Origin of the sequence: Bowmanella yangjiangensis (assembly GCF_017255015.1) — a bacterium.
Taxonomy (GTDB): Bacteria; Pseudomonadota; Gammaproteobacteria; order Enterobacterales; family Alteromonadaceae; genus Bowmanella; species Bowmanella yangjiangensis.
The window spans coordinates 931-58,601 of record NZ_JAFKCS010000009.1; the positions used below are offsets into that span (position 1 = coordinate 931).

Here is a 57,671-nt window from a genome sequence, read left to right on the forward strand (position 1 = left end):
CCATCTCACGCATATACATGCGCACCGGGTCGGTAGTACGGCCGATTTCGCTCTCAACCGTTGCCAACGCCTGAGCTGCAGCTTCTGCAGCATCTTCGTCGGCCGTGGTCTCTTGCATTAACAACTCATCGGAATCCGGTGCTGATTCAAATACCTGGATCCCCATGTCGTTGATCATGCGGATAATGTCTTCTATCTGATCAGAATCGACGATATCCTGTGGGAGGTGGTCATTGACTTCAGCAAAGGTTAAATAACCTTGCTCTTTACCTTTTGCGATGAGGAGTTTAATCTGAGACTGCTTATTCGACGCCATATACCTTCCACTTCTCAAATAGAGTTAAATCTGTTCTGAACCGACGCGCAGAGAATTACGCAGTATAGCAGAAATCACCTTTCTGCCGCTAGCCCCATTCTCTGTGTAACAGGAATTTGTGCCTTGTTTTTACAGGTCGCGCATCAGGTTGTTAAGTTCACGCTTCTCTTCCATGGATATAGTGCCGAGTCGCGCTTTTGCCAATAGTTCATCGCAGCGCGTTTGCAAATATAAATTGATCAAGCGATCAAAACCGTCCCGGTACAGGTCTTCTAATGGATTACTATCGTCCACAGGTAAATCCATCGTCATTAGTTTAGACAAACTTTCCTGGATTTTGTGCCCGCGGAAACGCTCCAGCAAATGCGGCGTTTTGTAATGTGGGTTGGCCAGACAATCTTCATGCACCTGTTGAAGTACATCCAAGCCACTGATAGGCACTTTACCCAAGGCTGAGGGAGCTAATTCAGGATATTTTGCTGCCAGAGAGGGTTCTTCTAGCAGAAGCCTCAACAGTAATCTAATCGGTGTCCAACTGTGTTTGGACAGCAACTGATTGTCCACTTGTCTGGGTTTGTGACGTTGAAACGCTTCTTCAATTTCACGTTTTAGACGCAGGTTCTTATCTTCCAGTGTGTATTCGTTAAGCTGGTCTTCCAGCATCTTTTTCTGTGTACACTCTGGAATACTGGCCAGTAGCGGCATGGCCTCAGCCTTTAACGCTGCCTTACCTTCATTGCTTTTTGTGTGATGGCGGCTCATCAAACTGTCAAAGAAAAATTTGGACAATGGAACCGCCGATTCCAACTGTTGCTCAAAAGCCTCTTTGCCCAATTTGCGTACCAGAGTATCTGGATCTTCCCCATCAGGAAGAAACAGAAACTTCATTTCCACCCCATCTTTCAGATAGGGGAGGGCGTTTTCCAGTGCCCGCCAGGCTGCATCGCGTCCGGCGCGGTCACCATCGTAACAGCAGACTAGCTGGGGAGCGGCGCGGAATAGCAATTGAATATGCTCGGCAGTCGTTGCCGTACCCAAAGAGGCGACTGCATAGTCAATACCAAACTGCGCGAGAGCAACCACATCCATATAGCCCTCAACGATCATCAAGCGTTCAAGTTTGCGGTTAGCTTGCCTGGCCTGATAAAAACCATAGAGTTCATGGCCTTTGTGGAAAATTCGGGTCTCCGGGCTGTTCAGGTACTTCGGGCCGCCATCGCCCATGACTCTGCCACCAAAGCCTACCACCCGGCCTCGACGGTCGCGGATCGGAAACATAATCCGGTCACGGAAAAAGTCGAAGCGGCGACGCTGCTCGTTTTCACTGATCACTTTTAAATCGAGCAGCTGTTGCTGCAAAGCTGGCGTGCGGCCAAAGGTTTTCAGCGCAGCATCCCAGTCAGACGGGGCGTAGCCTATATTAAATTGCTTGACGATATCTCCGGACAAGCCGCGCTGCTTGAGATAATCAATGGCTTGTGAGCCGTTGCTATGATGCTTGAGCTGATGGACAAAAAAGCGTGCGACCTTCTCCATCAGTTCATAGTCATTTTCCTGCTGTTGGCGTTTTTCTTTGCTTTGCTGGGGAGAATTGCCCTGCTCTCGGGGCACTTCTACACCTTGATAGCGAGCCAGTTCTTCAATGGCCTCGGGGAATTCCAGCCTGTCATATTCCATCAGGAATGAAATGGCGTTGCCATGGGCGCCACAGCCAAAGCAATGATAAAACTGCTTGTCCTGACTGACAGTAAAAGAGGGACTCTTTTCGTTATGAAAGGGGCAACAGGCCTGATAGTTTCGACCGGCTTTTTTCAGACGCACACGGCTGTCTACCAACTCGACAATATCGGTACGTGCCAGAAGGTCATCAATGAAGTCGCGCGGGATCAGTCCTGCCATAACTGCCGATATTCACTTATTAAGAAAAGGATGATGCCACAAAGATAAAAAAGGGTCAGTGACAATTCACTGACCCTGATAATCAGATGGGAAAACTTTAGCCGAGCTTAGCTTTAATTTTGCCGCTTAGCTGTCCCATGTCAGTGCGACCTTGAACCTGAGGTTTCAGCCAGGCCATCACTTTACCCATATCCTGCATACCAGCCGCGCCGGTTTCTTGCATCGCTTGGCCGATAAGTGCTTCTAGTTCCGTTTCGGTCAGGGCCTGAGGCAAAAAATCCTGCAACACGACCATTTCCGCAGCTTCCTGGTCGGCCAAATCCTGGCGCCCGGCTGCTTCAAATTGTGCGTGGGCATCTTTGCGCTGCTTGAGCATTTTAGTCAGGATTGCGATGGCATCAGATTCGGATACCGCTTCGCGGGTGTCGACTTCTTTTTGCTTAACCTCGGCAAGCGCCATACGAATGGTGCCCAGACGTATTTTATCTTTGGCACGCATGGCGTCTTTTTGGGCTTCTTTCAGGCGTTCAATCAGACTCATGGACTTACTCGTTATGCAAATTAAAAAGGCGCTTAGCGCGCCTTTTTGGGGGAGATCTTAGTAAAGCTTGATACGGCGTGCGTTCTCGCGAGCCAGCTTTTTCAGGTGACGCTTTTTAGCAGCTGCTTTTTTGCGCTTGCGTTCCCAAGTTGGCTTTTCAAAGAACTCACGACGACGAACCTCAGACAGAACTCCAGCCTTTTCACAAGAACGCTTGAAACGGCGCAGAGCTACATCAAACGGCTCGTTTTCTTTAACTTTAACAATCGGCATTAAAATCTCACCTCAAAAATAAGTGCTTGTTACCAGCTCGAATTATAACCGGCATGGTTAAAAATGGTGCGGAATTTTAATCATATCCGAGACGAAAGTAAAGGCCGGGGGAAGTTTTAATTATAAAATAGGGCGAACATTGCTTATACCCATATACAAACCACACTGCCATGGAGAATTCTGCCCCGACAAGGTAAAATCCGCCGCCATAATAGCAGATAAAGTGAAGAGTATGCGGATCCTGGGTATCGAGACCTCTTGTGACGAGACTGGCATTGCCATCTATGATGACAAACTGGGCTTATTGTCCCATGAACTTTACAGCCAGGTAAAACTTCATGCCGATTATGGTGGTGTGGTACCTGAACTGGCATCCAGGGATCATGTTCGCAAAATCATTCCGCTGATTAAAAAAGCCTTAGTGGATGCCGATACCACGGCCGAACAACTTGACGGTGTGGCCTTTACCCAAGGACCCGGCTTGGCTGGCGCTTTACTGGTTGGCTCCTCTGTTGGCCGCAGTTTGGCCTATGCCTGGAATATTCCCGCAGTGGGTGTTCACCATATGGAAGGCCATTTGCTGGCCCCCATGCTGGATGATCCCTCTCCCGAATTTCCCTTTGTGGCCCTGTTGGTGTCTGGCGGTCACACCATGTTAGTGCGGGTGGACGGCATAGGTCGCTATGAAATGCTTGGCGAATCGCTGGATGATGCGGCCGGTGAAGCTTTCGACAAGACGGCAAAGTTACTGGGGCTGGATTATCCGGGCGGCCCTTTACTGGCAAAGCTTGCTGAGGGCGGTGTGCCTGGTCGTTTTGTATTTCCGCGCCCGATGACAGACAGGCCAGGGTTGGACTTTAGTTTTAGCGGTCTAAAAACCTTTGCTGCCAACACTATCCGTGATCAGGGGGATGATCAGCAAACCAAGGCAGATATCGCCCGTGCGTTCCAAACCGCGGTAGTGGAAACTTTAGTGATTAAGTGTCGCCGGGCCCTGGAACAGACGGGGCTTAACCGCCTGGTGATTGCTGGCGGAGTGAGTGCCAATAAATCTCTTCGTGAAGCGCTGCAAACTATGATGCAGAAGAATAAAGGCGAGGTGTATTACCCCCGTCTGGAATTTTGCACGGATAACGGTGCCATGATTGCCTATGCTGGGATGCAAAGATTAAAAGCAGGCCAACATGAAGAGTTGAACGCCAAGGCCAAGCCCCGCTGGCCGCTGGAATCATTGCCGCCAGTTTGATAAATCCTTTCTTTTACTTTGCTGTTGCTGGCGCAATTGAAAGTTGCGTCAGCTAACTACCTGAGTGTTATTCCAGGGTTTTTCCCTTATCCCAAATTCGCCCTTCTTCGCCCTTAAACAAACGCACAATATTGCTGCGATGGCGGGCGATAATCAGAATTGACAGCATAGTCACAGGAATACTGTATTGAGGTTTTATAAACCAGGTAAAAACTGGTGCCAACCCGACAGTAATCAAAGCTGCCAGGGAGGAATAACCTGTAATGAAGACAGTGGCAATCCAGGTAGCGATTAGTAAGCCGGATAGGTCCAACCCGATCGGCAACATGGTGCCCAAGGCGGTAGCAACAGCTTTGCCACCGTTAAAACCAAAAAACAGGGGATAGATGTGTCCCAGACAGGCAGCAATGGCAATAAATCCCAAATACAGGGGCTCGATGCCAAGAAAATAGCTGCCCCAGACTGGAATGGTGCCTTTAAGTACATCACAAAGTAAGGTTAACAAGGCCGGAAAACGCCCACCTATTCGGTACACGTTGGTGGTGCCTGGATTGCCGGAACCTTTTGTTCTGGGGTCAGGCAGACCGAACACCTTGCAAATCAGCACCGCACTGGAAATTGAGCCTGCCAGGTAGGCGGCCGCTATCATAAGTAAGGTTAATGCTGTCATTTGCTTTGTGTGATCCCTTGTGTAAACTTGCCCGCCAATGCAACGTGCCCTGTTCTGGCGGTTAGATGCCCGCCCTGTATAGGCAAGCGTTTGCTCCGTACTTTGGGTAGATTACCCGAAATAGGCAGTTATCTCACCATTTCTACTGGCCTGACGTGTTATGGACAAAATTTATATTGAAGGGCTGCGCCTGGAATCGTTAATTGGTGTTTACGATTGGGAGCGTACAGCCCCCCGGCCATTACTGGTTGATTTATGTATGCACTGTGATCTCAGTCGTGCTGCGCAAACCGATAATGTCACAGACACCATAGATTATGCCCTGGTGGCTGAAAGCCTGGAGCGTGTAGCAGAAAAAAGCAGTTTCGAATTACTGGAAGCCCTGGCATCTGCCATGTTGGACGCTTTGTTTGCTGAGTTTGACGTGCAGGAAGCCACATTAAAACTGAGTAAACCCGATATTTTAGCCAATGCCCAGAATGTGGCTGTGCAGCTAACCCGGGGTCGTCCCTAGATGGCGCAGATTTTTATTAGCCTGGGTAGCAATGTCGAACGTGAAAAGCATACCTACTCAGGATTGGATGCTTTGCATCATACCTTTGGTGATTTGCAGCTATCCAGCTTATATGAAAGTGAGGCGGTTGGCTTTGCTGGTAGTGCTTTCTTCAATATGGTGATCTGTGCCTATACCCAGTTATCGGTGGAAGAGGTTGTGAATCATCTCAAAGCCATTGAACGGCAAAACGGCCGGCTGCAGGGTGACAAGAAGTTTGCCCCCCGCACGCTGGACCTGGATTTACTACTTTATGATGATCTTGTGCTGAGCAATCCGGTAGAATTGCCGCGCGCAGAGGTCTTGTACAATGCCTTCGTGTTGTGGCCCTTGGCTGAGCTGGTGCCGAAAAAATTGCACCCGGTAACACAAATCTCCTATGAGCAACTGTGGCAGGACTATAACAAGGACAGCCAGAAGCTATGGAAAGTCGATTTTAACTGGAAACCCTCACTATGACGCTAATTGAAATTATCGTACTGGCCCTAATCCAGGGCATTACCGAATTTTTACCTATTTCAAGTTCAGGCCATCTGATTTTGCCCTCGGCGTTGTTCGGCTGGGATAACCAGGGCTTAGCTTTTGATGTTGCCGTGCATGTCGGCAGTTTGTTGGCGGTGGTATTGTATTTTCGGGAAGATATACTGCGATTGATCAATGCCTGGTTGACGTCGGTGTTCAAAGGGCAGCACAGCGAACATAGCCGTTTAGCCTGGTGGGTTATAGTCGCCACAATTCCGGCTGTCATTTTGGGTTTTGCGTTTAAATCTGCTATCGAAGTGTACTCACGTTCCGCACTGGTCATTGCGGTAACCACCATAATCTTCGGCTTACTGCTTTGGTATGCCGATGCCAAAGCCAAACAACACAAGAATATTTTTCAGCTTAGCTGGAAAAGCGCCTTGTTTGTCGGTTTTGCTCAGGCGCTGGCAATTATTCCTGGTACTTCACGGTCTGGTATTACGATGACCGCTGGTCTGATGGCTGGCCTGGATAGGGAAAGTGCAGCACGATTTTCGTTTTTACTGTCTATTCCCACTATTTTGGGCGCTGGCCTTTTGGTATCACTGGATTTAGCCGCCAGTGAGCACCCTGTTGATTGGCAGGCCATGCTGTATGGCGCACTGTTTTCTTTTGTCAGTGCCTATCTGTGCATTAAGTTATTCCTGACCTGGATTTCCCGCATTGGCATGTTGCCCTTTGTTATCTATCGCCTGATATTGGGTGTGGTATTGTTAGTTTTCGTGTTTAGTTAATTGCCGGGGCGCTACTATGTCTGACACCTTATTTACCAAGATCATTAATCGTGAAATTCCAGCCGAGATTATATACGAGGATGAGTTGTCTCTAGCCTTTAAGGACATTAATCCCCAGGCACCGGTGCATTTTCTGGTGATTCCCAAAAAGCCGATTGCCACGATTAACGACATAGAGTCTGAAGATCGTGAGTTGATTGGCCATTTGTACCTGGTTGCCGGCACGCTGGCTAGCGAAATGGGCTTCGCTGAGGACGGTTATCGCGCAGTAATGAACTGCAATCCACACGGTGGACAGACAGTTTATCACCTGCATTTGCACGTATTGGCTGGCAAGCCCTTAGGGTGGCCACCTTATCAGGATAAGTTGAAAACGGCGTAAGGCTAAGATGCTAAGAGACCAGACGGTCTCTTAGCACGCTCCATCCAGTGATTAAAGACCCAGAACCTCTTTACCTTGCTTAAAGGTAATATCCACTGGAATGTTTGCGCGGGTCAGACGCGCAAGGTCTTCTGCTAACTGCGGCTTAATTATGCCTTTGTCAGCCACCAAAGCATTGACCCCAGCATAATCTCCATCGCCTTGCAGAGTCAGGATTCGGTTAGAAAGGGCATCAATGGCCTGAGCCATCTTGGCCATGTCCACCTTATATAAGCCTTGCTCGTCACGGGCAAAGGCGCCGTGCTCAGCAAAGAAGTTAAAGCGGATCATATTGGCCTTGCCATGAGCGCTGGAGGCGCCAAAACGGACACTGCGGAAGATGCCAGCCATAAACGTAACATAGTAGTCTTCCAGGGTGCCTTCAGTGATTTCGCCCTTTTCAAGCAGTTGCTGAACCATATACAGGCCAAGAATATCGGCCTTGCCTTCTTCCAGCGCTGAGGCGTGTTCCTTTAAAGCCTGACGGACAGTGCCGTTGCCATCCAAGGTGTTTTTGATACCCAGTCCATGCGCTACTTCGTGGAACATGGTATTGGCAAAGAAGGCATCAAAGGTGATGTGTTTGCGCTGTTCAGGCACTATTAACTGGTCGGCAATAGGAACCAGGATGTTGTCGAATTTGGCTTGCATGGCGTTTTTCAACTGCAAACGACGGGTACCTTTTTCTAACTGTACCTGTTCATCGTTGGGTAAGTTGATGGCAATGGTTTTACTGCCCGCATTGGAGTGTCCGGCGTAGTAAATCACATCGTAGGCGTTAAGATCAGCATCTGAGCCTGGCATTTCCTGTTTGTAGGCATCCTCTACCGGTAAACCTTTTTGTAACTCAGGCAAAAACGCTGCGTATTTGGCCAGCTTCTCGCTCCAAGCCAAGTCTTTGATTAGCACATATGCTTCAAAGGCCGCACGATAGCCGTAGAGTTGATCCTCATAGGTTTCAATTGGGCCTAAAACCAACTCAATGGGATTGGTTTTCATGTCCATCCAGGCCATGTCCGAGGGCTGGTAATCGTCGCTGAGCAAGGCATCCGCGCGCATTGTCAGATACTGGGCAAATTCCGTATTGTCTGCCAGCGCTGAGGCTTTACGCAGCAAGTCCGCTGCTGCAGTTAACTCAGCCTGATAGTATTTTGAGTAAGGGACCGAACTCAGTTTGCCCTGGGCATCGCGCACCACCACCGAATACAGGCCTTGCTTGTCGGCAAATTCCGCCGCTTCAAACTCGGCCTTTGTCATATCTTCAGGGTAAAACTGTGCGCCCAGCGGCTTTTCGTTGACGTCAGTTAAAAATGCCTTGTCACCATCTAATCTGTCCCAGGGACCATAATTGATGTCGGCAAACTTACGTACCTTGGTATTCTCTATGGCGGCAAGAAAGCTGTCTTTATCGCCACCGAAGGCTTGCTTCCAGAACAAGTCGTCCATGATCTCGGCTGCGTCAATCAACAGCCCTAACATCTGCTTTTGACGAGCAGACAGGTGGGAAATGTCACTGGTGAGGTCAACCGGATAATAAATATCCAGTCTGGATTCCAGTCCCTGCTTTAATATCGGCCCCTTTGCAATGGCAGGGACTTGCTCTGTGACTTGTTGTTGTGCCGGTTGAGAACAGCCAAGCAGTACACCTGATGCCATGGCTAGAGATAAGGTTAGTTTTGAGAGTTTCATGGTATTCCTGTCGCTTTCTATTTTAAATATTGGGGGAGGTGAAACACTATTGCGTCCAATATAGTACTGCATCTCGGTCATGCTGCACATGCCCTTACAATACTGGGCTTTTCAGGTACATTCCTTTTACTTTTCCATAAATTAGATGATACTTAAGGCGACCTTTGGAGAACCCCGTATATTCTCTATGGTTAATCTCTTGCCTAAAAACCACCGCTTTATAAGGTTGGAATATGTCCACAGAAAACGCCTTGCTCACCATACTGGTTGAGAAAATTAATAATGATACTTTAGTGCTGCCTACCTTGCCGGCGATTGCACTCAAGGTACGTCGTACCGCTGATGATCCTGACGTCAACTTGAATAAAATGGCTGATGTTATCGGACAGGATCCGGCACTTAGCGCGCGAATTATCAAAATTTCCAACAGTGCCTACATGGGTAGGACTGTCAAAGTTGAAACTATTCATCAAGCGGTTACCCGTATTGGATTAAGACAAGTTAAAAACATTGCTACTGCGCTGGCGATGGAACAATTGTTCGTGTCAAAAAATCAAATTGTGCATGAGCACATTAATCAGGTGTGGCAGCAAACCATAGAAGTGGTGGCCAATGCCATGGCCGCGTTGCAGTTACATACCGAGAAAACCAAGCAGAAGCGTTTGAATCTGGACATCATGACTTTGGCCGCATTGGTACACAATATCGGTGTGTTGCCCATTTTTACGGAAGCGGAACGCCATGATGACGTCTTTGCCAATCCTACCTTTCTATCTGTGGCTGTGCAGAAGTTGTCGGGACGTATTGGCGGTGTGATCCTAAGGGAATGGGGGTTCCATGATGAGCTGGTTGAGGTGGCAGAGAACTGGCGGAATTTGAGTTACATGCCTGAGTCTCTTACTTATCTGGACTTTGTCCGTTTGGGGGCTGCACTTAGCGGCCTGATGGGCAGTCAAAAAGATGGTGTGATGAACATTACGCAGCAAAAAGGCCTATTTGAGGATCTCTCTGCTTTGGACGGAGATGAATTTAAGACCATGCGTGATAATGCCAGGATGATTTTCCAATAAAAGGGCTGAAGCTGGGCGCTTCAGCCCCGCTAATATTAGTTTTGCTCGGCCAGGCCAAACGCCTGGTCGAGTACTTCCACTAATTTAACAACTTCTGCTGACATCAGGCAAAAGTCTGCGTCTAATCTGGCCAATTGCTGATCTTTAGGAATATCTTCGTTCTGTTCGCGCAGCACGTCACTGAACTTAACGCGTTTAACTGTCAGATCTTCCTGCAGCAATGCGGTCATACGCTCATCCCACTCTAGTGCAATTTTTTGCACGAGTTTACCGCTTTGTAAATGCAGTTGGATCTCTTCTGCATCCAATGGTTGGTTTTTACAACGAATGATCGCACCGTCTTCATTCGGTGACTTCAGTTCGGCTTCTTCCAGCAGTGAAAAGCCGGTAGGCATGGCTTCACCCTTTAACCAGTTGGTTAAGTCTGGAGACAAGCTGCGTCGGCACAATGGTACAACTGGCAAGGAACCCATGGTTTTGCGCAAATGCGCCAGAAAGACTTCGGCTTTGCCATCTGCAGAAGCATCAACTACCACCAGATTGTCCTTAGCCGAGATAAAACCGAAAGTGTAGCTGTCCCGGGTAAAGGCTTTTGGCAGCAGTTGGTGGGTAATCTCTTGCTTGAGTTCCTGCTTGGCTTTCTTACCAACCGGGGCGCCTGTATCGCGTTCAATTTTTTCTACGCGCTCTTCAAGCTCAGCAGCAACGACTGCGCCTGGCAGGATACGTTCCTGCTTTTTCAGGCAAAGTAATATTCTGCCATCTGCAGCCTGTACCAGGCTGGCACCTTGCTTCAGGGGGGAAGTCCAGCCCATGCTGGCAATATCCTGATTGCCACAGGGACGAAATGCCGCCTGACTTAATTGATCATGCAAGTCTTCCGGGTTGATATCCAAAGACTGGGTAAGTGAATAGATTTTAAGATTTTTAAACCACATGGACCCGTTCCACTACATTTGAAAGGGCGCAGGGTATCAGGCTTTAGTAAAGATGTCAGTGACCAATAGCCGCTTAGGCGTCTCGTCTGAGTGGGAAGTGAATATCGTAACGTAATCCGCGGCCTTCCTCTGATTGGGCTTCAATTTGACCATGCAGGGCCTGAGTAACCAGGTTATACATGATGTGCGTGCCCAAGCCGCTGCCACCACGACCACGGCGGGTGGTAAAGAAAGCTTCAAACAGTTTGTTCAGCAGTTGCGGTGATAAGCCTTTGCCATCGTCTTGATATTCAATTCTGACCTGCTCATCCTGACTGCTAACCCGGATTTTTATGGTCCCCGCCTTTTTGTTTTCAAACCCATGGATCAGCGAGTTCATAATCATGTTGGTAAATATTTGGGCAATCACCCCAGGGGCACAACGTACCTGCAAATTGTCTGGGCATTCTACCTCTATCTTGTGCTGGGTCTTCTTTAAGTTTGGTGCCAGCGATTGAATAATTTCTTGCAGGTATTCACCCAAGTCGAAATCTCGCTCCGCCTCACTGGTTTGGTCAACGGCAACCTGCTTGAAGCTGGCAATTAATTCAGAGGCACGATTTAGGTTAGTCAGCAGCAAGGTCGCTGTTTGCTGCCCTTCGTTGAGGAAGGTCGCCATGGTTTTAGCGGTCAGGCTTTTTTCATCGAAGGCCTGTTGTAATCCTTTCAGTCGCTCTTGCAGGAAGCTAGCCGCTGTAACACCCACGCCCAGCGGCGTGTTTACATCATGGGCTATACCGGCGACCAGACCACCAAGTGACGCCATGCGCTCAGATTCCACCAACTGATCTTTGGCCATTTGCAGGGTTTTCATGGATTCAGCCAGCTCAGCGTTTTTCTTCAGCAGCTCTTCCTCAACCTTTCGACGGTTCTCGTTTTCAAGTTTCAGCTCGCGCTGATTGGCCATTAATTCGTCTTTTTGCTGCTCCAAATCCAGCATTATCTTACTTAAGGACGCGGTCTTACGGGCCACTTCCTGTTCCAGAGACAGATTGTGTTCATCCAATTTGAGGTTGGCGGTGCGTAGCTCATCCTGAGTGTGGTTAAGCTTGTCCTGAAAACGAATTAGGTCATCTACCAGTTGGTTGTAAGCATCTTGCAATACTTTCAGTTCGTTCTCTTCACTGAGACGGGCATGCAGTTTGGACTGCTCCAATCGGTTAATATCAAATTTGCTGATTTGTTCCGTCAGTTCTGACAATGGGTCGGTAAGCATGCGTCGAAAGGCGTTTAGGAACAAAAAGATCAGAAAGGCAGTTTTAATAAAGGCATTGCCGATCAGAAAGAAAATGCCGACTTCAATACGACCAAAGATAATCTCAAAACTGGAATACAGGGTGACATCGCCAACCTGTGAGGTCCGCCCGGAAAACTCGAAGATCAACGGAAAGCTGTAACCGAAAGTACCGCCTGCATGGTCACGCATAATGCCGGTTGTCACAGGATCCATGGGTTGCTTATTGGTGCGGCCTAAATCTGCAATATAGTTGGCATTCTCATCACGAATTTGTACACCGTCGACGATGGGAAGTTCCATCAAACCTTCGGCAATGGAGACCGCCTGAGGTGTGTTCAACTCCCAAATAGCGCGGGTTAGGCTGGTGCTGAAGGTGTTTTTTAGGGTCTGAAGTTCACTCTCAATATGATTCTTGGCATTGAGGTATTCAGTGAAAATTTGGCCGAGGGTAACAATCAGGGTAAGAATAAAATAGACGGAGAGTACGCGGGTTAACAGCTTCTTTGATAGTCCTGTTTTAACCTTCGACATTGAATTTAGTCCGCTTCATCAATCCATCCCAGTTAGACCAAGAATATGCGTAAAGTTGATATTAGACAAGCGTTTAGAAAGGCATAACAAGGAAAGCTCAATTAGTCATAAAGGAACATGTTGCCAGTATTGGGTGTATGCATTGCCTGTATATGCACCATCTGAATCGCACTGGGCTGGCTTTTGCGAGCTGCAAAAATTATGATTCGAAGAGTTAAACAAGGGTGGTAGCGTCAGGCTGTCAATCAGCTTTAATAAAACTGTCACAGAATCAACCAATAATTGCGGGCGTTTTCATGAAGAAGGTTAAAACCATGTCAAAAAGAGTCTTGCTGGTGGAAGACGAATCGCCCATTCGTGAGATGGTCAAATTTGTGCTGGAGCAATCCGGCTTTGAGACCATTGAAGCGGAAGATTACGATGTGGCGTTGGAAATGGTCAAAGAGCCCTATCCAGATCTGATTTTGCTGGATTGGATGCTGCCAGGAGGCAGTGGGGTGCAGTTGGCCAAAAAGTTAAAGCAACACGAACATACCCGTGAAATCCCTATTATTATGCTGACTGCTCGAGGTGAGGAAGACGATAAAGTGCGAGGGTTGGATGCTGGTGCAGACGACTATGTGACTAAGCCCTTTTCGCCTAAAGAATTGGTTGCTCGCATGAAAGCCGTTATCCGCAGGGTCACGCCTACCTCAGGTGATGAACCTATAGAGTTTAATGGATTGATACTGGATCCCATCTCGCACCGCGTTACTGCTAAGGAAGAGCCGCTGGATATGGGTCCAACAGAATTTAAACTGTTGCACTTCTTCATGACCCACAGTGAAAGGGTATACAGCCGTGAACAACTGCTGGACAATGTGTGGGGCACCAATGTGTATGTGGAAGACCGCACAGTTGACGTGCATATTCGCCGTTTACGTAAGGCGATATCCAAACATAATCATGATGCTATGATCCAAACCGTGAGGGGCGCAGGATATCGCTTCTCGGCAAAAGTTTAGCATGTAAGGAGGCGCGCCGGCGCAATGTATTATCCCTTCTCCTGGTGGAAAATTCTTGGCCGATTAGTTGTTTACTTTCTGCTTGCTGTGGTGGTGGGTGTTTATCTGGATAACCTGGCTATTTGTATTGCTGCTGCGGCAACCTTGTTGCTGGTGCAGCATTACTGGAACCTCTACCGCCTGAATCGGTGGTTATGGCACAGCAAAAAAATGACGCCGCCCAAGACTGCCGGGATATGGGAGCACGTGTATGAAGGTATTTATTATCTTCAGCGCCGTAACCGTAACAAGCGAAAAGAGCTTGGCGCTCTGGTCAAACGTTTCAGGGAAGGGGCGGAAGCCTTGCCTGATGCGGCAGTAGTGGTGGATGCCAATGCCTGTATTGCCTGGTGTAACCGTCTTGCCCGAATTGAGTTGGGATTACGCTGGCCAGAGGATGCCGGGCGACGGGTTGACAACCTGATTCGCCATCCTCAGTTTATTGAATTTTTCCATCAGGGTAATTTCGACTATCCAATCGAAGTCACTTCACCCACTAATATCGACAAGATCCTTGAATACCGCGTGATGCCTTACGGTGAAAAGCATTTGCTGTTAATAGCGCGGGACGTTACCAGAGTGACCCAGCTTGAAGAAATGCGAAAGGACTTTGTGGCCAATGTGTCCCACGAACTTCGCACACCACTGACAGTGCTCAATGGTTATCTGGAAATGTTTAATGCCGACCCGCAGGCCTATCCTCCGGCATTTATGCATAAAGCCTTTGGTGAAATGACCTCACAAACCCGCCGAATGCAAAGTTTGATTGAACAGTTGCTGATCCTTTCGCGTATCGAGGCCAGTGCTGAAAGGGTGTATGAGAAGATAGTGGATGTGCCGCAAATTTTGGCTGCTATTCAAAGTGAAGCGTCGGCACTTAATCAGGAAAAACGACACGATATTCAGTTCTCTGTCGATACGCAGTTGCGCGTATTCGGTATAGAAACTGAGCTTCGCAGTGCGTTTTCCAACCTGATTTTTAACGCAATTCACTATACCCCAGCCAAAGGCAAGATTGTTGTGGGCTGGCGTTTGCGTGACAAAACCGCAGAGTTTTATGTACAAGACAATGGCGAGGGGATAGCCGAGAAGCATCTTACCAGATTGACCGAGCGATTTTACCGGGTGGATAAAGCGCGGTCGCGCAAAACCGGTGGCTCAGGCTTGGGTCTTGCCATAGTGAAGCACGTTCTGACCCATCACAATTCTAAGCTGGAGATCGACAGTGAAGTGGGTAAGGGCAGTTGCTTCTCTTTTCGTTTTTCAACCGAGCTTACCGTGGTAAACAGTCATGCCAATAGCCAGAGTTAGTGCCTTTTTACTGCTGCTGGCAAGTTTTAGCATGCCGTCAGTCAGCGCAGAAGATTACCAAAAACAGCCTGGTGTATCGGGTACTGTGACCTCAGTGGGGTCAGATACCCTGGGCAATCTGATGACCTTCTGGGCAGAGGAATTTAAACGCTATTACCCACATGTGGCATTTCAGATCCAGGCATCAGGTTCTTCCACCGCACCGGCTGCGCTTACCGAAGGTACGGCCAATGTCGGCCCAATGAGTCGGGAATTAAAAGAAAGTGAAATTGCCTATTTCAGCAAATTACATGGATATCAGCCAACAGTTCTGAAGGTGGCTATCGATGCCATTGCCCTGTTTGTCGATTTACACAACCCGGTGGAAGGACTTAATTTACAGGAGATCGACGGCATATTCTCCGTTACCCGTTATTGTGGTGCGGCACAACCTATCACTTATTGGCACCAACTTGGGTTACCTGAAAGTTGGCAGAATAAGAGAATTCGTCTGTTTGGTCGAAATTCAGTGTCAGGAACCTATGGTTTGTTTAAAGCTGAAGCGCTTTGCCAAGGCGATTTTCTGGCCACGGTCAACGAACAGCCGGGGTCTGCCTCTGTTGTGCAGTCTGTTGCTTATTCTGATGGGGCATTGGGATACGCCGGATTTGGTTATAAAACGGCTGGGGTTCGGGCTCTTTCTATCGCCAGGGAAGGCAAGCAATATATTGCCCCGAGTATGGAAAATATTGCCTCGGGGGACTACCCACTATCGCGTTTTTTGTATCTGGTGGTGAACAAAGCGCCTGATCAGCCACTGCCATTACTGGAGCGGGAGTTTATCCGCTTTATCCTGTCTCCAGCCGGACAAGATTTAGTCCGTCGGGATGGCTTTATTCCGGTTCCCGACGCGCTAATCCGCCAGCAGTTACGCCTTATCAGTGTGGATATCGAGTAAGCTTTTGTCCTGTCAATCTGTTTGGCATCTTCTAAGCTTGGTCTTATATCGCGCCTGGTGCTGACGAAGTCAATATCAGAAAAACAAACAGCCCCGGCGTCCTTGAAAAAATCAATATAAACGCCACAGCATAAAGAATGTAGTGCTAAACATGGAAAAGGAGGCTGTATGCCATCACACTACGCCCAGGCCGTCAGGTTGGAATTTGAGGGCCAAGAGTATCGTTACTATCCCTTCACTATGCTGGCTGAGCAGCATTCAATATCCCGATTGCCTTTCAGTCTGAAAATCCTGCTGGAAAACCTGTTACGCCATGCTGACCAGGATTTTGTCAGCGATGAGGATATTCTGGCGCTGGTAAACTGGCAGCCAAAGCAGGAGCCAGACAAAGAAATCGCGTTTGTACCGGCCAGAGTGTTGTTACAGGATTTCACAGGCGTACCGGCTATTGTCGATCTTGCCGCCATGCGTGATGCCATGCAGGAGCTGGGGCAAGATGCGTCGCGTATCAATCCACTTTCGCCGGTAGAATTGGTTATCGACCACTCTGTGATGGTGGACGAGTATGGCACCCAGGATGCCTTTGTACGTAATACTGAAATTGAGATGCAACGCAACAAGGAGCGTTATCAGTTTCTGCGCTGGGGTCAGCAGGCGTTTAATAATTTCCGTGTGGTGCCGCCTGGCACCGGTATTGTTCATCAGGTTAATCTGGAATATCTGGCCAGAGTGGTGTTTGCGCAGGATGATACCCTGTATCCCGACACATTGGTGGGTACAGACTCCCACACTACCATGATCAATGGTCTTGGTGTGCTTGGCTGGGGAGTCGGGGGCATTGAAGCCGAAGCCGCTATGTTGGGCCAGCCGGTCAGTATGCTGATCCCTCAGGTGGTCGGAGTAAAACTTAGCGGTGAAATGCCCCAGGGTATTACCGCAACAGATTTGGTACTGACCGTTACAGAACAGTTGCGCAAACTGGGCGTGGTGGGCAAGTTTGTCGAATTTTTTGGGCCGGGATTAAGCCAGTTGAGTCTGGCAGACAGAGCAACTATCGCCAATATGGCCCCTGAATACGGGGCAACCTGCGGATTGTTTCCGGTGGACGAGGAGACCTTGGCATATTTACGCCTGACCGGGCGCAGCGAGCATCAGATTGGACTGATTAAAGCCTATATGCAGGCGATGGGGTTATGGCATGACGCAAACGCCGCTGAAGCCGAGTATTCAGACTTACTGGAACTGGATTTATCCAGTCTTGAGCCTTCTATAGCCGGTCCCAAACGTCCTCAGGACAGATTAGCCCTGGGTAATGCTAAGTCGGCTTTTACTGCGATGATGGCCGAGCATAGTGAGGAACTGGCCCAGCGTATTGCTACCTTTGACGCCGAGGGCGGTGGTGCCGCTTCGGGGCAGTCGTCGCTGGCTGAACAAGGCCAGGCCAGGGTTAGCTACAAGGATCAGCAGTTTGATCTTAAGCATGGCGATGTGGTGATAGCGGCTATCACCAGCTGTACTAATACCTCCAACCCGGCGGTGCTGATTGCTGCAGGGTTACTGGCCCGCCATGCCAGGGAATTAGGCCTTAACAGTAAACCCTGGGTGAAAACCAGCCTGGCGCCGGGATCGCAGGTGGTCACTGATTATCTTGAACGGGCCGGGTTGCTGGATGATTTACAGGCTCTGGGTTTTTATCTGGTGGGGTATGGTTGTACTACCTGTATCGGCAATGCCGGACCATTGCCACAGCCAATTGGTGAAGCGGTCAAACAGGCCAAGCTGCTGGTTTGCTCTGTGTTATCGGGAAATCGTAATTTCGAAGGCCGTATTCACCCAGATGTGCAGGCCAATTATCTGGCCTCACCACCGCTGGTCGTGGCGTATGCTATTGCCGGCAGTATGAATATTGATTTGCTCAAAGAGCCCATAGGTCAGGATCGCCAGGGGCGGGATGTGTTTCTGGCCGATATCTGGCCAAGCAGTGAGGAGATCCAGCAGGCGATTCATGCCAATGTCAAAGCAGAGAACTTTAAAAGCAAGTATGCGGATGTATTTAAGGGCGATGCCAATTGGCGCAGTTTGCCGGTGCCCCAAAGCGATCGCTATGCCTGGCCGGATTCAAGCTATGTACGTAAGCCCATTTTTTTTGCCGGGCTGACCCATAAGCCCTCTGCCATCGAAACCATTAAAGACGCCAGGTGCCTGGTCAAGGTAGGAGACAGTATTACTACCGATCATATTTCGCCGGCCGGTTCCATCAAACCCGACAGCCCGGCTGGGAAATACCTGCAAGCGCAGGGGATCAAGCCGGTGGACTTTAATTCTTATGGTTCCCGTCGCGGCAATCACGAAGTGATGATGCGCGGTACTTTTGCCAATGTGAGGTTAAAAAACCAGTTGGCACCGGGTAGCGAGGGCAGTGTCACTTGCTACTTTCCTGACAACAAGCAAATGTCAATTTACGACGCAGCTATGGCTTATCAGACCGCAGGTACGCCATTGATGGTGCTGGCAGGCCAGGAATATGGCACAGGTTCTTCCCGTGACTGGGCAGCCAAAGGGCCGATGTTACTAGGGGTTAAGCTGGTAATTGCGCAAAGTTATGAGCGTATCCACCGTTCCAACCTGGTGGGGATGGGGATTTTACCCTTGCAGTTTATGCCGGGGCAAAGTGCTGACTCTTTGGGGCTGACTGGTGAGGAATACTTCTCAGTGGATGAGATTGGCCCTGATACGCGAGAGGTGAATGTGAGTGTGCGCAGCAAGGATGGACAATCGCAAAGCTTTGTCGCCAAAGTACGTATTGATACCCCCAACGAGTTCCAGTATTACCTGCATGGCGGGATCCTGCCTTATGTGCTGAGAAATCTGGCAGTTAAGTAGACCTCATCTGTCAGGAAGCCAGTGCCGCCAGATGGCGGCACCTTTAGTCGTAATGACAAATTTTCGGCCATCGCTACGAAATCCAGGCCATTCAGACCCGTAACAAGGTAGAGTGGGCGCAGCCACTAATCAAGCGCAAGGGGGCAGACAAAACCTTCAGGCTTAAGGGCCAATACCGAACAGTCAGCCTGATGAAGTAGTTCTTCCGCGGTGTTGCCAATTAACATGCCCAGAATACCTTGACGGCTTATGGTGCCCATAATCAGTAAATCAATCTCATACTTATCCACTAAGCCTTTTATAACAGGTGTCGCAGGCTCATGTTCCAATAGAACTTTATCCATGAAACCGGTACAAGTTGTCACAGCACAGCCTGCTAATGTGCAGGTTTTAGAACCAGCACTGAACAGTCGGTAACCGACAGGATCTCTTCGGCAGTATTGCCGATTAAAAGCCCTTTCAGGCCGTGGCGGCTGACCGTCCCCATCACCAGTAAATCGATCTCATGTATCTGGCTTTGTGACGCAATCACATGGGCGGCATGCCCATGTACAACATGACGCTGTCCTGGCGGTAGTGGTTGCGAGAGATGTTCGCTGCAGTAGTTATCAGTGATGCTGACAAACTCGGCGCGCATATCCTTCATCATGGCTTCCATAACGTTGTCTTCCAATCCACCGCGCAGTTGCAGATAACCTTCGTTTTCCAGTTGCCAGGCTTGTACAACATGCAACTGCATATTCAATTGTTCACCCAGATACTGCGCTGACTGCAGGATATCCGGATTCATAGAGCGTCGGTTAGTTTCAAAACCGGTATCCGTGCTGAGATCAATGGCAGCCATAATTCGCCTGGGAGGCTGACGATTGCCAGAGCGCACAGCCAGCACGGGGCATGGGCACTTGCGGATTAGATGCAGCGCGGTGCTGCCGAAAAATGCCTGTTTGAGGCTTTGCCCATGGTGTGCATTGACAACCACTAAGTCTATTGCCGACTCTTTTACCCGAGCAATGACTTCTTCATGTGCTCGCCCTTCTGTGAGCTGGCTTTCAACGTCAATACCATGCTTGCGAAAGTCCGCTTCCAGGCTTTCCAGCTCGTTGCGCATTTGCTTGGTGATTTGGCCTTCAATATCACCCAGACTTTCCTGATACTTCTGCCAGATGGGATTAATCTCAGGGACGACATCCATCAGGGTGAGCTTTGCGTTACTGCTTTCGCACAGTTGCTTGACCTGGCGAATAGCGGCATCCTGGTTAATGGTGGGGTTGCTTAGAAACAGTATATGTTTAAGTTGTTGCATGATATTTATCCTGTATGCGCGGGGAACCCCCGGCTTTCCTTGTACAACATCATGAATAATTTCAGCCTGCGATTGCAATCCCTGATGCGATAAATAGGCTAATTATTGGTTATTAGAGGGCGCTCCTGGATGATTAACCAAGCCAATTTCCAGCAGCGGAGAGGCGTCAATCTGCTCAGCATCCATCATGTTGGCCAGACGCTGCATGGATGAGACCAGCAGGCTTTGCTCCCAGTCTTTGAGATCGTCAAAGCGACGGATGAAATGTTCCTGAAGCATCTTTGGGGCGGATTTCAGCGCTTTAGTGCCATTTTCGGTAAGGTATACGCCGACTTTTCGTTTGTCCTCAGTTGAGCGCTGACGAATGATGAGCTCGCGGCTTTGCAGACGGTCAAGAATGCTGGTGATAGTCGCAGGGCTTAGATTGGTATCATCTGCGATTTCTTTAACCATGGCGCCATCAAAGCGTGTAATGGCTCGCATTACCAGAAGTTGCGGGCCGGTTAAACCAACCTCCCGCTCAAGCTTTTTGGAATGAAGGTCGATGGCACGAATAACCTTACGCAAGGCAACCAATAGTTCATCATGTTTTTCCATTCGACCTCTCTAATCGCCATGCATTCATGTCAGTATGCTTGCTAGCTCAGCATTATCTCAGCATATGCAAAAAATGCATATGTTTCTGATATTGGTCGATAATGTCGCTAATCACGGCGTGTTTGGACCAGCCCATGATGCAGTAATCCTGTCCACCTTCGGATAGGTGCACTTCGGCTCGATAATACTTTTTATCTTCTTCCATTTCCAAAAAGGGGGCTTCTTGCCTGACAAACTGCGGTTGTAAATGCCCCCTGGGTAAAACGGCATAGGTAAAGTCCATTTCATTGCCATGGCTAACACGAAGCACAACTGCTGATTGCTCGTCACTTTCCACTCTGGCTTCAATTTGTTGGCTGTTAAGCTCTTGGGCCACGTCGTCCATAGCTGGTTTTACTACCTGCTGGATAAAACGGTTGACCCCCTCCCGACTGGGATAGTCGACGATATTGTGCAGTCTTTCCTGCCAGCCGCTGTTTGAGGCATTCACAACAGTGGGTGCTAAGGATAACGCGAGACTTTCTCGCTTATACACATCAACACGCAGCGCCTTTAACAGCCCGAGTATGGCAATTAACAATACGATAGAGAAAGGCAAGGCACTGACAATAGTCATAGTTTGCAGTGCCCCCAATCCCCCGGCGAGTAGCAGAATTATGGCTACTAAACCTTCTCCACCAGCCCAATATACTCGTTGCCACAAAGGCGTATCGTTACGCCCATGAGAGCAGAGCATGTCCACGACCAAGGAGCCTGAGTCGGCAGAGGTGACAAAAAATACAATAACCATCAAGGTGGCAATGACGGACAGCACAGATGAAAAAGGGAAATGGGATAAGAACGCAAATAAGGCGATGGAAACGTCTTTGTTAACCATATCTGCCAATTCTGTGATGCCCTGAACGTAGATCATTTCAATGGCGGAATTGCCGAAAAACGTCATCCACATGAGGGTAAAGCCTGAGGGGATTAGCAGTACTCCCATGACAAACTCACGAATGGTGCGCCCTCGGGAAATACGTGCGATAAACAACCCAACAAAAGGGGCCCAAGCAATCCACCAACCCCAGTAGAAAATGGTCCAACCTCCCAGCCAGTCGGTTTTTTGATAGGCAAACAGATTAAAAGTGTTTCTGACAATATCAGACAAATAAGCGCCGGTATTTTGCACAAAAGCTTGTAGTAGAAATACTGTGGGTCCCAGCAACAATACAAACAATAACAGCGCTGCGGCCAATAGCATATTCAGTTCAGATAAGCGTCGTATGCCTTTATCTAATCCTGTTACCACGGATACGACCGCCAGCAGAGTTACCCCGATAATCAGGATGACCTGAGTGCTGTCGCCAACAGGAACACCGAATAAGTAATTCAGCCCGGTGTTGACCTGCAATACCCCAAAGCCCAGTGATGTAGCTACACCAAACACGGTACCGATCACGGCAAATACATCCACAGCATGACCAAGCGGGCCATAAATACGTTCACCTATTAAAGGGTACAGGGCGGAGCGTAAAGTCAGTGGTAAGCCGTGTCGGTAGCTGAAAAAGGCCATGATCAAGGCCACTATGGCGTAAATAGCCCAGGCATGCAGACCCCAGTGAAAGAAGGTGAGTTTCATTGCTTCTCGTACTGCCTCTACCGAATTTGGTTCGGCAACAGGAGGCGATAAATAATGCATAACGGGCTCCGCCACGCCAAAAAACATCAGACCAATACCCATGCCGGCAGAAAACAGCATAGATAACCAGGTTAGCCTGGAGTAATCGGGCTTGGCATGATCGGGCCCCAAGCGAATCTCACCATAGCGAGATGCACCTAAATACACAGTGGTGACGAGAATAATGGCCACCACTAATACGTAAAACCAACTAGCATTGGTGACGATAAGTTTTTGTAAGCCAACAAATAACTCATCGGCTTGCTGGGGGAGTAACGCCGTGTAACTTAGCAGGAGAGTAATCAACAGAGTGGCTGAGTAAAAAACCGGAGGGTTAAGGCGGGCTGGGAGGTTATCGTCTGTCACTAAATACTCGGTGTTAATTAGTTTGAGAACAAATTATATTTTTTATTCTTTCTCAGATAAAGGTTGATTGCCAGTATGCTTTCTGCCTGAAAGGTAGCCATGAATACTATTGCGTAAGTGCTGGTCTTTATTTGAGGGCAAATTTTTTCTGATGGCGAGCGGACTGTTTTCCATCCCGTAAAAAAGGCGGCGTTTGAATCTGCAAAACTTACTGTTTATCAGCGGCTTGGTGTTGTTCAATATAGCTTTGAATAAAGCTGCGCAACTCCCTTGCTGCAGTGCTGTTGTGGTTTTCGCATAGTTCAATAAAGGTGTTACGCATCTCTTTGTCGATACGAATCAAAAGTTGGCTGTCCTTCTTTTTCTTCTTCTTGTCTTTGTTGGGCATGGGGCTGGAGGGTGAAGGACTGGTGGCAAAATTGTACCCAGCAACATGGTTATGTCAATTTTGTTACAGTGGGCAAAGAAGAGTGTTTTACAGAATTTCACTGGAAACTCTGTGGGTTAGGCGGCTAGACTAAGCCGGATTACAGCAAGGACACAACAGATGAAAAAGACAATATTGGCAGCACTTTGTTTACTGACCAGCCAAACCGTAATGGCCAATGGCGGCATGTACGGCCTGTTTAGTGCCGGTTATGCTGATGCCAGCCAAGGTCAGGCCGGTGATAAAGGCATCGGCTACAGTTTTGCAATGGGCTACGAGCTGGATAAGCAGTGGTTCGTTGAAGGTGGCTTTCAGCAGTTGATTGATGAGGACGGCGACGCGCCGGCACTTTCCAATCTTGGCTCAGAAGATAGCAGCAGCCTGAAAGCCGATGCGTTGTATCTGGCATTATTGGGTAAAGCATCTTCACAGGCGGGGACGCTGTTTTACCGGGTTGGTGTAATGAGTGTAAAGCTCGAATCACAGGCTTTTATTGGTAGTAGCCAGTCTTGTGAGGAAGGCGAGGGCAGTACCTACAGTCTTGATGGTGGTGATGCTGTCCGTTGCAGCTATGATGAAACCATCGCAGCTGGTGTGGTTGGCCTGGGATTTGACTTTAAGGTTGCTGATGCATGGGATGTGCGCATTGAAGCGCAACATGTACGCGGAAAAGATGGCTTTGAAGCCAATATTGGCCAGATCGGACTTCGCTATAACTTCTAAAGCTTAGCGTGGCTGGTGTTTACAAGTTTTCTAGATTCGCCAGTAATTTTTCCGCCCATTCTCTGATGACGGTTTGCTCAATGGCGGTTTTTTTCTGCCATTGGCTTACCATCAGGCTCATCCTGGGATTTTTGCTAAAGGCTTGTTGGTGCATATCGATAAAGTGCCAGTATAACGCATTGTAAGGACAGGCTTTTGGCCCCGTGCTGAGTTTAGGCGAGTAGGGGCAAAACTGGCAGTGATTGCCCATTTTATTCAGATAGTTGCCGCTGGCAGCATAGGGTTTACTGGCCAGAAAGCCGCCATCTGCATACAGTGCCATTCCCAGGGTGTTAGGTAGTTCAACCCATTCAAACGCATCTATGTACACCGCCAGATACCACTCACATATTGCTTTAACATCCAGCCCCGCTAGCAAACTGAAATTGCCGATTACCATCAAACGTTGAATATGATGCGCGTAAGCCTGATGCAAAGACTGGTCAATTGCCTGCTGTAAACAGCGCATTTGTACTTTGCCATGCCAAAACCATTGGGGAAGTGGCTGCCTAGCGTTGAAATGATTTAAGTCGGCGTACTCCGCCCCCTTGTACCAATACAGTCCTCGCACATACTCCCGCCACCCAAGCACCTGTCGGATAAATCCCTCTGCAGCGTTAAGGGGAATTTGACCTTGCTTATAAGCCTGCTCGACTCCTTGACAGACTTCCATGGGGCTGAGTAACCCAATATTAATGTAAGGAGATAAAATACTATGGAAAAGGTGTGGTTGGTTATCCGCAAGGGCATCCTGATAATCGCCAAATTGATCCAGCTTGGTGCGAATAAAGTCCTTCAGTGCACTGAGTGCCTGCTCTCGGGTAACAGCGAAATTAAAGTGTTGTAACACTCCCGGGTTCTGTGGAAATTCTCTTTCTATTAAGTCCACAACTTGTTGTGTAATGCTGGTCAATGGCGTTGAATGGCTAGGGGGAATGTCCAACTCCTGGGCCCAGGGCTTACGGTTTTGTTTATCGAAATTATATTTGCCTCCTTCCGGACGCCTATTGCTCATCAGTAAGCCGGTTTGTTGACGAGCCCATTGATAGTAGTGTTCCATCCTCGGCTGTTTGTGACTGCTAAACCAGCTAAGCATTTGTTGCCTGGAGAAGATGAAATTGTGACTGGCAAACTCCCTGACCGGCAGGGGGAGTGATTGCTGCCAGGTATTGAACTGGTGTTGCAACCTGTGCTCACCGGGTTCAATTAGCCAAAGTGCCTTGTAGTGTTGCTGGCGCAGTTGGTGGTGGAGTAGGGCGGAAAAGTCTGGCCAACGGTCTTTGGTTTGCAAATAGTCATAATAATGTACACAAAATCCCTGTTCTTTCAGCTTGCTGGCAAAGTGACGCATAGCCGAGAAAATCAAGGCAATCTTAAGCTTGTTGTGGGGTACATAACTGGCTTCTTCAACAAGTTCGGCCATTAGGATATGGTCATTAGCTTTATCCAGTTGCTGAAGTGCAGGATGATTGATATCTAGCTGATCGCCAAGTAACAGCAGCAGTGTTGGCAACATTGGGATAATTTACTCATAACTTGTATCAGGTTTAATATTCGTAGCGTGGCGCTAATAGGATCATCATTAGCGCGTCTTTTTTGCGTAACAGGGGAAAGTCATGAAAAACGAATTAGACAGCCGTTTTATTCTCAGCGTGTTTGAAAAGATTAAAACCCATGGGAAAGAAGACCAAGAGGGGCATATTTTGGAAGGCGTGAGAGCCTATACGGATTTTGATGGTTACACGCTGTTTTTGCAGGATGCTTCAGTGCTGCTTAGCTTTGGTTTTCACAACCAATATCATTTTCAATATGAAAAAGCCGAGCAGGTCGAACAATTCGAGAAAAAGCTACAGCATATCCACGCAAATTATTAGGTTTATAGGCTTTAGGCGGGCATCACAAAATAGTAAATGGATAAATAGTGGCAGGTGCATCCCGCGACGACAAACAGGTGCCAGATGGCATGGGTAAACTGATAACGCTTAGCCACGTAAAATATTACACCAATACTGAAGCACAACCCGCCTGCCACCAAAAGCCACATACCCGCTCCGGGTAAGGCTTGGTAGAGCGGGTAAATAAAAGCGAGGGACAGCCAGCCCATAAATAAGTACAGAGTCAGGGACAGGCGAGGAAAGCGATGTTTAGCCAGCCATTTAAAGGCTACACCTGCCAGCGCAATGGACCAAATCAAGGATGTTCCCAGTGTACCAGTCCAGCCCCCTACGCTAACCAACATAAATGGCGTGTAAGTACCCGCTATCAATAAATATATTGCACTATGGTCAAAGAGTTTAAGCCAACCCTTTACCTTTTGATGGGTCACCGCGTGGTAAACTGTCGAAGTTAGAAACATCAGCAGCAGTGACGTACCGTAAATACTGGACGCGGCAATGGCTAAACTGGATTCGCTGCGCATCAATAGTAGAATTAAACCTACCACGGCAACAACAAAGCCAATACCATGGCTCAGCGCATTCAACCATTCTTCTGCGGCGCTATACGGACGTGATGAAGACAAGGGATGTTCCATTCGGCATTCGGTGTTACTCAGTATAGGCAGTATAGGTATTCAGCGAACACTTGTACACTGAAAAGGTGAAAGGCAGCGCAACTAATAAATGCAGGCTTGAGCATGACAGATCCCCTTACCAAGATTAATTCAGAAACAGCATCCATTTGGTACTTGTATATAGTCGAAAACCGCCTGGGCCATTGGTACACCGGAATTACCACTGACCCTGAGCGGCGTTTCGCAGAGCACCAGGCCAGTGGTAAAAAGACGGCAAAGGCATTGCGGGGAAAAGGGCCTTTGGTCATGCGCTACTGTCAGCCCATGGAGAGTCGTCGTCAGGCCAGTCAGATGGAATATCAGTTGAAACAATTAACAAAGGCTGAAAAACGCCGATTTGTTAACGGGCAACTCAGCCTGCCTGGGGAGTGAATAGTGAAGGATGCCGGTTAGAGCGAGTTGACCTTTTGAGTATAGATTTTGCAGCAGTTTGTAGGCCCTTTATACAAGGCAGAGCGAACATTGTGTAGTTATTCTACATGAGTGAGTAATAACGCCGTAGAAAGGGCCTACAAGCGCTGCCCGAAGGGTTCAACCCAACCCCTCCTGCTCGGTGTTGCCGGGCTTTGACTTAGGCCCACTAGGCCTGCAGCCCGGCGTCGTGACCAGAAGGGGCTGGATTTGAACAAAATCTATACTCAAAAGGTCAACACGCTCTAGATTATTTATCTTGGTTTGGAGGAGCTTTGTCTTGCTGCTTATCTGTGGTTAACTTCACCAGCATTTGCTGAATATGATCTATTTGTTCCTGAAGATGCTCAACCTGATCGTGGATACGGTGAATACGACGATTCTGCACCGCAAGTTGATCTTTTTCTTCGGGGGTAATGAAAAAAGAGGCGATATAGCCTGAAATCACCCCAAATAAGCTAACGCCACTGATAATCAACAGGACACTAACCAGCCTGCCCGCGGTGGATATAGGGTAAAAATCGCCGTAACCAACGGTGGAGATAGTGACTAAACTCCACCAAATGGCATCTTCAGCGGTGGTTATGTTGGCGCCGGGTAAGTCGTGTTCGATCAGATAGATAGATAACCCTGCTGCACCTATTAAGATAACCAGGGTGACCATCATGGTTGCCAGGGTGGTTTGGATCCGGTCTTTTAAAGATGGTAATGCCAGATGCCGGGTTTGTTTGAGCAACCTCACCACCCGCAGAACTTGCAGAAAGCGCGCAAGTCGGAAGGGTTCGATTAACGGGATACTGGCAACAAAATCTATCCAGTGTGACTTAAAGTAGGCAATGCGGTCATGGGCAACCAATATGTGGTAGCTGAAGTGGATAAGAAACAGAAAGCAAATCAAGGTGTCCATAAATAGCAGGTAGCTGCGCACATCTTTGGGCAGATCCGCTAAAATCAGCACGCAGATATTGATCACTGCCACCAGCGACAACACCATCATACCGATATCAAAAGCACCGAGTTTATTGCTTTTGGCCATCAGGACACCAATCCTAACAAGAGTAATGCCATGCCTATGGTCAGGGCCATTTCCACACTGGCCAGGCCGACATTATGTTGATGGTCTACTTCTCTTACCATATTGATTCCGGGTAGCACTAAACGTTTAGCTACCCAGGCTAATGTGATAGTCAACAGGGTAAACAACATTGCCAGGAGTAGCCAGCTCAATAGATTGCTGACGTAGGCTGTTGGATGGTACTCCAAAAGCTGGCTGGCGGCGCTCACCGAAAAGGCCGTACCCAGTAGCAAACCACCGTGCTGAATAGCCAAAGCCACTTGTCCCCCGACCAATACATCCTGCATTGAGTCATTCTGGTTGTCCTGTGCAAAACGCCGCTCCATCAAGCGGGTAATGATCAACATGACCGTTAGAGACACGACAAAGCCGCTGAGTAGTGCAATGCCGCTATGTATGTCAAAGCCTTGGGTCCAGAGTAAAACACTGCGCAACATGATGGCCACGGCAATGGCGCTGGCGCCGTCCACTAAGGCAATACTGACGTTACGATTGAGGATCTGCTCACGCTTATCCAACCTGTCCAGCACCAGTCTGTCATGGGCAAATCGGCCTACTTTGATAAGCAAAATACCGACAACGCCATATACCAGCATTTGTATGGACTGGGCCAGGTAATCGTCTGACGAGGCTCTTTCTGCCGCGCTCCATAACACGATAGACAGCGCCATCAGGCTGGAGGCAACACTGATGCCAAAGGCAAAATTGTCCTTGCCTGACAATTGATCGGTACCATCAACTCGTGTCCACAAACCAAATACCCAGCGCATCATAATTAACAACACTAGGGCAATGGCAACATCCAGACCTATATACAGTAAGGCCTGAGGGGTGATGGGCAGTGCCATCAGATCGGTTTTCATCAGCGACTAAAGTTTATTTTGCTAAGGCCTTAATTATTCAGTAGTTTAACTGCCAACCGCAAGAGCTGAGCGGCAATTGATGTGGTTTAACGGTGGATTTGTGTCTTGGAATGGCCATGTGGCTTCATCGGTGGGAGGCCTTAGATTGTTCTGCACTTCAGGGCCGCACCCTAATTACTGTCGATGTATAGTGATTAACCATGTTTAAGGCCTTAGTTGGCACCCATACAATCCGGCAATCATGTCTATCCAACACCGCAGCTTTCTCCAGATTTCATAAGGACAGTCATATGCGCATGACAGATTTATCTCCCTCACTGCTTTCAATTGGTCATAAGCATTGGCAGAGACTACTGGAGTTACACCCTCAGGCTGAATGGCTGGCTGCGATGGAAGAGTGCGCCGTACCGGTGTTTTCCATGAGTGACTTTGTGGCGCGAAGCTGCTTACAGGATGTGGAAATACTGCGTTACCTATTACTCGATGGCGGAATATCGCCACAGATGCCCGACTATGCTGGCTTGCTGGAGGAGGCGCTAAGTACAGTCACGGATGAAAACCAGATGCACAGAGTATTACGCTTTTTCAGGCGTCGACACATGGTGCGTCTGGCCTGGCTGGATTTTACTCATGGCCAAAGCATTGACGACTCACTTGTACAGGTTTCAAAGCTTGCCAATGCTTTAATAGAGCAAGCTTGTCACTGGTGTTATCAACAGTTGGCTGAGCGTTACGGTACACCAATGAGTGATGGCGTGGCGCAGCCTCTGCTTGTGCTGGGAATGGGCAAGCTAGGTGGGGAAGAGCTGAATTTTTCATCCGATATCGACCTGATTTTCTGTTACCCAGAACTGGGTGAAACCGAAGGTGGGCGACGAACGCTCGAAAATCAGCAGTTTTTTGTCAAGGTTGGACAGAAGCTGATTACGGCCTTGAATCAGGTCACGGCAGACGGCCAGGTTTTCCGGGTCGATATGCGTTTGCGGCCATTTGGAGAGAGCGGTCCACTGGTGATGCATTTCTCTGCGTTCGAAGACTACTATCAGGAGCAGGGCCGCGAATGGGAGCGCTATGCCATGGTTAAGGCGCGCATCATCAATCCTGTTGCTCCTTTTGCCGATGAGCTCAAAGGGATTCTGCGTCCATTTGTGTTTCGTCGTTATATGGACTTCTCCGCGATTGAAGCCCTGCGTAACATGAAGCGCCTGATCAGTCAGGAAGTGCGTCGTCGGCAGTTAACCGACAATATCAAGCTGGGTGGCGGTGGTATACGCGAAGTGGAGTTTATCGTGCAGGCTTTCCAGCTTATCCGCGGAGGCCGGGAAGCGGCCTTGCAACATCCTGGCTTATTTGCCGTGCTGAATGAATTAAAAGCGCGGGCTTGGTTGAGTGTAGAGGATGCTGATGCATTAGGGCAGAGTTATCGATTTTTACGCAAGGCTGAGCATCATTTACAGCAATTCAATGATGAGCAAACACAGACCCTGCCGGCAGACGATATTGGTCGCCAGCGCCTGCATATCGCCATGGGCTATGATGACTATGCTGCTTTTTACCAAGCATTAGAAATGCATATGCAGACCATTCATGGTCAGTTTATGGAGTTGATTGGTGATGAGAGCGAGCAAGAACCCAGTGAGGAAGTTAACGAGCTTAGCGATCTCTGGTGCTTACCCTTAACAGATGAGGAAGCCTTAGGGTTATTGGCTAAATTTCTGGATGAACAGCGCGCTGGTGAATTTTGGCATACCCTCAGTGGCTTTGCCCAAGAGATGCGTAATCGGGCCATGGGGACCCGGGGCCGTGAGTCACTGGACAAACTTATGCCGTTAGTGCTTTGTGCTTGTTTGAAGGACAACCCCAGCCCCAGCATGGTGTTGGCACGTTTATTCGGGGTGCTTAAGGCCGTCTGTCGTCGCACTGCTTATTTGGATCTGTTACTGGAGAATCCTGGTGCCTTGGCGCAACTGGTTCGTTTATGCAGTGCCAGCCCTTGGATTGCCGAACAGATCGGTCGCTTCCCCATCCTGTTAGATGAACTATTAAACCCTCAGCATTTGTATCAGCTAGCGCCGCTGGATGGTTACTACAGTGAGTTACGCCAATTTCTGCTACGCATTCCTGAACAGGATCTTGAAGCGAGAATGGAGGCGATGCGCCAGTTTAAGTTGAGTCAACAACTTAAGATTGCCGCAGCAGATGTAACAGGTGTCCTACCCCTTATGAAAGTGAGTGATCACTTAACCTTCCTGGCCGAAGCGTTGATTAAACAAGTGGTATTGGACGCCTGGCAGCAAATGACGGAAAGATATGGCCAGCCCGACGGCGTAGTTGCACCGCAACTGGGTTTTGGTGTGATTGCCTATGGCAAGTTGGGGGGGATTGAACTGGGGTATGGCTCGGATTTGGATTTGGTATTCGTGCATGATTGTGACAGTCAACAAGACACTGTCGGTGGTAAGCCCATCGAGTCTCGTCAGTTCTACATTAAACTGGCCCAACGTATTATGCATTTGTTTAACACCAAAACGGCATCGGGTCAGCTGTACGAAACGGACCTAAGATTACGTCCTGCCGGAAATTCTGGCTTGTTAGTTTGCCACATTAATGGCTTTGCTGAATATCAACTACAAGAAGCCTGGACCTGGGAGCATCAAGCCTTATGCAGAAGTCGTTTTGTATTTGGTGATGAGATGCTGGCCGCGCGTTTCCAGCGTATTCGTAAACAGGTTATTTGCCAACCACGGGATAAACCCAAGCTAGCCGATGACGTTCGACAGATGCGGGAGAAAATGCGTGAACATCTGCAAGCGGGTCAAGGATTCGATCTTAAGCAGGGGAGCGGTGGTATCGCCGATATCGAGTTTCTGACCCAGTACTGGGTGCTAAGTGAAAGTCATCAGCATAATGCGCTGTGCTTCTGGTCTGATAATGTCCGAATACTCGAGAGTTTGCAGGCGCATGGGGTGATTAGTGAACAATGGGCCCGCTCGCTGACCGAGGCTTATCTGGCTTATCGGGATGCCGGACACCGTTACGTGTTGGATGGGCAGCCTGCCGTAGATGAGAGCGGCAGATTCGATGAGTTGCGTGAGCAGGTCAGACTGATATGGCAGCAAACCTTAGGTTAATTTGGCTTGCGGTTATTTCATTGATGTGGCGCGTTCTGCTTCTGCGCTGATAGCTGCATCGGTCGGGGTACAAAACTGGCGCAGGTAGTCTGTGGGTTTATCCGTTATCACCAGGGTGCGCTGTTTAGGACAAAAAAAACCTTCTACCGTGCCGGAGAAGTTACTGTCTACGGCACGGGCAATTTTATTCAATGTGCCCACCACAGTGTCATCGACCTGGAAATTGTTCTTCACTACAAAATCCTGATTCAGCTCCCATATCACCTGCATACCTTCGCTTTGTGCATAGTTGCTGATGATTTCCCGTAACGTACCGCCAGCTTTGAAGGTGCGGTATTTGTGTTCGCCTACCCAGCGGCCAGATGCGGGTTTCTGAACGCTTTCCATGGCCTGCAAGCGATCGTTCAACGGTGTGTCCTGCTCGGACAGGGGCATAACAAAGTCGCTTTGCTCTTCAGGATTAGGCTCTCCTGAAGAAGTGCGGTATTCAGCATAGAAGCTTGATAAACCTTTTGCTGGATCTTTCTTAACCGTTTGACCTTGTGGTATTGGCTCATTTTTTTGGTGTTTTTGCAGTTGGATGACCACCACAGCAATGATGATGAGTGCAGCCGCCAGGCCGAGTTGTCTGGCCCAGAACATGCTGGAAGAGAAAGGCTTTTTACTCATAAATCTACAACGTTCGTTGTTGGTAACCTTTAATATAAAGACTCAGGATTTTCTGGTGGACGGGTTTTATAGCGCTTGTGCATCCACAGATATTGTTCCGGTGCCATCATCACCAACTCTTCTATCTTGCGATTCACCCTTGCCACATCCTCTTTATCGTCACCTGACGGAAAATCTTCAAGACCGGGAAAAATTCTAACCTCATATCCATCTGGGGTACGAATCGGAACAATAAACACCGTTTCGCAATTAGACTGGCCTGCGAATAACAAGGTGCCTGTTGTTGTCGCGGCGTCTTTTACTGCAAATAAGGGTACGTATTCGCAGCGCTTAGGCCCGTAATCCTGATCGGGGAAATACAGGCACAGTTCGCCACCGTTGAGTGCCTTGAACATTTCGCTGATGCCACGCTTATGAATCATATACCGGTTTGAACGGGCACGGCCATGGTATTGCATGTACTCCATCAAAGGGTTGTTATGCTTACGATAAAATACTACGGATGGGTGAACCAGCCCCATAACACGGCAACTGAATTCCAGATTCATGTTATGAATGGCTAAGCCCATTACCCCCTTGCCTTTGTCCAGAATGGCTTGCACATGCTCATATCCTATTACCTTACCCATGGGCTTAACCCGCCAGTCTGGCCACCACCAGCCCATGCCAGTTTCAAACAGGGCGATACCCGCTGAAGCCAGATTCGCTTTCAGCAAAGTTTGACGCGCGTTGTTGTCCATATCAGGAAAAGCTAATTGCAAATTGCGCTCTGCCACCTTGCGTCTGGACTTAAGCGCTTTGAAAAGCAGATGTCCCACCGCTTTACCCATTAAAATTTGTACTTTATAGGGAAGCCAGGAAATCACATACAACACAGCGATACTTAGCCAGGTCAGCCAATACCGGGGATGAAAAAATGCCAGTTGAAAACGGGGAGCTTTTACCTGCACGGTCTACCTAATGAAAAATGTTTGGCGCATTCTAGCCTAATTTGTGCGTGGCTGACATCTGACCGCCACACATTGATATTCAAGGTAAATGTCGTTGCTTATGCAATCGCAGCGCTACTACCTTGTGATACAATTCACAGCAGTGACTAAAGCGGATGTAACGTGATGAATATTCCTGATTTTTCCAAGGCCAAGGTATTGGTGGTAGGCGATATTATGCTGGATCGCTATTGGTCTGGTTCCACCGCCCGGATTTCTCCAGAAGCACCGGTACCTGTGGTAAGGATTGGTCAGAATGAAGAGCGTCCAGGCGGCGCAGCAAACGTCGCACTAAACCTGGCAGCCTTGGGTGCAAAGGTGACGTTAGTAGGGATGACAGGGAATGACGAGGCAGCAGCCATACTACAACGTAAGTTGTCATGTATGGATATCGATTGCCAATTTGAAGCGGTGCGGGGAATGGACACTATCACTAAGCTGCGTGTCCTCAGCCGCAATCAGCAGCTTATTCGACTGGATTTTGAACAGAGCTTTGCAAAGGTAGATAAGACTGCTTTGCAGAGCAAGGTTGCCAAGCTGCTCGCAGAGCATGATCTGTTGCTGTTGTCGGACTATGACAAAGGCTGTTTAAGCGATGCTCCGGGACTTATTGCGCTGGCCCGGCAGAATAACAAACCCGTGGTGGTCGATCCCAAAGGCAGTGATTTTGGCAAATATTTGGGAGCGAGTCTGTTGACTCCCAATATGAGTGAATTCCAACAGATTGTTGGGGATTGCTCGGATGAGACGGTGCTGGTGGAGAAAGCGCAGGAACTGGTGACCGAACTGCAACTGGACGCCCTACTTGTGACCCGCTCTGAGCATGGTATGACACTCATATCTCCTGGGCAGCGTGAATTGCACTTGCCCGCCAAAGCAAAAGAAGTTTACGACGTGACGGGCGCTGGTGATACTGTGATTGCCACCTTGGCTGCTTCAGTTGCGGCGGGCAGCAGTTGGGTTGATGCCAGCGTGTTGGCTAATGCCGCGGCAGGAATTGTGGTGGGCAAATTAGGAACGTCTACCGTTAGCGTTTCAGAGCTGGCCATGACGGTGGGCATGGAGCAGCATGCCGGGCGCGGTGTGATGACCGAACAACAGATAAAAATGGCTGTGGAAGCTGCGCGATTGCGTGGTGAAAAAGTGGTCATGACCAATGGCTGCTTTGACATTTTGCATGCCGGGCACGTTTCTTATCTTGAGAATGCTGCACAGTTGGGGGAGCGCCTGATTGTGGCGGTCAACGATGATGAATCAGTACGTCGTTTAAAAGGTGAAGGGCGACCTGTCAATTTGGTAGACCGGCGTATGTCGGTGCTTGCTGGACTGGCCTCAGTTGACTGGGTATTTGCGTTTAGTGAAGACACTCCTCAGCGGGTCATCAGTGAAATCCTGCCTGATGTTTTGGTAAAAGGCGGAGATTACCAGGTGGAGCAGATTGCCGGTGCCAAAGAGGTACTCGCCAATGGGGGAGAGGTTAAGGTTCTGAATTTTGAAGATGGCGTGTCCACTACCGGCATTATTAAAAAGATTACCGGTGTCTAGCATACCGAATAGTGTGCTTATTCTCCCTTTATTTACTGAAAATGCTTCAGGCCCGTTTTACGGGCCAATTAAGTCCTTGGTGGTTCGAACCTAATTTGTTCTGACATGAGTCTGAGGTTCAGCCTGGAAATTGCGTATATTGATTGCTTGTTTTGAGACCAGGCCTTAGCATTAAGTCATTGCGTCGCTGGGAAGTGACTTGTTTTCAGACAAGCGAGTTTTTTAATGTACGAAAGCTTTTACGGACTTAATGCAAAACCATTTCAACTGACTCCCGATCCTAGTTTCTTCTTTGCCAGTAAATGGCACAAAAGAGCACTTTCCTATCTGGAATATGGGCTAGCTCAGGCCGAAGGCTTTATTGTGATTACCGGCGGTATTGGCACCGGGAAAACGACAATAGCCAATAGCTTGTTGAATGAAATTCAAAAAGACATTTTCGCAGCGCAAATTGTTACCCCTAAATTGTCGCCGGATGAGCTGGTTAAAATGGTGGCCAGTAAATTTGAGCTAAATACTGATGGTAAAACCAAAGCCGATATTCTTAAGGATCTGGAAAAATTCCTGTTCGACTTGAATCATCAGGGCAAACGCGCACTGTTGCTGGTGGATGAGGCTCAGAATCTGCCTCTTGAGACCATTGAAGAATTGCGTATGTTGTCCAACTTCCAGGCGAAAGGTAAACCATTGCTGCAGAGCTTTTTACTTGGTCAGGAAGAGCTTCAGCCGATATTGCGTGCGCCCAATATGGAGCAATTCAGGCAGCGGATCGTTGCCTCATGTCATTTGTCACCACTGACCGACTCTGATGTTCGCCGCTACATAGAGTTTCGTCTGCAGCATGCCGGTTGGCGTGGCGGTGCGCTGTTTACCGACGGTGCTTATCAGAAGATATTCGAGTTCACGCAAGGCGTGCCGCGTAAGATCAATACCTTGACCGATCGTATTTTACTCTATGGATTCCTGGAAGAATTACAGGAGCTCAACGAGGAAGCGGTGGAAGCTGTGGTAAATGAAGTGGCCGATGAAATGTTTATTCAGCCACCTGCGCCCGTTGTTGATGCCAGCCCAATCAGGGATACTGACAGCCCACAGCAAGAGGGGCAAAGGCCAAAAGATATTCAGTACTACAAAGATATGCTCAAGGAACTAACGGACGCGCTGGATGACGCCATTAATCAAAAGGTAAAGCTGACAAGGTACATAGATAAACTGTTGAAAAAGAAATATAAGACCTATGTTCGTCTGAAGTCGGATGAAGAGTAAGGCTTGTATTCTCCTATACCGGCTCAGTCAGCAGTGAAATCGAGCTAATCTACAAAGCGCAACATATAAGTTGAAATAGCATACTAAATGTTGTGCATGACTTAGTTTTTTTGTTAGTAGCCAGTCAAAATAGAATTCTGGAGAATGCGGATAAGCAAAAGGAAACCGGCATGCTAGAGACGGATTTCAATTTGAGAAAGCGCTCCAGACGACAGGCCTATTATCATGATAAATATCGTCATGAATTACTCCTTATAGGCCTGTTGATGATGGCTGTTTTATTTATCTGGTAGCAGTGCTATGAATCTCAAAACTTATAGCTGTAATCTAAGGATAAACGCGTATCCTGCAAGGAGCGGTCACTGTCACCTGCGTCTCGGTCAAGATAACGTAGTGCTAATGTAACGTCGGCTTGCTTATTCAGATCTCTTGCTAAAGATAACTTATAACTGCGTACTTGCTGGTCGTAAGACAGTCCTGTCAAAGCATCACTTCTTGAATAGTTGCCTTGCAAATTCAACCGTGTTCTTGGCCCCATTTTATAGGTCAGTGACAACTGAGCTGAGCGGGTACGTTGCGCACTATTTGACTCCAAATATTCAATATTACCGTAGTTATAATTCAGATAGATTGAAACTTTTCGCTTGTCATAGCCCAAGTTTATGAATGCAGACTCTCGTACAATGACTTCATCAGTTAACTCACCTTCTACTGTTGGAATGATGATTCTGACTTCATCAATATCCGGCTCATAGCTTGGAGAGTCTGGGATGTAGCAATCGGTAACTTGTGCGTTGCCTTGAGGGCAAATAAGCACGACCGGCTGCCCTGGTACCAGTTGCAGACGTGAGTAACTGGTCAAGCCTTTGTCATAACCCATGCGTGTCCGCCAAGAGCGACTGTTATGGGTCAGGCTAAAATTGTAGTTATCACCGAAAAAGCGTTTATCATAACTGGCTTGGACAGCACTTCTGGTGCTAAGAGGCCAGTTGATATCAAAACCAACGTAATTGCTTTCCCTGTCTTCGTGCTTAAATTTGTTATAGGTAATTCCGATAAAACGTCCTGAGTCTCTGCGCCACTCTAAGCCGCCCCCATAACTGGTAGAACTTAAGCTTTGATCGCTTACGCCGCCAGAGAGTCCTTCATTTTGATAATCTGAGCCGACAACGACTAAATGCAGATCAGAGAATAATCCCACTCCAACTTTACCAGCGATACTCTCACTGGTGATGTCGTTTTGTCCTTTTCGCTTAGTTTTCTGATAGCTATTACTGATATCCCAATAAACGGACTTGAACTCCCTGCCTTGATAAAGTCTGGCTGTGCCACTGTATGTTTCGCTGTCTATATCGTTGAACACACTGTTGGCATTTGGACTACTTTGGCTGCGTGACTCCCCTGCTCGCGCAAATAGACTGAAACCAAGGTAAGAAGGTCGCTTCGGAGAGAACGAAAAGGAGGCGTTATTGCTCTGTACAGTGCTCAACTCCTCGGCATTTAATATGGGATCCGTGACACCGCTATCGCCAGAAAACAATGCCCGGTGAGAGCGATTGCTTTGCACGGTAAACTGGATACGTTGATCCCAAAGCCCCATCCTGGAGTTGAAATTATAATCGGTAAATTCTTTGTCCAACGTTGCGCTGTCTTTACTCTGCCTTACGGTTGTATTTTCGACCCGCAAAGCAGCTTTTAATAGTTGGCTTTTATATGTAGTTGCCAGAGAAGGCTTTAATAGCAACGCATTGTTGTGCGTTTTATTTTGCGTATTGGTGTGTTCTGTCTCATAAGTGAGTGTAGAAACGTCAACCACTGGCGTAAACGTAAGCTCGCCGCTTTGCACCATAAAAGGTTGCAGTGCTATGGCACAAGCTACGCTGACACGCTTCATGCATCCTTCTCCTTGGAGCCAGTTGAGTAATAGTAACCGTAGCCGTAGTCGTCTCGTTTTGAGCGCTGGGCTTTATTCACGATGAAACCTTTGGCCATATCCGGATTCAGCGCTTCTATGGCAGTTTGTATATCGGTCAGCTTAGTGCGGCCTTCTTCAACAACAATTATGGCTTGCCCTGCAAGGTTGGCCAGAATGGCGGTTTCGTTGACACCTAGCATGGGAGGAGTATCAAAGATCACTACTCGGTCAGGATAGCGGGTGGCAAATTCCTGAACGGTTTCCAGCATTTTCTCACTGGCCAATAGCTCTGTTGAAAGATGATGTGTTTTGCCTGCGGGAATTATCCGCAACGTATCTATATTGGTGTGATATATCACCTCTGAAACATCGCTTACTTCGCCCAGCAAATACTCCATCAAACCATTTGGCATCTTTTGATTAAGGGTACGCATCACATTAGGGCGTAGTACATCTGCATCCACCAAAAGCACGGTTTTATCCTGCTCCAGTGCAATACTGAGCGCCAGGTTTATGGCGTTGTAGGTCTTACCTTCGTTCGGGTTCGAACTGGTGACCATTATAATATTGGGATTATTCAATGTTTTGGCCAGAGGGCCAAAAGCGTTGTTCAACACTTTGCGTTTGATGGTTCGGAATTCTTCATTGATTTTGGTTCGTGTCGATGAACCGGAGACGAAGGCTTCCTTATCCAATTCGAGTACAATGATGTCCTTGCTGTCATCAGCTTGAACAGAAGTTTCGCGCGGTGCAGAAGAGGCAATGCCCTGAGAATCGACTCCTGTCTGCGCTGATTCAACCGCTGTTGTCTGCTGCGCTTGCGTAGCTTCGGCCTGCTTTGCTTGCTCCGCTTTTTGGCGCTGTAATGCCTTTTCTATTGTGCTCATAGCAGTCCTCCAAACAGTTGTTTGGGGAACCCGCCATATACGGCTTCAATCCAAACCAGTAGCACAAAACCAAACACTAACACTGACGACGACATAGCAAAAATAATCAGGCGTTGTCTGTTCTGTTGGTTCAATTTTTCAGCATTACGATGAGACACTAAGCCTAAAACCGGAGTTTTAAAGTGTTCAATCAACTGCTTGTAGTTTACCACCACAGGGTTGATTTGGCTGACCAGGAACGCAATACCTAATCCCGAACCAAAACCCACAATCAGTACCAACGAATAGAATATAATTCTGGCCGGGCCGGAAGGTTTGGTAGGGAGCAGGGGAGGATCTATCACTCTAAATTGCACATCATCAGAGGTTGCCTCCGCTTTTCTGGACAACTGTGCTGATTCACGACGTTGCAGCAACTCTTCGTATTTAGATTTGGTGATACCATAGTCTCGGTTAAGACCCGTCAGTTCAGCTTCCAGCTCAGGGATCAGATTTATTTTCTCTTCCAAAGTCTGAACATTGGTTTGATAGTTTTCAACCCTGACCTTAATCGAGGCAATCTCACTTTCCAGATTTGCCACGCTGATCTTCATTTGCTGATACACTGGATTTTGGTTGAGGTTACCAAATTGGCTGTAAGTACCTGAGTTCTGGGCTGCTTCACTCATACTTTCTAACTGTGCTCTACGATCTTCTTTAAGTCGGTCAAGCAAGGCTTTTGTCTTGATGACATCTGGATGTTCTTCGGTATAGCGAATCAATAAATCATCCAAGTTACTCTCTAAATTGGATATGCGCGCATCATACTGGGTCGATATACCGCTGTTACCAGATAGCTCAGGAGTAACTAAACCAAACACAGGCTCCTCGCCTTGAAGCTGAGCGAGCGCGGAAGATAGCTGCGATTCGAGCTCTTTCATCCTCAACTTAGCTTGTTCCAGCAATGCTCTCTCGTTTTGTAACTGAGCATAATAGTCGCTGTTTCCGCCTGGCAAGACCTGTTGCCTGGAACGTTTGAATTCCGCCAAGCGTTGCTCTGAGTCCATCAGACGCTGCTCATATTCATTTATCTGTCTGTCCAAGAACTCTTCAGCTGAATCACTGCTTTGGCGTGTGCTACCAAGATTGGACTCGATAAACTCGTTTAACGTGATCTGCACGATACGCTGAGCCAAGGCGGGCGTATTTGAGGTGTAACTAATGGTATAGATATTCGCGTCTTTTGTGCTGCTCAGACTGATATCTCCGCGCAGCTTTGCAATCATCTCTTCAAATTCAGCACTTGTCTTAGCCGAGATATCCAGGTCAGCCTCACGAGCAATCTTTTCCAGATTGGGGCGGCTGAGTAAAGTGCGGGCAACTAAATTGACTTGCTGCTCCGGATTATTATAGACAGCCAGCCCTCTTAACAGAGGACGAAGAAGACTGTTTGTATCAACGAACACTCTCGCTGACGATTGATAAGTATCGGGAAGCGATATGACATACAGCCATCCGATTGGGCAAATAAGCCAGGATGAAATGATGACATAACGCTTCTTTATCCAAATCCCTTTGAGATAGGTCTGGATCTGGTCAATAACCTGTTGAAATCCAATCATACTTTCTACTGCTTTGGGGAGGTTTAGAACCAGGCCTCGGGAATAATCAGGATATCGCCTGGAAGCAAATCCACGTTTTCGGAGATATCACCTGATTTTACCAGTGAATCAAGATAAACAGAGTACTCCATTTGCTTGCCATCTACGACTCGGATCAGTTTCGCACTGTCACCTGCTGCAAACTCGGTAAGCCCGCCCACAGCAATCATCAAATCCAACAGCGTCATGTTTTCTTTATAGCTGATAGCTTGTGGGTTGGTTGCTTCACCTATTACTCGCACCTGTTCGCTGAACGGGCTTGAGAAGCCGGTCACGCTAACTGTGACAATAGGATCGCGGATGTACTTGGACAGCACATTCTCCATATCCCGAGCCAAGGCGGTTGGGGTTTTACCTGAAACCTCAACATCCTCTACCAGCGACGTAGTGATTTTCCCGTCCGGGCGCACAATAAAGGAGCCTGAAATTTCGGGGTTACGCCAGACGAAAATTTGTAGGTTATCGCCGGGACCAATCAGATAATTGTAATTATCAGTGGACGTGGTTAACGAGGCATGAGTTGTAGCTGGCGGCAACGTTTGCACGCTACAGGCAGAAATCCATGCCGAGACAGAAATGATCAAGGCTAGCTGAGTGGCTCTGATGGCGTTCATGTTAGTCATATTCCTTACTTATGGACTTCGTAGACTTAAGTCTGGCAAAACTATCTGTTTTCGCATTAACATGTTGCAATATAATGCTATGACAAAATAAGTTAGTCTATCCCTAATACTTTTTTTAGCCTGACTTTTTGAACTAATAATTTTAATAGTAAAGGACTTAATCTGTGAAGGCTGCCAACCGGCGTCAATCTAAACGCTCAAATATACTGGTTTTATTGGAAGGCGCGCTGATTGCTTATCTTGCCTATATCGCTAATACATTGATTTTGCAAGTTTCCCACACACCTCCTCCATCGGCTAACCAATTGGCTTTCAATGTGATACTTTTTACCTTTCTGGTATTAGTTTCAGCATTGTCTGTTGGGTTGTACGAACCAAAGTTGCGCGAGACCTTTCGTGGCATTATCCGACGAATCTTTGTGTGTGTAGCGCTCAGCTATTTTGTAATGGAATTGATTACCAGTACATTTTTAATCAAGCTCGCCTTACACCCTTATTACTTACCTACCGCTTCTGGATTGGTGATTCTGGCTTTGGTTTTATTTCGTTATTTTTCCAACCGACTTGGTTTGTTGGGGTTGGGCAAAGTCAGACTGATTGTTCTTGGGGCGGGAGAGCGCGCTTCCATTATTGAAAAACGTATGCGCAGGGAAGTTGATCGAATTGGTTTTGACTTACTTGGTTTTATTCCTATTCCTGGCGATGATCGCAGCAGTGGTATTCAGGCCGAAAAATTGATTCATGTAAAAGTAGATGAAAATTTCCGGGATTTTTTACAGGAAAATGATATTGAAGAAGTGGTGATTGCCTGTGATCAACGCCGCGGAACCTTGCCCATAGAGATTTTATTCGATTGTCGAATTCGAGGAATTGAAGTTGTTGATATCCTCGACTTTATGGAACGTGAAACCGGGCAGATTGTGGTTAATTTGATATATCCGAGCTGGGTTATTTATTCAAACGGTTTTTCAAGTCAGAACTATCTGCGAGATATGCTGGATTACGGTATCAATGCTTTTTTGGCTTTGCTGGTACTGCTATTTACTTGGCCATTTATGTTGCTGACAGCACTATTGATATATGTGGAAGATGGCTTCCGAACAGGTGCATCGGTCTTCTATAAACAAGAACGTGTTGGTCTGAATGGAAAGCTGTTCAAAATTATAAAATTTCGCAGTATGCGCCCCGATGCAGAAAAGGATGGCGCCAAGTGGGCAACACAAGGTGATAGCCGGGTAACCCGAATTGGTAACTTTATTCGAAAGTACCGCATAGATGAACTGCCCCAGTTGTGGAACGTATTAAAGGGCGAAATGAGTTTTATCGGTCCTCGCCCTGAGCGTCCTGAATTTGTTGAACAATTGATTAAGCAAATTCCTTATTACAATCAGCGTCACAATGTGAAGCCTGGATTAGCCGGTTGGGCGCAGCTCAATTACCCTTATGGGGCAAGTGTTGAAGACTCCATGGAAAAACTGAAGTTTGATTTGTACTACGTAAAGCATCAAAGCTTACTGCTGGACATTTTGATCCTTATCCGGACTGTTGAAGTGGTGCTGTTTGGAAAGGGTCGTTAAATGAGAGATCTGCATACTTGTTTGAATGCCATGACAGTCGATGTGGAGGACTTTTTCCACGTTTCTGCATTTGACAAAATTATCAAGCCTTCGGATTGGGATGATTATCAACCTAGAGTCGATGCCAATACTCGCCGTTTGTTGGATGTGTTTGCCCGACATGGTGTGAAGTCGACATTCTTCATTTTGGGGTGGGTGGCGGAGCGCTACCCTGAGCTGATTAAAGACATTCATGCACAAGGACATGAAATTGCCAGCCACGGTTATTCTCATCGCCGTGCTTATGAGCAAACTCCCGAAGAGTTTAAGGCCGATGTGCTGCGATCTCGGGATCACTTACAGGACTTACTTGGAGAGGCCATAACCGGCTACCGAGCCCCGAGTTTCTCAATTGGTTATTCCAATGAATGGGCGTTTGAAGTGTTAGCAGAATTAGGATTCCGATACAGCTCCAGTACCTATCCTGTGAAACATGATCTTTATGGTACGCCAGATTGGCCTCGTTTTGCTTACCTACGTAAGGAGAATATTATCGAGATACCGATACCAACCTTAAAGGTAATGGGAAAGCAGGTGCCTATTGGTGGTGGTGGGTATTTTAGGCTTTATCCCTATGGCTTAACTCGTAAACTGGTACAAAAGTATTTAGATAAGGAACGCCAACCTTATTCCTTTTATTTTCATCCCTGGGAGATCGATGCAGAACAACCTCGGCTGAAGAATGCATCCGCAAAGTCTAGGTTCCGTCATTATGTCAACTTGAAGCACACCGAATCGAAGCTGGAAAAGTTGTTAGAGGACTTTAGCTGGTCGACCATGAAAGATGTATACGGGATAAGTTAATCGTTATTGGTAATTCTCCTTTGGGAGCGGAGCAAGGTCGGATGCCTAAACCAGCACTGTTGTATTTGTGCCACAGGTTACCTATCGCACCGTTCAAGGGGGATAGGGTAAGAACCCGTAATCAGATCGAGTATCTGTCCACACAATTTGATGTGTACTTAGGTTGTTTCACGGAAGAACAGTCCATTGATAAGAACGCATTGCGGGAACTTCAGGGTCTTTGCAAGCAAGTTTATGTAGAGCATCATAAAAAGTTTGGTGCTTTGCTGCGTTGTCTGTGGGGACTGCTCAAAGGCGAGCCATTAACTTGTGCTTACTACAAGAGTGCGGGAATGCAAGCTTGGGTGCAAAGGGTGTTAGCAAATCAACATCCGGGCAATTGTTGGCTTAGTGCCACGGCTATGGCTCTTTATGTGTTGAATGCTGAAGATGTTCATTTGTTTACTGACTTCATCGATGTCGATTCGGACAAATGGAGACAGTACGCAGAACGTTCGCATTTTCTTATGAAGTGGTTATATCGACGCGAATGGCAAGCCCTAAAATGGTTAGAACTTGTTACCACAGAAAGGAGCAAACGGGTTTACTTTGTGTCGACATCGGAAGCTGATTTTTTTAAAGCGATGTTACCGAAGTCATTGCAAGATAAGGTCGGAGTGCTTCGAAACGGCGTAAACTCAGCGTATTTTTCTCCTGACTATTATCCGTGCACCAGTGAGGAACGTATTGACGTTGTGTTTACCGGGGCCATGGATTATCGCCCTAATATTGATGGCGTGCTGTGGTTTCTAGATCATGCCTGGCCTTTGGTTAGAGAAGCTGTGCCCACCGCAACGTTTTATGTGGTAGGACTGGCGCCAGATAAACGTTTGTTAGCCCGACATGGCTTACTGGGGGTGGTTGTAACAGGTAAAGTCGATGATGTTCGGCCTTATCTGGGGAAAGCCAGAATTGCCATTGCACCGATTCGTCTTGCCAGGGGAGTACAGAATAAAGTCCTCGAAGCGATGGCGATGAGTAAAGATATAGTCTGTACACACTTGGCGATGGAAGGAATTGATGCAAAATGTGAGGGGATATGGATTGAGGATGAACCCACAAACATGGCTGAACGGATAGTCAGTCTTCTTACTGGCCCGAGTCGTCCGAATCATTGCCGGGAGTGGGTTTTGAAACACCATCAATGGAAAGATATGCTAAAGCCAATGGAGAGCCTGTTAAATGAAAGGCACTGATCAAAAAAATATCAGCTTGCTGCCCGTGCTGGTGTTGTTGTTGCTGTTTTGGGGATTGGCCTTTTTCAGCAGTATTCGCTCAGCGGTAGATACCTGGATTCGGTTGGAAACGTTCACTCATTGTTTCCTTATCCTGCCCATCTGTATCTACCTGATACATAAGAAATGGCATGAATTGAATGCCGTTAAAATCGCCCCCAATTATTGGATGTTAGCCGCGCTGGCAATGGTCCTATTCCTCTGGAGTGCCGGACAGTTAGCGCAGGTCATAGTGGTTGAGCAAGGGGCTGCCTTTCTTGCGTTGCCAATGATGATATGGGCTGCTTTGGGTAATCAAGCGGCCAGAGTGCTGTGGTTCGTTTTACTGTTTTGGATGTTCAGCGTGCCTGCCGGTGAGGTGTTGGTACCCTATCTCCAACAACTGACTGCTGATATGACAGTGTATTTTTTGCAGATGGTGCAGATTCCTGTATATCGAGAAGGTTTATATATTGCTATTCCTGGTGGATTGTTTGAAGTTGCCGTCGCCTGCTCCGGTATTCGCTATCTGATAGCGTCTGTGACCCTTGGTGCGTTGTATGCTTACTTAACCTATCAAAAGACCAGCAAACGTATCATTTTTCTAATTTTCTCCCTGTTTTTGCCCATTCTTGCTAACGGCTTAAGGGCTTTTGGAATCGTCATTATTGCTTATCTGTCAGAGATGAAGTACGCCACGGGGATTGATCATTTGATCTACGGCTGGCTGTTTTTCGGCATTGTGATTTTCATCATGTTTAGTGTCGGTAACATTTGGGCTGATCCCATTGAAGAGCAAAGTGAGCGCACGGAAAATCTTACTGCTAACGTTCCGGTTAAGCCATTTCTGTCCGTTAGTGTTGGCATTGTAGCAGTATTTGCTGCCATTTTACTGTTTAACCATCACGCCAGTCGGGTTGAAATTGTTGAGGCTGGTGACTTTGCCGCTCGTTTGCAACTGAGTGAAATGGAAAACGATAGTTGGTCACCAAAATTTGTGGGTGCTTCTGATGTTGCCAGCGGCAGTCACGATGGCCTCGATTATTACCTCGCATTTTATGGTGAGAATGTACAAGACCGGGAACTGGTTAATAGTGAGAATAGGTTGTTTAACGACAAGAAATGGAGCATCGTGTCGTCCGTTTCCATGCAGGATGCGCAATTAGTAGAGTTGGTAGCATTAAACGGCCAAAAACGCTGGTTGGCATACACCTACATGACACCTAAATTATCCAGTGCACTGGACTGGAAGGTTAAGTTGGTACAAGCCCTGGAAGCCGTTATGGGACAAGCCCAGCCCGGTGGATACGTGGCCATATCTGCTTTCAGCCATAAAGGCGATGACAGTCGCAATAAAGTTGAAACTGAAATGAAAAGGTTGCTGAGCAAAGGATATCAAGGGGTGTTCTCTGGTGACTGAACCCTTGCATATCGCCCACGTTTTGTATCGTTTTGATACTGGCGGCTTGGAAAACGGCATGGTCAATCTGATCAACCAGCTCGGTGAGCAATCCTTCCAACACAGCATCATCACCTTGAGTGGCTGGAGTGATACGTTTCGTAGTCGCTTGCAAGTCAGCAATGTTGAATTTTATGACTTGGAGAAGCAGCCCGGTCAGGACTTCGGCATGTTTGGTCGCCTCGCTAAGTTACTACGTAACCTGAAACCTGATGTCCTTCATACCCGTAATCTGGGATCCCTTGAATGTCAGGTGGTGGGATGGTGGTGTGGCGTGCCTTACCGCATTCATGGTGAACATGGATGGGATATTAACGATCTCAATGGCAGTAATAAGAAGTATCAATGGCTGCGAAGGATAGTTAATCCTTTTGTGCATCAGTTTATTGGCTTATCCCGGGAATCTTGCCAGTACCTTACTGAAAAGGTCGGTGTGTCTCCCCGAAAGGTTTCTCATATATGTAACGGCGTTGAACTGTCTAGATTTCAAGCTAAACAAGCCTCGCTGACCATGCCAGATGGATGGAACGACGAAAATGTAGTGGTGTTCGGCACCATAGGCAGGTTGGCAGCGGTGAAAAATCAGGCGTTGCTGATTCGGTGTTTTGCCGCTGTGCAGCATTTGTTGTCAGATACCAACATCGAAACCAGATTGATGTTGGTGGGCGATGGCGACTGTAAGGCGCAGTTGCAGGCTCTATCGGTAGAGTTAGATGTTGCACAGAGTGTTTGGTTTGCTGGAAACCAAAGCCAGGTGGGACCCTACTTACAACATATGGATGTATTTGTTTTACCTTCACTTGCTGAAGGGATTTCAAATACATTGCTGGAGGCAATGGCCTGTGGATTACCGGTAATTGCAACGGCTGTGGGGGGAAATGGCGATCTGCTTCCCCTTGAGGTTCATCGAACTAATCTTATTCCCGTCGACAATGAGTCATTAGTTAGCCAACGAATGGCTGAATATGCAAGGGATGCAGAGTTACGTCAGCGAGACGGCAAGTACTTCTTTGCGCATTGTAACAGTGAGTTCAGCCTGTCAGGAATGGTTGAGCGATACAGGGCACTTTATCAGGCTAAGTCCAGAGGAACAGACGAATGTGTGGAATAGCGGGAATACTGCATACCGGTGGTCAGCAAGTGGACGAAAGCCTGTTGGCAGCGATGAATGACATGCAGTTGCATCGGGGACCGGATGCCGGTGATTACCTGGTTGAGCATCAGATAGGTCTGGCCCACAGACGCCTATCAATTATTGATCTCGAAGGCAGTCCACAGCCAATGCAAAGTGCATGTGGCAGAGCTTGTATCGTGTTTAATGGTGAAATTTATAATTTCAAAGAGCTTCATGAAGAGCTAAGTGCCAAGGGCCATAAATTTAATACCCGAGGGGATACCGAGACCATTCTTAATGCCTGGCTGGAGTGGGGGGAAGATTGTGTGCATAAATTGCGGGGCATGTTTGCCTTTGCAATTTGGGATCGCCCTTCAAAGACGCTGTTTATGGCTCGCGACCGATTAGGAATTAAGCCGCTTTTTTACACATTGCTGTCTTCCGGTGAGCTAGTGTTTGGTTCCGAGTTGAAGGTCTTAACCCGACATCCTCAATTTGATAAGACACTGAGAAAAGAGGCTGTTGAAGATTATTTCAGCTTTGGATATGTACCAGATCCGCACTGTATATACCAGAACAGTTTTAAACTGATGCCAGGCCATACCTTGACGATCAAGCCCGAGCAAAAAGGCTTGCCCGAGCAGCGAGAGTATTGGGATGTGCCCGTGCATTGGGACCATCAGATTGACGAGCATTCTGCGCCCGACGAGCTGATTGAGCGGATGAAAGAGGCGGTGCGCATTCGCATGGTGGCGGAGGTGCCTTTGGGGGCATTTCTGTCCGGTGGGGTGGATTCTTCAGCGGTTGTGGCCATGATGTCGCAATTGCAAGACGAGCCGGTAAACACCTGTGCTATTGGTTTTGATGTTGAGCAGTTTAATGAAACCGAATTTGCTGAGATGGTGGCTAAGCGCTACCAAACTAATCACAGGGTGGAAACGGTCAGTCAGGATGACTTTGATTTAATAGATCATTTGGCTTTCCTGTATGATGAGCCTTATGCCGACAGTTCTGCTATTCCGACTTACAGAGTCTGTGAGCTCGCCAGAAAGCATGTCACCGTGGCATTGTCCGGTGATGGCGGAGATGAGCTTTTTGCCGGCTATCGACGTTACAACCTGCATATGCACGAAGAACGCATCCGACAAATGTTACCACTATGGTTACGTAAACCAATTTTCGCCCCACTAGGTCGTTTTTATCCGAAATTAGACTGGGCTCCACGCTTCCTGCGCGGTAAGACGACATTTCAGTCCATGGCAATGGATACAGTCGAAGGGTATCACAACAGTATGTCGATACTCAGAACAGACGAAAGGCGCAAGTTGTTTTCGCCCGATTATGTGGAAAGCCTGAACGGCTATTCTTCGCTTGCCGTATTCCGAAAGTATGGGGATAAGGTTGCCCATCTGGATCCCCTTAAACAAACCCAATATATAGATATGAAAACCTATTTGGTTGGGGACATTCTTACCAAGGTGGATAGGGCCAGTATGGCGCATTCCCTTGAAGTGCGGGTACCGTTAATTGATCATAAATTTGTTGAGTGGGCCTTTGCTATACCTTCGGCGCTGAATTTGAGCGGTGGGGTAGGAAAACGTATGTTCAAAAAGTCATTGGAGCCGCATTTGCCCGATGATGTTCTGTATCGCCCAAAAATGGGATTTGCCGTACCACTTTCCAACTGGTTCAGAGGCCCTTTGAAAGACCGTTTATACAGCGCTCTGCTATCTGAGCATATGGCGGCTTCCGGCTTTTTTGATATGAACCATATAAGAACCATGATTGATCAGCATGTTCGCAATGTACGTGATTACAGCGCTCCTTTATGGGCTTTGTTGATGTTTGAATCTTTCTATCGACGTGAGATCGGCGGAGAATTGAAGTGAAAGTTCTGCACGTATTAGACCATTCTATTCCCTTGCATAGCGGTTACGCTTTCCGAACCCGGAATATTTTGCTGTATCAACGTGCTGTAGGTATTACTACCTGCCACCTCACCAGTGCCAAGCAAGGGGATGTCGCACAGTTGGAAGAGGACGTCGACGGACTGCATTTTTATCGTTGTCCACCATTGCCAGAAATCTATGGTGGTATTAAGGCGCAATGGGCAGTCGTCAGGAATTTGACCGAGAGATTGTTAGCCGTCGCAGAGCGTGAAAAGCCAGATATTTTGCATGCCCACTCCTCTGCACTCAACGGTGTGGCTGCCATTAGGGTCGGCAAACGTTTAGGTATTCCGGTGGTATATGAAATCAGGGCGTTTTGGGAAGATGCTGCTGTAGACAATGGAACCTGCAAAGAGTGGGGGCTGCGTTATCGTATCACCCGAGCCATGGAAACTTGGGTGTTGAAACGGGCTCAGCATGTGACTTGTATTTGTGAAGGGTTACGGCAAGACATTTTGGCGCGGGGAATTGCTGCTGACAAAGTCACTGTTATCCCCAATGCGGTTAACTTAGAAGAGTTCAGCCTGATAGACAGTCGGGATCCCGATCTTGAAGCGCAATGGCACTTACAAAGTAAGCAAGTCGTTGGTTTTATCGGTTCTTTTTATGCACTGGAAGGCTTAGATGTGTTGCTGCAGGGATTTGCCCTGGCTTTGCAGCAGAATCCTAATCTGCACTGCCTAATTGTTGGTGGTGGAAAAGAGGAAGCACGTCTAAAAGCGCTCACCGAGCAACTGCAGCTTGCCGATAAGGTGACTTTTACGGGCCGGGTGCCTCATCAGGATGTGGATGGCTATTACTCATTGATCGATCTATTGCTTTATCCGCGTAAGTCCAAACGCATTACCGAATTGGTGACTCCACTCAAACCTCTTGAAGCCATGGCGATGGGGCGGGATTTTGCTGCTTCTGACGTGGGAGGGCACAAGGAACTTATTGAGCATGGTCAGACAGGGCTGCTGTTTAAAGCTGATTCAGCAGAGGCAATTTGTCAAAGCATCATAAATGGTTTGGCACGGTCTGACGTGGAGCGACAGCAGATGCGTCAGCAGGCACTGGCTTATGTACAAAATGAGCGCAACTGGGCCAAATCTGTCAGTCATTATCCGGCTTTATATCAGGCTTTGTTATAGCGATTTAAAAATGGCACTGAGGATATTAACCTTTACCAGCTTGTTTCCCAACTCAGAGCAGCCAAGGTTAGGAGTGTTTATTGAAAACAGGTTGCGGGAACTACGTCGTTATCATCCAGACGTGGTTTTGCACGTCGTAGCCCCTGTGCCTTGGTTTCCCATCAAAAGTAACCATTTCGGTGAGTACGGCAAAATGGCCCGGGTTGAGAAGCAGGCTATTCGTGATGGCGTGCAAGTTTATTATCCCCGCTATCCCGTTTTACCCAAAATCGGCATGAACCTCGCCCCTTTTTTAATGGCGTTATGGATGTTGCCTTTTTTGCGTAAACTGCAAAAGCAGGGGGTAGATTTCGATTTAATTGATTCCCACTTTTTCTATCCTGATGGCGCTGCCGCCGTGTGGTTAGGCAAACGACTAGGCAAGCCCGTGGCAGTAACTGCGCGTGGCAGTGATATTCATTTGTATCCGACTTTCCCCTGGCCCAGACGTGTTATTCAATGGACGTTGAGAAATAGTCAGTTACCTGTCGCCGTTTGCAAAGCGCTGGCGGATGAAATGCAGCAAATTGAGCCAGCAGCGAAAAAAGTGTTGGTGGCCAGAAATGGCGTTAACTTAGAACATTTTGCGCCCGAAACGCAGCGAGAGTTGCTACGCCAGCGTCTTGGTTTGGAGCGCTATACCTTGTTGTCTGTTGGCAATTTGATCGAACTTAAGGGGCATCACTTCGTCATAGAAACCCTGGTGAAGCTGCCTGAATGCCAACTATGCATTATTGGAGATGGACCTTGGCGGCAACAATTGCAGAGTTTAGCCGAATCTTTAGGGGTTGCTGAGCGGGTTCGTTTTACCGGGTTATTGAATCGACAGCAACTACGGGATTATTACGCTGCTGCGGATATTATGGTGCTTGCGTCGAGTCGTGAGGGCTGGGCAAATGTTTTACTGGAATCTATGGCCTGTGGCACCCCTGTGGTGGCGACTGCCATTTGGGGCACGCCAGAAGTGGTTGCAAGTCCTGAAGCTGGCTGTTTGGCTAGTGAGCGCAGCGTTGATGCACTCACTGACGCTATCCAGTCACTAATGCAGGCTTATCCGCTGCGCGAGGATGTGCGTCGTTATGCAGAAAACTTTAGCTGGGAAGCAACCAGCCAATTACTCTTTGAACATTTTGGACAATTGGTTGAAAGCCAGTGTCCTTAGCAAACCGGCAATGTAATTATGCTTGTAAAACAATGGATTAGACGGGGGCTGGGGTGCTAAGAGATTTATTCATTCTGTCGCTGTTTGCGTACTTTTGCTATCGCACTTTTAAACAGCCTTATATCGGCGTGTTGGTGATGCTGTGTATCAATTATATGAGCCCGCACAGATTATCTCCCTGGACCATCAGTTATTCGTTGCCATTGTTCTTTATGATGTTCTTGGTTACTGCTACCGCATTTTTGTTTCAAAAGGATAAGGATCAGTTTCACTGGTATCGCATACATGTGTGGATGTTGATATTTATGGTGTGGGGGATTTTCAGTACCCTATTTGCTTTGCACCCCGATTGGGCCGTTGCCGAAATGAGCCGGGTTATCAAGATTCAGATTGGTATCGTGTTTATGATTCTAATTTGTCAGGGGGAACACAGGATCAAAGCCATGATATGGGTGATAGCCTTATCTCTGGCATTTTATGGGGTGAAAGGCGGGATATTTACTGTACTGACCGGAGCGCAGTTCCGAGTTTGGGGACCTCCGGGCTCCTTTATTGAGGGTAACAATGAACTAGCATTAGCGCTGCTTATGACGATTCCCTTGCTGTTTTTCTTATTTAGCGACGCAAAAAATAAGTGGATCAAGCGAGCCTTGATGGTCGCCATGGGCTTGTGTTTTATCTCAGTGGTAGGTAGTTATTCGCGCGGTGCCTTTTTGGGGTTGATGGCCACAGCGGGTTTCCTGTGGTTAAAAAGTAAATACAAGGCACCCTTGGCTGTGCTGGGCATAGTGGCGGTATTGGGCGCGGTGCCCTTTTTGCCGGATCATTGGTTTGAACGTATGGAGACCATTAAAACCTATGAAGAAGACCGCTCAGCTATGGGGCGTATCAATGCCTGGACGGCCGCCTACAATGTGGCTAATGACAGGCTCACCGGTGGTGGCTACCGATTCTGGAGCCCATTGTCTTTTGCTGTTTATGCTCCCTCCCCAGAGGATGTCCACGATGCTCACAGTATCTACTTTGAAGTACTCGGCGAGTTAGGGTGGCCTGGTCTGGCGATTTATTTAATTATACTTTGGGGTTGGTGGCGGTTATCGGCACAAAATGCCAAGTTGGCCAAAGGACATGTGGAGTTAAAATGGTGTGTGACCTTTTCACAGATGAGCCAGGTAACCCAAATTGCTTACATGAGTACCGGCGCATTTTTGGGACTGGCCTATTGGAACATGCCATACGAACTTATGACTATCGCGATTCTAGTGAATATCGAGATTCGTCGCCGTTTGGCGGATAAAAAATCAGCAACTGAGTCCGAAACTGACGTTCCCACCAGAGCGGCAGGAACATCTGCAGCGTTACTGCAACGACATCCCTAGCTGGATTGCTGCAAAGCGGAGATTATTTGCTCGAGTTGTTGTTCTGTCAGGTAGCCGTGCATAGGTAGACTGAAAATGCGCTGTGCCAGGGATTCGGCAATAGGGAAGTCGCCCGCCTGATACAGTGCCTTGTACACCGTTTGCTGATGCATACAAGTTTGGTAGTAGATCATGGTTGGTACACCAGCCTGGTTGAGGCTATGCATGACCTTGTCACGCTCCTCTGCCTGCAGACAATATTGCGCCCAAGAACTGTAATATCCTTCCGGCACATGTGGGGTAATGAAACCAAGTTCGGCGGCTACACTAGAGTATGCTTGTGCGGCCTGATTGCGTCTTTCTAGTTCGGTAGGGAAAACCGTCAGTTTTTCCAGCAGTACAGCTGCCTGTATTGTATCCAACCGACTATTGAGCCCAATTCTGACATTATCGTATTTGTGTTGTCCCTTGCCATGCAGGCGCAGTGAACGAAGCAGTTCGGCTGTCTCGTTATTATTGGTGAAGAGTGCTCCACCATCACCATAACAACCCAGTGGTTTTGCTGGGAAAAAGCTGGTTGTCGCCAGATCGCCAAAACTACAGGCCACCTTACCATTAAGCTTGCCACCAAAACCTTGAGCTCCATCTTCGATAAGACGCAGATTATGACGCTTTGCTATCTGGCTAAGAGATGAATAATCGGCTGGTAAACCAAACAAATCGACGGCAATTATCGCTTTGGCTGAAAGTTTCCCTTGAGTTTGAATTTGCTGGATTTTCCGTTCCAGATCCTGAGGGCAAATATTATAGGTATGGGGATCGACATCCACGAAGACCGGTGTTGCCCCAACCAAAGAAATAACCTCTGCGCTGGCAAAGAAGGTGAAGGTAGGACAAAACACTGCGTCACCCGGGCCTATGTCCATTGCCATCAAGGCCAACTGCAGCGCATCGGTGCCGTTTGCACAGGTAATACAGTGTTTAACTCCAACATAGTCGGCCAGCTGCGATTCCAGTTCGCTGACTTCAGGCCCCAAAATGTAGTGGCCTTGGTTTAAAACCTGGCTTATTCGGCGATCAATCTGTGCTTTCAAATGCTGGTACTGGGCTTGTAAATCAATGAATTGCATGTCTATTTGGCCTCTTTGGAGAGTGTTCCCTGGCGCAAGGTATACAGTGCACCTGTATGTGTGCACGTGGTGGTGGCGTCACCTTGTAGTGGTAAATCTAATTGCTCACCAAACTCACTCATCCAACCAATTTGTTTCGCGGGAACACCTACCATCAAAGCAAAATCCGGCACATCTCGGTTGACCACTGCGCCAGCACCAACAAAAGCGTACTGCCCAATAGTCACGCCGCAAACGATAGTGCAATTAGCCCCTAAGGTTGCTCCGCGTTTTACCAAAGTATCACGGTATTCATTTTTCCTTTCTATTCGCGAGCGGGGATTATAGACGTTGGTAAATACCATGCTTGGACCACAAAACACATCGTCTTCGAGAAACACATTGTCATATACAGAAACATTGTTTTGGATCTTGCAGTTATCGCCAATTTCTACTTTATTTCCGATAAAGACATTTTGTCCAAGGGATACATGTTTACCTATTTTAGCCTGAGGACAAACATGCACGAAATGCCAGATTCTGCAGCCTTCACCAATCTGCGCGCCGGGATCAATAATGGCGCTTTCATGTACCTGATAATTGCTCATGGCTTATTTCTCAATGTTGCGCAAAAATGGATGGTAGTTACCTACTAATCCCAAAGGTTTGGCATCACGGATAGTGGATACCGTTTCAATGGCGACGCGGTTTTCCTCCAGACCAAAACCTCTGCCTGCCAATATTTCCTGATAGCTGACAGTGTGCAGATCGGTAAAACCACCTGAAAACTCAATTTCCTGATCACCAGCACGAATGGCTCGGTAAGTGCGCTGACCTTGTGACCGCACTTGCTCGGGGATATGATTGACATCTACAGATAAAAACCAGCTTACCCTGGCTTTTTCATACTCCAGATAACCTGATGCACAGGTAGGGGAATGATAATGCACCTGATTTTGCTGCAAGGCACCGAACACAAAATGCAACATGTCATAAAAATGCACGCCAATATTGGTCGCTATTCCGCCAGACTTGGTTTCATCACCTTTCCAGGAATTAAGATACCAGTTACCCCGAGAGGTTATGTAGGTGAGTTCAACATCAAACTTGTGCTGACTGTCGGCTTGCGCCACTTTTTGTTTAAGTTCGATGATGGCGGGATGTAAACGCAATTGCAGAATGGTATTAATTTGTTTACCGGTGTCTTTTTCTATATCCATTAGTCCATCGATGTTCCATGGATTTAACACTAGAGGTTTTTCACAGATAGCATCGGCGCCGGAACGAAGGGCAAAACGCATATGTGAATCATGCAGGTAATTGGGAGAGCAAATACTGACATAATCTACTTTTTGAGCGTGATTGGCTCTGCGGAGTTTATCCACATGGCGATCAAAACGCTCAAACTCAGTAAAAAAACTGGCTTCAGGGAAATAGCTGTCGATGATACCTACGGAGTCATTCTTATCCAGCGCAGCCACCAAATTATTCTGTGTATCCCTAATCGCCTTCATATGACGAGGAGCGATATAGCCAGCAGCACCGATCAAGGCAAAGTTTTTCATGGTCAACTATTACTCCAAATTTAAACAGTCTTGGACCGAACAACATCTTTTAATTTGATATTCCATTCCGTTCGTCCCTGATTCTACCTATTTGCAAAATGAATAAATACCTCTTAGTCAGGACAATGACATAGAGATTCATTTAAGAAAACGTGTTACCTGTGCGGTACATAAGAAATACCTAAAAGTGCATACAGCATTGTGTATTCAGAACATGAGCAAGTGGCCAATCTGCTCGACTCTGCTATTCCAGTCCTGTCGCTGTGCATAACTGAAGCCCGTATCGAGCTTCTGGTATTGTCCCACCAGAATTTCCTGAATGGCATCTACCCATTCTGCCGGTGTTTGCGCGACACTAAGCAACCTCGATAAATCAGGAACAGAGGGGAGTGGACAACTGACCACAGGACGTTTGGTTGCCAGATATTCGTTCAGCTTTAAAGGATAGGCATGTCGAGCCCATAAAGTTGGTGAGGTATCATAACACATCAAAAGACAGTCCATTTGTTGCGCAATACCGGGCAATGCCTGGTGAGAAACGGGACCGTGCAATATGACGTTGTGACGCTGCTTTAGTTGTTCAAAATCTCGTTGCTTATCGCCCATAACGCCGACGGGGCCGACTAGATGGATAAACGTACTGGGAAGCTGACGACTAATTTCCAACAGCAAGGGGATGTCGACCTTTACATTTATGCTGCCCAGATAGGCTATATTCTGGCCTTCGTTGAGTTTAATTGATGAGTTCGACGGTTGTGAAAATGCCTCGAAGTCAACACCGTTGTGCACTGTTTCAACGTTGTCTCTGCCGTATCGTTTGGCCAGCTCTTCGCTGACACCTTGAGATGGGGTGATAACCAAATCGGCTTCAGCCATCAGCCGCGCTTCTTGCTGTGCCATCTCCGGACTAAAAGTGCCTTGTTTAGCGAAGTCGTCATAGGGGTGGTAAACCAGCTTGTCAACGGTAATGTGGTCCAGGTAGGAGGCAAACATCGGGTGAAATACATAGAGCAGCCTGGGTTTATTACTGAGGTTTTTTTGTAAACGCTCGGCATGCTGCGCAAGAACGAATCTTTCCAGTCTTGGTAACCGTGGCGTTCTTATCATCCATCCTGGGGGAGTATCTACCCACACATTGTCCATTTTCTCAAATTTACCGGTAGGAATATAAAACAGGTCGCCTGGGAGACGTCGTTGCCAGTTAAAAGGTAATCCTGATGAGTAAACAACCTTGGTATAACCGCCAATTCTGCTCATCAACTGTTGTCGATTCATCCATTGCGATGTCCATATATTCGGTGCGATAGCAATGATATCAAAGTGGCTGAAAGAGCGTGCGGCCTGTTCAGATATTAGCATGTTCAACTCGCTGTTCTCGTCCTGATTGAATGGGATAATTTGTCGACAAGGTATTTCTCCGGTCCAGAAGGTCTTCCTTGAATGGTCCACAGCAGAAAATGTGTGGCAATGTAGATACTTAGTCCCGCGGCGGTTAGTTGCATCAGGTCCCAAAGTGTTGGCAAAAAGCTAGGTGTTTCGGTTGGGACGATTAAAGA

53 protein-coding genes (1 of these 53 running past the window's edge) are annotated in these 57,671 nt (G+C 47.8%); 25 read left to right on the top strand and 28 right to left on the bottom strand.

Going from position 1 to position 57,671, the window contains the following annotated elements:
- From J0A65_RS27335 to rpsU, 4 genes are all read right to left on the bottom strand, one after another.
- The coding region (locus J0A65_RS27335) for an RNA polymerase sigma factor region1.1 domain-containing protein (RefSeq protein WP_332874329.1) at positions 1 to 316 on the bottom strand (316 nt) is incomplete at its 3' end.
- Between the two features lie 129 nt (positions 317 to 445).
- A complete protein-coding gene (gene dnaG / locus J0A65_RS10650) occupies positions 446 to 2,215 on the bottom strand; it encodes a DNA primase (RefSeq protein ID WP_206594168.1) in 1,770 nt (589 codons plus the stop codon).
- Between the two features lie 97 nt (positions 2,216 to 2,312).
- A complete protein-coding gene (locus tag J0A65_RS10655) occupies positions 2,313 to 2,756 on the bottom strand; it encodes a GatB/YqeY domain-containing protein (protein ID WP_206594169.1) in 444 nt (147 codons plus the stop codon).
- A gap of 57 nt (positions 2,757 to 2,813) precedes the next feature.
- Positions 2,814 to 3,029, bottom strand: coding sequence for a 30S ribosomal protein S21 (gene rpsU, locus J0A65_RS10660; RefSeq protein ID WP_062481949.1), 216 nt, complete (start codon positions 3,027 to 3,029; stop codon positions 2,814 to 2,816).
- A gap of 232 nt (positions 3,030 to 3,261) precedes the next feature.
- On the opposite strand from rpsU, the gene tsaD reads away from it, so the two are divergent.
- Entirely contained in the window at positions 3,262 to 4,275 is a 1,014-nt protein-coding gene (tsaD, locus tag J0A65_RS10665) for a tRNA (adenosine(37)-N6)-threonylcarbamoyltransferase complex transferase subunit TsaD (protein ID WP_206594312.1), read from the top strand.
- A 67-nt stretch (positions 4,276 to 4,342) separates the two neighbouring features.
- Here the strand turns inward: tsaD and plsY are convergent, their stop codons facing one another.
- Positions 4,343 to 4,945 (bottom strand): glycerol-3-phosphate 1-O-acyltransferase PlsY, encoded by a 603-nt coding sequence (gene plsY, locus J0A65_RS10670; protein ID WP_206594170.1) that lies wholly within the window; start codon positions 4,943 to 4,945, stop codon positions 4,343 to 4,345.
- A 160-nt stretch (positions 4,946 to 5,105) separates the two neighbouring features.
- Here plsY and folB point away from each other — a divergent pair, with 160 nt between their 5' ends.
- The 4 genes from folB to J0A65_RS10690 are packed head-to-tail and all read left to right on the top strand — an operon-like array spanning position 5,106 to position 7,136.
- Complete coding sequence (gene folB / locus J0A65_RS10675) at positions 5,106 to 5,459, top strand: dihydroneopterin aldolase (RefSeq protein ID WP_206594171.1); 354 nt, start codon at positions 5,106 to 5,108, stop codon at positions 5,457 to 5,459.
- Entirely contained in the window at positions 5,460 to 5,957 is a 498-nt protein-coding gene (gene folK, locus J0A65_RS10680; RefSeq protein ID WP_206594172.1) for a 2-amino-4-hydroxy-6-hydroxymethyldihydropteridine diphosphokinase, read from the top strand.
- On the top strand, positions 5,954 to 6,754 hold the full coding sequence (locus J0A65_RS10685; RefSeq protein WP_206594173.1) for an undecaprenyl-diphosphate phosphatase: 801 nt from the start codon (positions 5,954 to 5,956) through the stop codon (positions 6,752 to 6,754). Before folK ends, J0A65_RS10685 begins: the two co-directional genes overlap by 4 nt.
- A gap of 16 nt (positions 6,755 to 6,770) precedes the next feature.
- Positions 6,771 to 7,136, top strand: coding sequence for a histidine triad nucleotide-binding protein (locus J0A65_RS10690; protein ID WP_206594174.1), 366 nt, complete (start codon positions 6,771 to 6,773; stop codon positions 7,134 to 7,136).
- A gap of 51 nt (positions 7,137 to 7,187) precedes the next feature.
- On the opposite strand, the gene J0A65_RS10695 is transcribed toward J0A65_RS10690, so the two are convergent.
- Positions 7,188 to 8,864: a dipeptidyl-peptidase 3 family protein gene (locus J0A65_RS10695; protein ID WP_206594175.1), complete on the bottom strand. Its 1,677-nt coding sequence runs from the start codon at positions 8,862 to 8,864 to the stop codon at positions 7,188 to 7,190.
- Between the two features lie 233 nt (positions 8,865 to 9,097).
- Here J0A65_RS10695 and J0A65_RS10700 point away from each other — a divergent pair, with 233 nt between their 5' ends.
- Positions 9,098 to 9,934 (top strand): HDOD domain-containing protein, encoded by an 837-nt coding sequence (locus J0A65_RS10700; protein ID WP_206594176.1) that lies wholly within the window; start codon positions 9,098 to 9,100, stop codon positions 9,932 to 9,934.
- 35 nt (positions 9,935 to 9,969) lie between these two features.
- On the opposite strand, the gene rdgC is transcribed toward J0A65_RS10700, so the two are convergent.
- Together rdgC and J0A65_RS10710 are read right to left on the bottom strand one after the other, a co-directional pair.
- Positions 9,970 to 10,872 carry a recombination-associated protein RdgC gene (rdgC, locus tag J0A65_RS10705; RefSeq protein WP_206594177.1) on the bottom strand — a complete coding sequence of 301 codons (903 nt, stop codon included), beginning with the start codon at positions 10,870 to 10,872 and terminating at the stop codon, positions 9,970 to 9,972.
- A gap of 73 nt (positions 10,873 to 10,945) precedes the next feature.
- Complete coding sequence (locus J0A65_RS10710; RefSeq protein ID WP_206594178.1) at positions 10,946 to 12,679, bottom strand: sensor histidine kinase; 1,734 nt, start codon at positions 12,677 to 12,679, stop codon at positions 10,946 to 10,948.
- A gap of 314 nt (positions 12,680 to 12,993) precedes the next feature.
- On the opposite strand from J0A65_RS10710, the gene phoB reads away from it, so the two are divergent.
- The 4 genes from phoB (at position 12,994) to acnA (ending at position 18,853) form a co-directional block, all read left to right on the top strand.
- Entirely contained in the window at positions 12,994 to 13,683 is a 690-nt protein-coding gene (gene phoB / locus J0A65_RS10715) for a phosphate regulon transcriptional regulator PhoB (protein WP_206594179.1), read from the top strand.
- A gap of 24 nt (positions 13,684 to 13,707) precedes the next feature.
- Entirely contained in the window at positions 13,708 to 15,033 is a 1,326-nt protein-coding gene (gene phoR / locus J0A65_RS10720; protein WP_206594180.1) for a phosphate regulon sensor histidine kinase PhoR, read from the top strand.
- On the top strand, positions 15,014 to 15,970 hold the full coding sequence (locus J0A65_RS10725) for a PstS family phosphate ABC transporter substrate-binding protein (protein ID WP_206594181.1): 957 nt from the start codon (positions 15,014 to 15,016) through the stop codon (positions 15,968 to 15,970). The genes phoR and J0A65_RS10725 overlap by 20 nt, the downstream gene beginning before the upstream one ends.
- A gap of 168 nt (positions 15,971 to 16,138) precedes the next feature.
- Positions 16,139 to 18,853: an aconitate hydratase AcnA gene (acnA, locus tag J0A65_RS10730; protein ID WP_206594182.1), complete on the top strand. Its 2,715-nt coding sequence runs from the start codon at positions 16,139 to 16,141 to the stop codon at positions 18,851 to 18,853.
- Positions 18,854 to 18,978: 125 nt separating this feature from the next.
- On the opposite strand, the gene J0A65_RS10735 is transcribed toward acnA, so the two are convergent.
- The 5 genes from J0A65_RS10735 to J0A65_RS10755 form a co-directional block, all read right to left on the bottom strand.
- Complete coding sequence (locus tag J0A65_RS10735; protein WP_206594183.1) at positions 18,979 to 19,197, bottom strand: universal stress protein; 219 nt, start codon at positions 19,195 to 19,197, stop codon at positions 18,979 to 18,981.
- 32 nt (positions 19,198 to 19,229) lie between these two features.
- Positions 19,230 to 20,156 carry a universal stress protein gene (locus J0A65_RS10740; protein ID WP_206594184.1) on the bottom strand — a complete coding sequence of 309 codons (927 nt, stop codon included), beginning with the start codon at positions 20,154 to 20,156 and terminating at the stop codon, positions 19,230 to 19,232.
- Between the two features lie 102 nt (positions 20,157 to 20,258).
- The gene (locus J0A65_RS10745) at positions 20,259 to 20,753 is read right to left on the bottom strand and encodes a MarR family winged helix-turn-helix transcriptional regulator (RefSeq protein WP_206594185.1); all 495 of its coding nucleotides are present in this window, start codon (positions 20,751 to 20,753) and stop codon (positions 20,259 to 20,261) included.
- A 52-nt stretch (positions 20,754 to 20,805) separates the two neighbouring features.
- Positions 20,806 to 22,779: a BCCT family transporter gene (locus J0A65_RS10750; RefSeq protein ID WP_206594186.1), complete on the bottom strand. Its 1,974-nt coding sequence runs from the start codon at positions 22,777 to 22,779 to the stop codon at positions 20,806 to 20,808.
- A 208-nt stretch (positions 22,780 to 22,987) separates the two neighbouring features.
- Positions 22,988 to 23,167, bottom strand: coding sequence for a hypothetical protein (locus J0A65_RS10755; RefSeq protein ID WP_206594187.1), 180 nt, complete (start codon positions 23,165 to 23,167; stop codon positions 22,988 to 22,990).
- Positions 23,168 to 23,326: 159 nt separating this feature from the next.
- On the opposite strand from J0A65_RS10755, the gene J0A65_RS10760 reads away from it, so the two are divergent.
- On the top strand, positions 23,327 to 23,929 hold the full coding sequence (locus J0A65_RS10760; RefSeq protein WP_206594188.1) for an outer membrane beta-barrel protein: 603 nt from the start codon (positions 23,327 to 23,329) through the stop codon (positions 23,927 to 23,929).
- A gap of 19 nt (positions 23,930 to 23,948) precedes the next feature.
- Here J0A65_RS10760 and J0A65_RS10765 read toward each other — a convergent pair whose 3' ends face one another.
- Positions 23,949 to 25,484, bottom strand: a complete 1,536-nt coding sequence (locus tag J0A65_RS10765) for a cryptochrome/photolyase family protein (RefSeq protein ID WP_232849880.1) — start codon at positions 25,482 to 25,484, stop codon at positions 23,949 to 23,951.
- 100 nt (positions 25,485 to 25,584) lie between these two features.
- Here J0A65_RS10765 and J0A65_RS10770 point away from each other — a divergent pair, with 100 nt between their 5' ends.
- Entirely contained in the window at positions 25,585 to 25,842 is a 258-nt protein-coding gene (locus tag J0A65_RS10770; RefSeq protein ID WP_206594189.1) for a DUF3081 domain-containing protein, read from the top strand.
- Between the two features lie 11 nt (positions 25,843 to 25,853).
- Here the strand turns inward: J0A65_RS10770 and trhA are convergent, their stop codons facing one another.
- Positions 25,854 to 26,501, bottom strand: coding sequence for a PAQR family membrane homeostasis protein TrhA (gene trhA / locus J0A65_RS10775; RefSeq protein ID WP_206594190.1), 648 nt, complete (start codon positions 26,499 to 26,501; stop codon positions 25,854 to 25,856).
- 102 nt (positions 26,502 to 26,603) lie between these two features.
- On the opposite strand from trhA, the gene J0A65_RS10780 reads away from it, so the two are divergent.
- Positions 26,604 to 26,912, top strand: a complete 309-nt coding sequence (locus J0A65_RS10780) for a GIY-YIG nuclease family protein (protein WP_206594191.1) — start codon at positions 26,604 to 26,606, stop codon at positions 26,910 to 26,912.
- 289 nt (positions 26,913 to 27,201) lie between these two features.
- On the opposite strand, the gene J0A65_RS10785 is transcribed toward J0A65_RS10780, so the two are convergent.
- Together J0A65_RS10785 and J0A65_RS10790 are read right to left on the bottom strand one after the other, a co-directional pair.
- On the bottom strand, positions 27,202 to 27,987 hold the full coding sequence (locus J0A65_RS10785) for a potassium channel family protein (protein WP_206594192.1): 786 nt from the start codon (positions 27,985 to 27,987) through the stop codon (positions 27,202 to 27,204).
- The gene (locus J0A65_RS10790; RefSeq protein ID WP_206594193.1) at positions 27,987 to 28,889 is read right to left on the bottom strand and encodes a DUF350 domain-containing protein; all 903 of its coding nucleotides are present in this window, start codon (positions 28,887 to 28,889) and stop codon (positions 27,987 to 27,989) included. Before J0A65_RS10790 ends, J0A65_RS10785 begins: the two co-directional genes overlap by 1 nt.
- A 290-nt stretch (positions 28,890 to 29,179) precedes the next feature.
- Here J0A65_RS10790 and glnE point away from each other — a divergent pair, with 290 nt between their 5' ends.
- Positions 29,180 to 32,020 (top strand): bifunctional [glutamate--ammonia ligase]-adenylyl-L-tyrosine phosphorylase/[glutamate--ammonia-ligase] adenylyltransferase, encoded by a 2,841-nt coding sequence (glnE, locus tag J0A65_RS10795; protein WP_206594194.1) that lies wholly within the window; start codon positions 29,180 to 29,182, stop codon positions 32,018 to 32,020.
- Positions 32,021 to 32,032: 12 nt separating this feature from the next.
- Here the strand turns inward: glnE and J0A65_RS10800 are convergent, their stop codons facing one another.
- Both J0A65_RS10800 and lpxL read right to left on the bottom strand, forming a co-directional pair.
- Complete coding sequence (locus J0A65_RS10800; protein ID WP_206594195.1) at positions 32,033 to 32,689, bottom strand: TcpQ domain-containing protein; 657 nt, start codon at positions 32,687 to 32,689, stop codon at positions 32,033 to 32,035.
- 29 nt (positions 32,690 to 32,718) lie between these two features.
- A complete protein-coding gene (gene lpxL, locus J0A65_RS10805; protein WP_332874330.1) occupies positions 32,719 to 33,639 on the bottom strand; it encodes an LpxL/LpxP family Kdo(2)-lipid IV(A) lauroyl/palmitoleoyl acyltransferase in 921 nt (306 codons plus the stop codon).
- 165 nt (positions 33,640 to 33,804) lie between these two features.
- Between lpxL and hldE the strand changes: the two genes are divergently transcribed.
- A complete protein-coding gene (hldE, locus tag J0A65_RS10810; protein WP_206594196.1) occupies positions 33,805 to 35,223 on the top strand; it encodes a bifunctional D-glycero-beta-D-manno-heptose-7-phosphate kinase/D-glycero-beta-D-manno-heptose 1-phosphate adenylyltransferase HldE in 1,419 nt (472 codons plus the stop codon).
- A gap of 225 nt (positions 35,224 to 35,448) precedes the next feature.
- Positions 35,449 to 36,489, top strand: coding sequence for an XrtA/PEP-CTERM system-associated ATPase (locus J0A65_RS10815; RefSeq protein WP_206594197.1), 1,041 nt, complete (start codon positions 35,449 to 35,451; stop codon positions 36,487 to 36,489).
- A gap of 307 nt (positions 36,490 to 36,796) precedes the next feature.
- Here the strand turns inward: J0A65_RS10815 and J0A65_RS10820 are convergent, their stop codons facing one another.
- The 4 genes from J0A65_RS10820 to J0A65_RS10835 are packed head-to-tail and all read right to left on the bottom strand — an operon-like array spanning position 36,797 to position 41,545.
- Positions 36,797 to 38,383, bottom strand: a complete 1,587-nt coding sequence (locus J0A65_RS10820) for a porin family protein (protein WP_206594198.1) — start codon at positions 38,381 to 38,383, stop codon at positions 36,797 to 36,799.
- On the bottom strand, positions 38,380 to 39,291 hold the full coding sequence (locus J0A65_RS10825) for an XrtA-associated tyrosine autokinase (RefSeq protein WP_206594199.1): 912 nt from the start codon (positions 39,289 to 39,291) through the stop codon (positions 38,380 to 38,382). Before J0A65_RS10825 ends, J0A65_RS10820 begins: the two co-directional genes overlap by 4 nt.
- The gene (locus J0A65_RS10830; RefSeq protein ID WP_206594200.1) at positions 39,288 to 40,892 is read right to left on the bottom strand and encodes an XrtA system polysaccharide chain length determinant; all 1,605 of its coding nucleotides are present in this window, start codon (positions 40,890 to 40,892) and stop codon (positions 39,288 to 39,290) included. Before J0A65_RS10830 ends, J0A65_RS10825 begins: the two co-directional genes overlap by 4 nt.
- A gap of 23 nt (positions 40,893 to 40,915) precedes the next feature.
- Complete coding sequence (locus tag J0A65_RS10835; RefSeq protein WP_206594201.1) at positions 40,916 to 41,545, bottom strand: XrtA/PEP-CTERM system exopolysaccharide export protein; 630 nt, start codon at positions 41,543 to 41,545, stop codon at positions 40,916 to 40,918.
- A gap of 173 nt (positions 41,546 to 41,718) precedes the next feature.
- Here J0A65_RS10835 and J0A65_RS10840 point away from each other — a divergent pair, with 173 nt between their 5' ends.
- From J0A65_RS10840 to J0A65_RS10880, 9 genes are read left to right on the top strand one after another with little or no spacing between them, the layout of a single operon-like run.
- Entirely contained in the window at positions 41,719 to 43,131 is a 1,413-nt protein-coding gene (locus tag J0A65_RS10840; RefSeq protein WP_206594202.1) for a TIGR03013 family XrtA/PEP-CTERM system glycosyltransferase, read from the top strand.
- Complete coding sequence (locus J0A65_RS10845; RefSeq protein WP_206594203.1) at positions 43,132 to 43,974, top strand: XrtA system polysaccharide deacetylase; 843 nt, start codon at positions 43,132 to 43,134, stop codon at positions 43,972 to 43,974. It begins immediately after the preceding gene.
- Between the two features lie 41 nt (positions 43,975 to 44,015).
- A complete protein-coding gene (locus tag J0A65_RS10850; protein ID WP_206594204.1) occupies positions 44,016 to 45,209 on the top strand; it encodes a TIGR03087 family PEP-CTERM/XrtA system glycosyltransferase in 1,194 nt (397 codons plus the stop codon).
- The gene (gene xrtA / locus J0A65_RS10855) at positions 45,196 to 46,647 is read left to right on the top strand and encodes an exosortase A (RefSeq protein WP_206594205.1); all 1,452 of its coding nucleotides are present in this window, start codon (positions 45,196 to 45,198) and stop codon (positions 46,645 to 46,647) included. Before J0A65_RS10850 ends, xrtA begins: the two co-directional genes overlap by 14 nt.
- Positions 46,640 to 47,797: a TIGR03088 family PEP-CTERM/XrtA system glycosyltransferase gene (locus J0A65_RS10860; protein ID WP_206594206.1), complete on the top strand. Its 1,158-nt coding sequence runs from the start codon at positions 46,640 to 46,642 to the stop codon at positions 47,795 to 47,797. Before xrtA ends, J0A65_RS10860 begins: the two co-directional genes overlap by 8 nt.
- Positions 47,785 to 49,689: an XrtA/PEP-CTERM system amidotransferase gene (locus tag J0A65_RS10865; protein WP_206594207.1), complete on the top strand. Its 1,905-nt coding sequence runs from the start codon at positions 47,785 to 47,787 to the stop codon at positions 49,687 to 49,689. Before J0A65_RS10860 ends, J0A65_RS10865 begins: the two co-directional genes overlap by 13 nt.
- Positions 49,686 to 50,882, top strand: coding sequence for a TIGR04063 family PEP-CTERM/XrtA system glycosyltransferase (locus J0A65_RS10870; protein ID WP_206594208.1), 1,197 nt, complete (start codon positions 49,686 to 49,688; stop codon positions 50,880 to 50,882). Before J0A65_RS10865 ends, J0A65_RS10870 begins: the two co-directional genes overlap by 4 nt.
- Before the next feature lie 10 nt (positions 50,883 to 50,892).
- Positions 50,893 to 52,083, top strand: a complete 1,191-nt coding sequence (locus tag J0A65_RS10875) for a glycosyltransferase family 4 protein (protein ID WP_232849881.1) — start codon at positions 50,893 to 50,895, stop codon at positions 52,081 to 52,083.
- Positions 52,084 to 52,136: 53 nt separating this feature from the next.
- Positions 52,137 to 53,462: a putative O-glycosylation ligase, exosortase A system-associated gene (locus tag J0A65_RS10880; RefSeq protein ID WP_206594209.1), complete on the top strand. Its 1,326-nt coding sequence runs from the start codon at positions 52,137 to 52,139 to the stop codon at positions 53,460 to 53,462.
- On the opposite strand, the gene J0A65_RS10885 is transcribed toward J0A65_RS10880, so the two are convergent.
- The 5 genes from J0A65_RS10885 to J0A65_RS10905 form a co-directional block, all read right to left on the bottom strand.
- Positions 53,459 to 54,571 (bottom strand): DegT/DnrJ/EryC1/StrS family aminotransferase, encoded by a 1,113-nt coding sequence (locus tag J0A65_RS10885; RefSeq protein WP_206594210.1) that lies wholly within the window; start codon positions 54,569 to 54,571, stop codon positions 53,459 to 53,461. The two genes, J0A65_RS10880 and J0A65_RS10885, sit on opposite strands and share 4 nt — an antisense overlap.
- Positions 54,572 to 54,573: 2 nt before the next feature.
- Positions 54,574 to 55,158 (bottom strand): acyltransferase, encoded by a 585-nt coding sequence (locus tag J0A65_RS10890; protein ID WP_206594211.1) that lies wholly within the window; start codon positions 55,156 to 55,158, stop codon positions 54,574 to 54,576.
- 3 nt (positions 55,159 to 55,161) lie between these two features.
- The gene (locus tag J0A65_RS10895; RefSeq protein WP_206594212.1) at positions 55,162 to 56,115 is read right to left on the bottom strand and encodes a Gfo/Idh/MocA family protein; all 954 of its coding nucleotides are present in this window, start codon (positions 56,113 to 56,115) and stop codon (positions 55,162 to 55,164) included.
- Positions 56,116 to 56,322: 207 nt separating this feature from the next.
- Entirely contained in the window at positions 56,323 to 57,474 is a 1,152-nt protein-coding gene (locus J0A65_RS10900) for a glycosyltransferase (protein ID WP_206594213.1), read from the bottom strand.
- Positions 57,475 to 57,476: 2 nt separating this feature from the next.
- On the bottom strand, positions 57,477 to 57,671 hold the end of the coding sequence (locus J0A65_RS10905; protein WP_206594214.1) for a lipopolysaccharide biosynthesis protein. 1,302 nt of this gene lie beyond the right edge of the window; only the last 195 of its 1,497 coding nucleotides appear in the window; the start codon falls outside the window, past its right edge; its stop codon occupies positions 57,477 to 57,479.

Excerpts from the sequence above, each read along its gene's own strand:
- J0A65_RS10785 (WP_206594192.1), bottom strand. The coding sequence starts at position 27,987 with ATGGCCAAAAGCAATAAACTCGGTGCTTTTGATATCGGTATGATGGTG.
- J0A65_RS10820 (WP_206594198.1), bottom strand. The coding sequence starts at position 38,383 with ATGAAGCGTGTCAGCGTAGCTTGTGCCATAGCACTGCAACCTTTTATG.
- J0A65_RS10800 (WP_206594195.1), bottom strand. The coding sequence starts at position 32,689 with ATGAGTAAAAAGCCTTTCTCTTCCAGCATGTTCTGGGCCAGACAACTC.
- J0A65_RS10815 (WP_206594197.1), top strand. The coding sequence starts at position 35,449 with ATGTACGAAAGCTTTTACGGACTTAATGCAAAACCATTTCAACTGACT.
- folK (WP_206594172.1), top strand. The coding sequence starts at position 5,460 with ATGGCGCAGATTTTTATTAGCCTGGGTAGCAATGTCGAACGTGAAAAG.
- J0A65_RS10885 (WP_206594210.1), bottom strand. The coding sequence starts at position 54,571 with ATGCAATTCATTGATTTACAAGCCCAGTACCAGCATTTGAAAGCACAG.
- J0A65_RS10835 (WP_206594201.1), bottom strand. The coding sequence starts at position 41,545 with ATGAACGCCATCAGAGCCACTCAGCTAGCCTTGATCATTTCTGTCTCG.
- acnA (WP_206594182.1), top strand. The coding sequence starts at position 16,139 with ATGCCATCACACTACGCCCAGGCCGTCAGGTTGGAATTTGAGGGCCAA.
- trhA (WP_206594190.1), bottom strand. The coding sequence starts at position 26,501 with ATGGAACATCCCTTGTCTTCATCACGTCCGTATAGCGCCGCAGAAGAA.
- tsaD (WP_206594312.1), top strand. The coding sequence starts at position 3,262 with ATGCGGATCCTGGGTATCGAGACCTCTTGTGACGAGACTGGCATTGCC.
- phoR (WP_206594180.1), top strand. The coding sequence starts at position 13,708 with ATGTATTATCCCTTCTCCTGGTGGAAAATTCTTGGCCGATTAGTTGTT.
- J0A65_RS10770 (WP_206594189.1), top strand. The coding sequence starts at position 25,585 with ATGAAAAACGAATTAGACAGCCGTTTTATTCTCAGCGTGTTTGAAAAG.
- J0A65_RS10765 (WP_232849880.1), bottom strand. The coding sequence starts at position 25,484 with ATGTTGCCAACACTGCTGCTGTTACTTGGCGATCAGCTAGATATCAAT.
- J0A65_RS10790 (WP_206594193.1), bottom strand. The coding sequence starts at position 28,889 with ATGAAAACCGATCTGATGGCACTGCCCATCACCCCTCAGGCCTTACTG.
- J0A65_RS10895 (WP_206594212.1), bottom strand. The coding sequence starts at position 56,115 with ATGAAAAACTTTGCCTTGATCGGTGCTGCTGGCTATATCGCTCCTCGT.
- folB (WP_206594171.1), top strand. The coding sequence starts at position 5,106 with ATGGACAAAATTTATATTGAAGGGCTGCGCCTGGAATCGTTAATTGGT.
- J0A65_RS10755 (WP_206594187.1), bottom strand. The coding sequence starts at position 23,167 with ATGCCCAACAAAGACAAGAAGAAGAAAAAGAAGGACAGCCAACTTTTG.
- hldE (WP_206594196.1), top strand. The coding sequence starts at position 33,805 with ATGAATATTCCTGATTTTTCCAAGGCCAAGGTATTGGTGGTAGGCGAT.
- J0A65_RS10900 (WP_206594213.1), bottom strand. The coding sequence starts at position 57,474 with ATGCTAATATCTGAACAGGCCGCACGCTCTTTCAGCCACTTTGATATC.
- plsY (WP_206594170.1), bottom strand. The coding sequence starts at position 4,945 with ATGACAGCATTAACCTTACTTATGATAGCGGCCGCCTACCTGGCAGGC.
- J0A65_RS10760 (WP_206594188.1), top strand. The coding sequence starts at position 23,327 with ATGAAAAAGACAATATTGGCAGCACTTTGTTTACTGACCAGCCAAACC.
- J0A65_RS10695 (WP_206594175.1), bottom strand. The coding sequence starts at position 8,864 with ATGAAACTCTCAAAACTAACCTTATCTCTAGCCATGGCATCAGGTGTA.
- J0A65_RS10740 (WP_206594184.1), bottom strand. The coding sequence starts at position 20,156 with ATGCAACAACTTAAACATATACTGTTTCTAAGCAACCCCACCATTAAC.
- J0A65_RS10710 (WP_206594178.1), bottom strand. The coding sequence starts at position 12,679 with ATGTCGAAGGTTAAAACAGGACTATCAAAGAAGCTGTTAACCCGCGTA.
- J0A65_RS10655 (WP_206594169.1), bottom strand. The coding sequence starts at position 2,756 with ATGAGTCTGATTGAACGCCTGAAAGAAGCCCAAAAAGACGCCATGCGT.
- J0A65_RS10845 (WP_206594203.1), top strand. The coding sequence starts at position 43,132 with ATGAGAGATCTGCATACTTGTTTGAATGCCATGACAGTCGATGTGGAG.
- J0A65_RS10700 (WP_206594176.1), top strand. The coding sequence starts at position 9,098 with ATGTCCACAGAAAACGCCTTGCTCACCATACTGGTTGAGAAAATTAAT.
- J0A65_RS10890 (WP_206594211.1), bottom strand. The coding sequence starts at position 55,158 with ATGAGCAATTATCAGGTACATGAAAGCGCCATTATTGATCCCGGCGCG.
- J0A65_RS10725 (WP_206594181.1), top strand. The coding sequence starts at position 15,014 with ATGCCAATAGCCAGAGTTAGTGCCTTTTTACTGCTGCTGGCAAGTTTT.
- J0A65_RS10875 (WP_232849881.1), top strand. The coding sequence starts at position 50,893 with ATGGCACTGAGGATATTAACCTTTACCAGCTTGTTTCCCAACTCAGAG.
- dnaG (WP_206594168.1), bottom strand. The coding sequence starts at position 2,215 with ATGGCAGGACTGATCCCGCGCGACTTCATTGATGACCTTCTGGCACGT.
- J0A65_RS10685 (WP_206594173.1), top strand. The coding sequence starts at position 5,954 with ATGACGCTAATTGAAATTATCGTACTGGCCCTAATCCAGGGCATTACC.
- xrtA (WP_206594205.1), top strand. The coding sequence starts at position 45,196 with ATGAAAGGCACTGATCAAAAAAATATCAGCTTGCTGCCCGTGCTGGTG.
- J0A65_RS10690 (WP_206594174.1), top strand. The coding sequence starts at position 6,771 with ATGTCTGACACCTTATTTACCAAGATCATTAATCGTGAAATTCCAGCC.
- J0A65_RS10780 (WP_206594191.1), top strand. The coding sequence starts at position 26,604 with ATGACAGATCCCCTTACCAAGATTAATTCAGAAACAGCATCCATTTGG.
- J0A65_RS10745 (WP_206594185.1), bottom strand. The coding sequence starts at position 20,753 with ATGGAAAAACATGATGAACTATTGGTTGCCTTGCGTAAGGTTATTCGT.
- J0A65_RS10850 (WP_206594204.1), top strand. The coding sequence starts at position 44,016 with ATGCCTAAACCAGCACTGTTGTATTTGTGCCACAGGTTACCTATCGCA.
- J0A65_RS10825 (WP_206594199.1), bottom strand. The coding sequence starts at position 39,291 with ATGAGCACAATAGAAAAGGCATTACAGCGCCAAAAAGCGGAGCAAGCA.
- glnE (WP_206594194.1), top strand. The coding sequence starts at position 29,180 with ATGCGCATGACAGATTTATCTCCCTCACTGCTTTCAATTGGTCATAAG.
- J0A65_RS10865 (WP_206594207.1), top strand. The coding sequence starts at position 47,785 with ATGTGTGGAATAGCGGGAATACTGCATACCGGTGGTCAGCAAGTGGAC.
- rpsU (WP_062481949.1), bottom strand. The coding sequence starts at position 3,029 with ATGCCGATTGTTAAAGTTAAAGAAAACGAGCCGTTTGATGTAGCTCTG.
- phoB (WP_206594179.1), top strand. The coding sequence starts at position 12,994 with ATGTCAAAAAGAGTCTTGCTGGTGGAAGACGAATCGCCCATTCGTGAG.
- J0A65_RS10735 (WP_206594183.1), bottom strand. The coding sequence starts at position 19,197 with ATGGATAAAGTTCTATTGGAACATGAGCCTGCGACACCTGTTATAAAA.
- rdgC (WP_206594177.1), bottom strand. The coding sequence starts at position 10,872 with ATGTGGTTTAAAAATCTTAAAATCTATTCACTTACCCAGTCTTTGGAT.
- J0A65_RS10830 (WP_206594200.1), bottom strand. The coding sequence starts at position 40,892 with ATGATTGGATTTCAACAGGTTATTGACCAGATCCAGACCTATCTCAAA.